The sequence below is a fragment of the Microbacterium sp. Clip185 genome, from assembly GCF_028743715.1.
Lineage (GTDB): Bacteria > Actinomycetota > Actinomycetes > Actinomycetales > Microbacteriaceae > Microbacterium.
Window position 1 is genome coordinate 1358014 of record NZ_CP117996.1, and the last position, 56918, is coordinate 1414931.

The 56918-nt window shown below is 68.5% G+C and carries 55 protein-coding genes and 3 tRNA genes (2 of these 58 only partly in view); 39 read left to right on the forward strand and 19 right to left on the reverse strand.

Annotated elements, in window-relative coordinates; all coding sequences use genetic code 11:
* Positions 1-381 carry the final stretch of a DUF2510 domain-containing protein gene (locus tag PQV94_RS06495; RefSeq protein WP_274287959.1) on the forward strand. 1935 nt of this gene lie to the left of the window's left edge, so 381 of the gene's 2316 nt are visible here — the last part of the coding sequence; its start codon lies beyond the left edge, outside the window; its stop codon occupies positions 379-381.
* Between the two features lie 50 nt (positions 382-431).
* Positions 432-785 carry a hypothetical protein gene (locus PQV94_RS06500; RefSeq protein WP_274287960.1) on the forward strand — a complete coding sequence of 118 codons (354 nt, stop codon included), beginning with the start codon at positions 432-434 and terminating at the stop codon, positions 783-785.
* A gap of 10 nt (positions 786-795) precedes the next feature.
* Here the strand turns inward: PQV94_RS06500 and PQV94_RS06505 are convergent, their stop codons facing one another.
* On the reverse strand, positions 796-2181 hold the full coding sequence (locus tag PQV94_RS06505; RefSeq protein ID WP_274287961.1) for an HNH endonuclease signature motif containing protein: 1386 nt from the start codon (positions 2179-2181) through the stop codon (positions 796-798).
* 703 nt (positions 2182-2884) lie between these two features.
* Positions 2885-2955 (reverse strand) — tRNA-Gly (locus PQV94_RS06510).
* A gap of 123 nt (positions 2956-3078) precedes the next feature.
* Here PQV94_RS06510 and PQV94_RS06515 point away from each other — a divergent pair.
* From PQV94_RS06515 to PQV94_RS06560, 10 genes are all read left to right on the forward strand, one after another.
* Positions 3079-3152 (forward strand) — tRNA-Pro (locus tag PQV94_RS06515).
* Between the two features lie 67 nt (positions 3153-3219).
* Entirely contained in the window at positions 3220-4668 is a 1449-nt protein-coding gene (tig, locus tag PQV94_RS06520; RefSeq protein WP_274287962.1) for a trigger factor, read from the forward strand.
* 65 nt (positions 4669-4733) lie between these two features.
* The gene (locus PQV94_RS06525) at positions 4734-5267 is read left to right on the forward strand and encodes a tetratricopeptide repeat protein (RefSeq protein WP_274287963.1); all 534 of its coding nucleotides are present in this window, start codon (positions 4734-4736) and stop codon (positions 5265-5267) included.
* 33 nt (positions 5268-5300) lie between these two features.
* The gene (locus tag PQV94_RS06530; RefSeq protein WP_137416779.1) at positions 5301-5885 is read left to right on the forward strand and encodes an ATP-dependent Clp protease proteolytic subunit; all 585 of its coding nucleotides are present in this window, start codon (positions 5301-5303) and stop codon (positions 5883-5885) included.
* A 28-nt stretch (positions 5886-5913) separates the two neighbouring features.
* The gene (locus PQV94_RS06535; protein ID WP_137416780.1) at positions 5914-6591 is read left to right on the forward strand and encodes an ATP-dependent Clp protease proteolytic subunit; all 678 of its coding nucleotides are present in this window, start codon (positions 5914-5916) and stop codon (positions 6589-6591) included.
* A gap of 146 nt (positions 6592-6737) precedes the next feature.
* Positions 6738-8006, forward strand: coding sequence for an ATP-dependent Clp protease ATP-binding subunit ClpX (clpX, locus tag PQV94_RS06540; RefSeq protein ID WP_274287964.1), 1269 nt, complete (start codon positions 6738-6740; stop codon positions 8004-8006).
* Between the two features lie 99 nt (positions 8007-8105).
* Positions 8106-9305, forward strand: coding sequence for a hypothetical protein (locus PQV94_RS06545; protein WP_274287965.1), 1200 nt, complete (start codon positions 8106-8108; stop codon positions 9303-9305).
* A gap of 68 nt (positions 9306-9373) precedes the next feature.
* Positions 9374-9811 (forward strand): hypothetical protein, encoded by a 438-nt coding sequence (locus PQV94_RS06550; protein WP_274287966.1) that lies wholly within the window; start codon positions 9374-9376, stop codon positions 9809-9811.
* Positions 9808-10098, forward strand: coding sequence for a WXG100 family type VII secretion target (locus tag PQV94_RS06555; RefSeq protein ID WP_274287967.1), 291 nt, complete (start codon positions 9808-9810; stop codon positions 10096-10098). The genes PQV94_RS06550 and PQV94_RS06555 overlap by 4 nt, the downstream gene beginning before the upstream one ends.
* Positions 10099-10227: 129 nt before the next feature.
* On the forward strand, positions 10228-10716 hold the full coding sequence (locus PQV94_RS06560) for a hypothetical protein (RefSeq protein WP_274287968.1): 489 nt from the start codon (positions 10228-10230) through the stop codon (positions 10714-10716).
* 4 nt (positions 10717-10720) lie between these two features.
* Here the strand turns inward: PQV94_RS06560 and PQV94_RS06565 are convergent, their stop codons facing one another.
* From PQV94_RS06565 to PQV94_RS06585, 5 genes are all read right to left on the reverse strand, one after another.
* Positions 10721-12757, reverse strand: a complete 2037-nt coding sequence (locus tag PQV94_RS06565) for a M3 family metallopeptidase (protein ID WP_274287969.1) — start codon at positions 12755-12757, stop codon at positions 10721-10723.
* Between the two features lie 44 nt (positions 12758-12801).
* Positions 12802-13053, reverse strand: a complete 252-nt coding sequence (locus PQV94_RS06570; RefSeq protein ID WP_274287970.1) for a hypothetical protein — start codon at positions 13051-13053, stop codon at positions 12802-12804.
* Between the two features lies 1 nt (position 13054).
* The gene (gene valS, locus PQV94_RS06575; RefSeq protein ID WP_274287971.1) at positions 13055-15640 is read right to left on the reverse strand and encodes a valine--tRNA ligase; all 2586 of its coding nucleotides are present in this window, start codon (positions 15638-15640) and stop codon (positions 13055-13057) included.
* Between the two features lie 121 nt (positions 15641-15761).
* Positions 15762-16217 (reverse strand): hypothetical protein, encoded by a 456-nt coding sequence (locus tag PQV94_RS06580; RefSeq protein WP_274287972.1) that lies wholly within the window; start codon positions 16215-16217, stop codon positions 15762-15764.
* A 171-nt stretch (positions 16218-16388) separates the two neighbouring features.
* The gene (locus PQV94_RS06585; protein ID WP_274287973.1) at positions 16389-16757 is read right to left on the reverse strand and encodes a VOC family protein; all 369 of its coding nucleotides are present in this window, start codon (positions 16755-16757) and stop codon (positions 16389-16391) included.
* 57 nt (positions 16758-16814) lie between these two features.
* Between PQV94_RS06585 and PQV94_RS06590 the strand changes: the two genes are divergently transcribed.
* Complete coding sequence (locus PQV94_RS06590) at positions 16815-17276, forward strand: MarR family winged helix-turn-helix transcriptional regulator (protein WP_274287974.1); 462 nt, start codon at positions 16815-16817, stop codon at positions 17274-17276.
* On the opposite strand, the gene PQV94_RS06595 is transcribed toward PQV94_RS06590, so the two are convergent.
* A complete protein-coding gene (locus PQV94_RS06595) occupies positions 17273-17797 on the reverse strand; it encodes a GNAT family N-acetyltransferase (RefSeq protein WP_274287975.1) in 525 nt (174 codons plus the stop codon). The two genes, PQV94_RS06590 and PQV94_RS06595, sit on opposite strands and share 4 nt — an antisense overlap.
* A 239-nt stretch (positions 17798-18036) precedes the next feature.
* On the opposite strand from PQV94_RS06595, the gene ileS reads away from it, so the two are divergent.
* From ileS to ndk, 4 genes are read left to right on the forward strand one after another with little or no spacing between them, the layout of a single operon-like run.
* The gene (ileS, locus tag PQV94_RS06600) at positions 18037-21423 is read left to right on the forward strand and encodes an isoleucine--tRNA ligase (protein WP_274287976.1); all 3387 of its coding nucleotides are present in this window, start codon (positions 18037-18039) and stop codon (positions 21421-21423) included.
* Complete coding sequence (locus PQV94_RS06605; protein WP_274287977.1) at positions 21420-22784, forward strand: bifunctional folylpolyglutamate synthase/dihydrofolate synthase; 1365 nt, start codon at positions 21420-21422, stop codon at positions 22782-22784. The genes ileS and PQV94_RS06605 overlap by 4 nt, the downstream gene beginning before the upstream one ends.
* The gene (locus PQV94_RS06610) at positions 22781-23188 is read left to right on the forward strand and encodes a DUF4233 domain-containing protein (protein ID WP_274287978.1); all 408 of its coding nucleotides are present in this window, start codon (positions 22781-22783) and stop codon (positions 23186-23188) included. Before PQV94_RS06605 ends, PQV94_RS06610 begins: the two co-directional genes overlap by 4 nt.
* Positions 23189-23194: 6 nt before the next feature.
* The gene (gene ndk / locus PQV94_RS06615) at positions 23195-23611 is read left to right on the forward strand and encodes a nucleoside-diphosphate kinase (protein ID WP_243228034.1); all 417 of its coding nucleotides are present in this window, start codon (positions 23195-23197) and stop codon (positions 23609-23611) included.
* A gap of 73 nt (positions 23612-23684) precedes the next feature.
* On the opposite strand, the gene PQV94_RS06620 is transcribed toward ndk, so the two are convergent.
* The 6 genes from PQV94_RS06620 to PQV94_RS06645 all read right to left on the reverse strand — a co-directional run bounded on the left by PQV94_RS06620 (position 23685) and on the right by PQV94_RS06645 (position 27398).
* Positions 23685-24122, reverse strand: a complete 438-nt coding sequence (locus PQV94_RS06620) for a hypothetical protein (protein ID WP_274287979.1) — start codon at positions 24120-24122, stop codon at positions 23685-23687.
* 2 nt (positions 24123-24124) lie between these two features.
* Positions 24125-25708 carry a hypothetical protein gene (locus tag PQV94_RS06625; RefSeq protein WP_274287980.1) on the reverse strand — a complete coding sequence of 528 codons (1584 nt, stop codon included), beginning with the start codon at positions 25706-25708 and terminating at the stop codon, positions 24125-24127.
* Entirely contained in the window at positions 25705-26025 is a 321-nt protein-coding gene (locus tag PQV94_RS06630) for a hypothetical protein (protein ID WP_274287981.1), read from the reverse strand. The genes PQV94_RS06625 and PQV94_RS06630 overlap by 4 nt, the downstream gene beginning before the upstream one ends.
* Positions 26022-26321, reverse strand: a complete 300-nt coding sequence (locus tag PQV94_RS06635; RefSeq protein ID WP_243228030.1) for a WXG100 family type VII secretion target — start codon at positions 26319-26321, stop codon at positions 26022-26024. The genes PQV94_RS06630 and PQV94_RS06635 overlap by 4 nt, the downstream gene beginning before the upstream one ends.
* A 4-nt stretch (positions 26322-26325) precedes the next feature.
* Positions 26326-26724 (reverse strand): YbaB/EbfC family nucleoid-associated protein, encoded by a 399-nt coding sequence (locus PQV94_RS06640; protein WP_274287982.1) that lies wholly within the window; start codon positions 26722-26724, stop codon positions 26326-26328.
* Positions 26725-26795: 71 nt separating this feature from the next.
* Positions 26796-27398, reverse strand: coding sequence for a vitamin K epoxide reductase family protein (locus tag PQV94_RS06645; RefSeq protein WP_274287983.1), 603 nt, complete (start codon positions 27396-27398; stop codon positions 26796-26798).
* A 370-nt stretch (positions 27399-27768) separates the two neighbouring features.
* On the opposite strand from PQV94_RS06645, the gene PQV94_RS06650 reads away from it, so the two are divergent.
* The gene (locus tag PQV94_RS06650; RefSeq protein ID WP_443192721.1) at positions 27769-30129 is read left to right on the forward strand and encodes an Rne/Rng family ribonuclease; all 2361 of its coding nucleotides are present in this window, start codon (positions 27769-27771) and stop codon (positions 30127-30129) included.
* An 8-nt stretch (positions 30130-30137) separates the two neighbouring features.
* On the opposite strand, the gene PQV94_RS06655 is transcribed toward PQV94_RS06650, so the two are convergent.
* A complete protein-coding gene (locus PQV94_RS06655) occupies positions 30138-30410 on the reverse strand; it encodes a DUF4031 domain-containing protein (protein WP_274287984.1) in 273 nt (90 codons plus the stop codon).
* 232 nt (positions 30411-30642) lie between these two features.
* On the opposite strand from PQV94_RS06655, the gene rplU reads away from it, so the two are divergent.
* The 17 genes from rplU to PQV94_RS06740 all read left to right on the forward strand — a co-directional run bounded on the left by rplU (position 30643) and on the right by PQV94_RS06740 (position 47777).
* Complete coding sequence (rplU, locus tag PQV94_RS06660; protein ID WP_137416799.1) at positions 30643-30951, forward strand: 50S ribosomal protein L21; 309 nt, start codon at positions 30643-30645, stop codon at positions 30949-30951.
* 20 nt (positions 30952-30971) lie between these two features.
* On the forward strand, positions 30972-31229 hold the full coding sequence (gene rpmA, locus PQV94_RS06665) for a 50S ribosomal protein L27 (RefSeq protein ID WP_137416800.1): 258 nt from the start codon (positions 30972-30974) through the stop codon (positions 31227-31229).
* Positions 31230-31305: 76 nt separating this feature from the next.
* Positions 31306-32796, forward strand: coding sequence for a GTPase ObgE (gene obgE, locus PQV94_RS06670; protein WP_274287985.1), 1491 nt, complete (start codon positions 31306-31308; stop codon positions 32794-32796).
* The gene (proB, locus tag PQV94_RS06675; protein ID WP_274287986.1) at positions 32793-33620 is read left to right on the forward strand and encodes a glutamate 5-kinase; all 828 of its coding nucleotides are present in this window, start codon (positions 32793-32795) and stop codon (positions 33618-33620) included. Before obgE ends, proB begins: the two co-directional genes overlap by 4 nt.
* Positions 33621-33629: 9 nt before the next feature.
* On the forward strand, positions 33630-34889 hold the full coding sequence (locus PQV94_RS06680; RefSeq protein WP_274287987.1) for a glutamate-5-semialdehyde dehydrogenase: 1260 nt from the start codon (positions 33630-33632) through the stop codon (positions 34887-34889).
* A 50-nt stretch (positions 34890-34939) separates the two neighbouring features.
* Positions 34940-35164, forward strand: a complete 225-nt coding sequence (locus PQV94_RS06685; protein ID WP_243228023.1) for a hypothetical protein — start codon at positions 34940-34942, stop codon at positions 35162-35164.
* Positions 35165-35175: 11 nt separating this feature from the next.
* On the forward strand, positions 35176-35772 hold the full coding sequence (nadD, locus tag PQV94_RS06690) for a nicotinate-nucleotide adenylyltransferase (protein WP_234073027.1): 597 nt from the start codon (positions 35176-35178) through the stop codon (positions 35770-35772).
* The gene (locus PQV94_RS06695) at positions 35769-36725 is read left to right on the forward strand and encodes a hypothetical protein (RefSeq protein ID WP_274287988.1); all 957 of its coding nucleotides are present in this window, start codon (positions 35769-35771) and stop codon (positions 36723-36725) included. The genes nadD and PQV94_RS06695 overlap by 4 nt, the downstream gene beginning before the upstream one ends.
* A complete protein-coding gene (gene rsfS, locus PQV94_RS06700) occupies positions 36722-37099 on the forward strand; it encodes a ribosome silencing factor (protein WP_137416807.1) in 378 nt (125 codons plus the stop codon). Before PQV94_RS06695 ends, rsfS begins: the two co-directional genes overlap by 4 nt.
* A gap of 67 nt (positions 37100-37166) precedes the next feature.
* A tRNA-Ala gene (locus PQV94_RS06705) sits at positions 37167-37239 on the forward strand.
* Between the two features lie 225 nt (positions 37240-37464).
* On the forward strand, positions 37465-40371 hold the full coding sequence (locus PQV94_RS06710; RefSeq protein ID WP_274287989.1) for a glycoside hydrolase family 3 protein: 2907 nt from the start codon (positions 37465-37467) through the stop codon (positions 40369-40371).
* A gap of 97 nt (positions 40372-40468) precedes the next feature.
* A complete protein-coding gene (locus tag PQV94_RS06715) occupies positions 40469-42883 on the forward strand; it encodes a glycoside hydrolase family 3 C-terminal domain-containing protein (RefSeq protein ID WP_274287990.1) in 2415 nt (804 codons plus the stop codon).
* A complete protein-coding gene (locus tag PQV94_RS06720; protein WP_274287991.1) occupies positions 42880-43515 on the forward strand; it encodes a hypothetical protein in 636 nt (211 codons plus the stop codon). Before PQV94_RS06715 ends, PQV94_RS06720 begins: the two co-directional genes overlap by 4 nt.
* Positions 43512-44552: a glycosyltransferase family 2 protein gene (locus PQV94_RS06725; RefSeq protein ID WP_274287992.1), complete on the forward strand. Its 1041-nt coding sequence runs from the start codon at positions 43512-43514 to the stop codon at positions 44550-44552. Before PQV94_RS06720 ends, PQV94_RS06725 begins: the two co-directional genes overlap by 4 nt.
* Before the next feature lie 141 nt (positions 44553-44693).
* Positions 44694-45725 carry a glycosyltransferase family 2 protein gene (locus tag PQV94_RS06730; RefSeq protein ID WP_274287993.1) on the forward strand — a complete coding sequence of 344 codons (1032 nt, stop codon included), beginning with the start codon at positions 44694-44696 and terminating at the stop codon, positions 45723-45725.
* Between the two features lie 25 nt (positions 45726-45750).
* Positions 45751-46473, forward strand: coding sequence for a LytR/AlgR family response regulator transcription factor (locus tag PQV94_RS06735; protein ID WP_274287994.1), 723 nt, complete (start codon positions 45751-45753; stop codon positions 46471-46473).
* Positions 46470-47777 carry an ATP-binding protein gene (locus tag PQV94_RS06740; protein WP_274287995.1) on the forward strand — a complete coding sequence of 436 codons (1308 nt, stop codon included), beginning with the start codon at positions 46470-46472 and terminating at the stop codon, positions 47775-47777. The genes PQV94_RS06735 and PQV94_RS06740 overlap by 4 nt, the downstream gene beginning before the upstream one ends.
* A gap of 9 nt (positions 47778-47786) precedes the next feature.
* Here PQV94_RS06740 and PQV94_RS06745 read toward each other — a convergent pair whose 3' ends face one another.
* Genes PQV94_RS06745 through PQV94_RS06760 form a run of 4 tightly spaced genes read right to left on the reverse strand, consistent with a single transcriptional unit; the run spans position 47787 to position 51112 of the window.
* On the reverse strand, positions 47787-48677 hold the full coding sequence (locus PQV94_RS06745; protein ID WP_274287996.1) for a 3-methyladenine DNA glycosylase: 891 nt from the start codon (positions 48675-48677) through the stop codon (positions 47787-47789).
* On the reverse strand, positions 48674-49381 hold the full coding sequence (locus tag PQV94_RS06750) for an SOS response-associated peptidase (RefSeq protein ID WP_274287997.1): 708 nt from the start codon (positions 49379-49381) through the stop codon (positions 48674-48676). The genes PQV94_RS06745 and PQV94_RS06750 overlap by 4 nt, the downstream gene beginning before the upstream one ends.
* Before the next feature lie 5 nt (positions 49382-49386).
* Positions 49387-50427 (reverse strand): App1 family protein, encoded by a 1041-nt coding sequence (locus tag PQV94_RS06755; protein ID WP_274287998.1) that lies wholly within the window; start codon positions 50425-50427, stop codon positions 49387-49389.
* A 4-nt stretch (positions 50428-50431) separates the two neighbouring features.
* On the reverse strand, positions 50432-51112 hold the full coding sequence (locus PQV94_RS06760) for a DedA family protein (RefSeq protein WP_274287999.1): 681 nt from the start codon (positions 51110-51112) through the stop codon (positions 50432-50434).
* A gap of 42 nt (positions 51113-51154) precedes the next feature.
* Between PQV94_RS06760 and PQV94_RS06765 the strand changes: the two genes are divergently transcribed.
* From PQV94_RS06765 to PQV94_RS06780, 4 genes are all read left to right on the forward strand, one after another.
* On the forward strand, positions 51155-52435 hold the full coding sequence (locus tag PQV94_RS06765; protein WP_274288000.1) for an anthranilate synthase component I family protein: 1281 nt from the start codon (positions 51155-51157) through the stop codon (positions 52433-52435).
* Between the two features lie 63 nt (positions 52436-52498).
* Positions 52499-55087, forward strand: coding sequence for a leucine--tRNA ligase (leuS, locus tag PQV94_RS06770; RefSeq protein WP_274288001.1), 2589 nt, complete (start codon positions 52499-52501; stop codon positions 55085-55087).
* Positions 55088-55183: 96 nt separating this feature from the next.
* Complete coding sequence (locus PQV94_RS06775; RefSeq protein ID WP_274288002.1) at positions 55184-55771, forward strand: ComEA family DNA-binding protein; 588 nt, start codon at positions 55184-55186, stop codon at positions 55769-55771.
* Positions 55771-56918, forward strand: the 5' end (the start) of a protein-coding gene (locus PQV94_RS06780) for a ComEC/Rec2 family competence protein (protein ID WP_274288003.1). It continues 1255 nt past the right edge of the window; only the first 1148 of its 2403 coding nucleotides appear in the window; it begins with the start codon at positions 55771-55773; its stop codon lies off the right edge, out of view. Before PQV94_RS06775 ends, PQV94_RS06780 begins: the two co-directional genes overlap by 1 nt.

The following is a 56918-nucleotide window of genomic DNA, read 5'->3' on the forward strand; positions in this document are numbered from 1 at the left end:
GCGCTCGAGGCGAAGAACGCGACGGGGGTCGAGGTCATCCCCGACGGGTATGAGGATGCGTGGACGGCGGCGGGTGTGCTGCTCAAGCAGACGGGTGTGTGCGCGAGCTACGCTGACGCGTATCACCTGCTCATGCAGGCGGCGGATGTGGACTCCGTCGTCGTCACCGGCACCGTGTACTCCGCCGGTCGGCACGCCTGGAACAAGGTGAACATCGATGGGGCGTGGCTGGCCGTCGACTCCACGTGGAACGACTCGCCGGACGCCAACCGTTTCCTCCTCATCCCCGACTCGGGCTTCCAAGGCAACGCGGCACGCTCCGAGGAGGCGAGCTGGATGGTGGATTCGTTCATCAGCTCGTACGCGACCACGCCGCAGTGACCCAGGACGGATCGGAGCGGAGTTCCGGGGTCGGCTCGAGCGAGCTTCCCGTGAGGGATCTGCCCGGCTTTGTTCCCGTCGATTGGCGCGAGCATCGCTACGTACAGGTGGACGGCGAAGAGCCTGCGTCACAGGAGTGGCTTGCCGCGTTCCTCGACGATGCGGCAGAGGCTCCGTCGCCCGCATCCGGTGGCTGCATCGACGAGCGGGTGCTTCTTCGAATGCCCGACGGCCAGGTGTTCGCGGGCCTTTCGTATCGCGGTGACATCGAGGGGTGGCGCGCGTGCATAGACGCTTCGGCGCGTGGTCGTCGGTCGTCGGTCCCGCGGATCGACGGAGACGATCTGCTCCTCGAAGACGCCCGACGCTATCGGCTCGACGACTGCGATCGCCTGCGGGTCTGACGGCGGCGCGCTAGAAAGGTGGCGGCTCCGCCGCGTCGCCGTCCGGGTTCTCCGTCGGGTCGTCGAGTGTCTCCATGAACTGCACGGGTGGCGGCGGGTCGTCGATGTAAGTGGCGCCCAGCGGAGAGGTCCACTCGATGACGCCGCCGGGTAACTGTCGGACGCGCCATGCCGTGAACTGCTTCATCGAGTGATGTCGCTGGCACAGACACTGCAGGTTGTCGAGGTGCGTCGGTCCTCCGCATGCCCAGTCGCGCACGTGGTCGATCTCGCATCGGATGGCGGGAACGCGGCATCCGGGGAATCGGCAGTGCCGATCGCGAGCGTGGACGGTGCGCCGTAGCGCGGGTGGCACGCTCCGCCTGTCGACGGCGAGGACCTGCCCGGACGCCGACTCGGTGAGAATGCGGTCCCAACCGGTGCACGAGCCGCCGGCGAGTGCGCGGGCGGTTCCGGCGTCGAGCGGGCCGCTCCCGACCACCTCGCTCACCTCGGCGTCGCTCCCGGTGAGCGCGTCGACGGGGACCACGACCTGCACGTGCGCGCGAATCGCGCCGAGGGTGCCAGGTCCGTCATCATTGCGTGTCGGGTCGGAGCCTGGCTGCGCCGTGAGCAGCATGTCTGCGAGGAGGTCGGCGCGGATCTGATCTGTCGTGCGCGTGTCGCTCGCGAGCAGGAGGTCGCCGGCATCCGGTTCGCCTCCGGCACGGCGAGCCGCGTTCGCCCGCTCCGTAGCCTGCCGGCGAAGAACGATCAGTGCACCGGCCTGACGGGTGAGACGGTCGTAGATCGCGTCGGCAATGACCGCCGGTTGGATGGAGACGATCTCGCTCATGCCGTGGGGGAGCGGCGTCGTGAAGACGCGCCGGCCCTCCCGGGCGGCGGCGTGGCGCTCGGTGAGGGTCGTCGGATGGTGCCGCTCGGCGAGGATCTCTACCCGCGAGCGCGCGCGACCCACGGTCTCGGTCTCGCAGACGGTGAGAGCGCCCTGCTCGAACGCCCTCCGCCGATCGCGGGGGAGGTTCGCTCCGGCGTCGACGATCACGCGTGCGTGGCTCAGTTGGATGCGGCCCGCGGCGAGGGCCGCGTGCGTCAGCGGATAGTCGTCGACGAGCTCGGCCGCCGCGCTCATCTGCCGCTGCAGGGTCCTGTCGGCGAGGCGGGTCGCCGCGCCGATCTCGGACGCGACGGCCCGCTGGGCCATGTCGTGCACGCGCACGTTCGCGCGCGAGCGGGAGGCCAGACGCCGTGCCAGGTGCTCGGCGTCTGCCAGCGCCTGCATACGGCGAGCCTGCGCCGCAGCGATGTCGGCGTCGGCCTTGCGCACCGTATCGACGGCCTCGGCCAGCGCCGCCGCATCCGCGTCGCTGAAGCCGATCATTCCGTCGTCTCCCATGTGCCCACATCTCGTCGAGGCGCGCTCTCGCGCGACCTGCTCAGCCGGGGCACTCGGCGGTTGATTCAGGTCGGAACCAGGTGTTTCCGACCTGATTTCAGTGTGACACGGACCTCGGACATCGCCGGTGCCGGGTGGTGCATTCGGATCGGGTCTGCGAGTGTCGGGAACATGAGTGCGGGACTGATTGCGGCAATGTCCGGATCCGGACTGGCCGTGCTGGCGGTCGCCCTGATCGCCACTTCGATGGTCTTGCGTCGTGGTCGTATTCGAGGCGGGAGTCAGGCGAATCCTGAGTTGTCCCGTGCCCGCGCCGACATCCAGAGCCAGATCGACGCCGGTCGCGCCGGGCACCGGATGTAGCCGGAGCGCGAACAAACGGGTGACCTCGTTTCGTCTCCTCGCTGCGCTCGTCGCTCAACAAACGGTGGTGGGCTATCGGTCGTTGAGCGAGCCGGAGGCGAGTCGAAACGCGATGACCGTCCCCACCGCCTCTCCATACGCGGCTGCGCCGCGCGCGGAGCCTCTGGCGGCGTGGGCCCGATCGTCCCCACCGCCTCTCCACACGCGGCTGCGCCGCGCGCGGAGCCTCTGCGGCGTGGGCCCAATCGAACTACGCAGGCTTCGCCTGCTTTCGATTCCCGGCAGTGCCCAGAAAACGAACGAGGCGACCCGGATAAACCGGGTCGCCTCGTTCGTTCGGAGGGGATGACGGGAATCGAACCCGCGTAATCAGTTTGGAAGACTGAGGCTCTACCATTGAGCTACATCCCCGGAGCGGCATCGGCCGCAACCTCAGCAAGCATAGCTGAGTTCTCAACGTCGATTCGACGCGCGGGCAGCGTCGGCTAGACTTCTCGGGGCCGAATCCGGTGCACGTTCGCGTGCCCGCCCGCCCGGGGCGTAGCTCAGCTTGGTAGAGCGCCCGCTTTGGGAGCGGGAGGCCGCAGGTTCAAATCCTGTCGCCCCGACACGGCCCCCAAGACCCCAGACCTTCAGCCACCGTGCGTTGGCGCGGAACAGAGGAGAACAACAGGCATGGTCACTAGCACCGTCGAGAAGCTCACCCCCACCCGGGTGAAGCTCGAGATCTCGGTCTCGCCCGAGGAGCTCAAGCCCTCGATCGCTCACGCATACGAGCACATCGCTCAGGACGTCCAGATCCCCGGCTTCCGCAAGGGCAAGGTCCCGGCTCCGATCATCGACCAGCGCATCGGACGCGGCGCCGTGCTCGAGCACGCCGTCAACGAGGGCCTCGACGGGTTCTACCGCGCGGCCGTCGCCGAGCAGGGTCTGCGCGTCGTGGGCCGCCCCGAGGCGGACATCGTCGCCCTCCCCGAGGTCAGCGACTTCTCCGGCGACCTGAAGGTCACCGTCGAGGTCGACGTGCGCCCCGACTTCGAGCTGCCCGCCTACGAGGGCCTCGAGATCACGGTTGACGCCGTGGCCACGGATGAAGCGGCCATCGACGCCGAGCTCGACAACCTCCGCGCGCGCTTCGGCACGCTCGTGACCGTTGAGCGTCCCGCCGCGAAGGGCGATTTCGTCGAGCTCGACCTGGTCGCCACGATCGAGGGCAACGAGATCGATCGCGCCGAGGGCGTCTCCTACGAGGTCGGCTCGGGCGAGCTGCTCGAGGGCATCGACGAGGCCATCGAGTCCCTCACCGCCGGTGAGGACACCACCTTCCGCTCGAAGCTGGTCGGCGGCGAGCACGCCGGCGAGGAGGCCGAGGTCTCCGTCAGTGTCAAGGCCGTCAAGGAGCGCGAGCTGCCCGACGCCGACGACGACTTCGCCCAGATGGCGAGCGAGTTCGACACGATCGACGAGCTGCGCGCGAGCCTCTCCGAGCGCGTCGCCCAGCAGTCGACCTTCACCCAGGGTGCCGCTGCGCGCGACAAGCTCGTCGAGGTGCTGCTCGAGAAGGTCGACATCCCCGTGCCGCCGAAGCTGGTCGAGGACGAGGTCCACGCCCACCTCGAGGGCGAGGGTCGTCTCGAGGACGACGTGCACCGCGCCGAGGTCACCGAGGCGAGTGAGAAGCAGTTCCGCACGCAGGTGCTGCTCGACAAGATCGCCGAAGAGGCCGACGTCCAGGTGTCGCAGGACGAGCTCACCCAGTACCTCATCCAGTCGGCCGCGCAGTACGGAATGGCGCCGCAGGACTTCGTGAACGCGCTGCAGCAGGGCAACCAGCTGCCGGCCCTGATCGGTGAGGTGGCCCGCAACAAGGCCCTCGCGATCGCGCTCGGTCGCGTGAGCGTCGTCGACACCGACGGCAAGCCCGTCGACCTCACCGGCTTCATCGCGGTCGAGGACGAGCCGGCCGCCGAAGCCGACGTCGTCGAGGAGGCCGAGGAGATCGCCGACGCCGCTGCGGACGCCGAGGACGAGGCTGCTGCCGAAGAAGCCAAGCCCGCGAAGAAGGCTGCGGCCAAGAAGCCCGCCGCGAAGAAGGCACCGGCCAAGAAGGCCGACGCCGAGTAAGACGCGCCAGTACGAAGGGCGGATGCGGAAGCATCCGCCCTTCGTCGTCCCGGAGGAGAAGAACCATGACCGACTGGCAGACACGCGTCGACGCCGTATGGGACGACGAGTCGCTCAGCGACCAGGCGCGCATAGAAGAGATCGAGCGCCTGGCGGCCGAGCGGGAGGCGGGAGACGCCGTCGCCCTGTTCGAGCGCGCGGGCGCCTACGACTCCGCGGGTCGTGAGACGGAGGCCGAGCCGCTCTATCGGGCGGCGCTGGAAGCGGGACTCGACCCCGATCGGCACACGCGGGCCGTGATCCAGCTCGCGAGCACCATCCGCAACCTCGGCAAGGTCGACGAGAGCCTCGGCCTGCTGGAGAACGAGTACCGCACGGTCGAACCCGGCGGGATGAAGGATGCGGCGGCGGCCTTCTACGCACTCGCGCTGGCGTCGTCGAACCGGGAACGCGAGGGTCTCGCTATCGTGCTCGAAGCGCTGGCTCCGCACCTTCCGCGCTACCAGCGATCGGTGCGCGGATACGCCGCCGAACTCGTTCATGCGTCGGGACGTATGCCGACGGCGAACACGGGCGAGGCCTCTGAACCGCGCCGGTAGATTCGTTCTCACGATCACCGAACAGGAGTGAACATGGCCGACCCCCTTGTCGCGACAAGCGTCTTCGACAGGCTGCTGAAGGACCGCATCATCTGGCTCGGATCCGAGGTGCGGGATGAGAACGCCAACGAGATCTGCGCGAAGATCCTGCTGCTCGCCGCCGAGGACTCGCAGAAGGACATCTACCTCTACATCAACTCGCCCGGTGGGTCGATCACGGCCGGTATGGCCATCTACGACACCATGCAGTTCGTGCCCAACGACATCGTCACCGTCGGCATCGGCATGGCGGCATCGATGGGTCAGCTCCTGCTGACCGCGGGCACGAAGGGCAAGCGCTACATCACGCCGAACGCGCGCGTGCTGCTCCACCAGCCGCACGGCGGTTTCGGCGGAACCGCCAGCGACATCCAGACCCAGGCTCAGCTCATCGTGTCGATGAAGAACCGCCTGGCGGAGATCACGGCGGCGCAGACGGGCAAGTCCGTCGAGCAGATCAACGAGGACGGCGACCGTGACCGTTGGTTCACGGCCGACGAAGCGCTCGAGTACGGTTTCGTCGACCACATCCGCGAGTCCGCGACCGACGTCGTCGGCGGCGGCGGTACGGCGAACTGACGAGCGACGGCGAGAAGAGAGAACCCGAATGAACATCCCCACTTTCGGCGCCGCGGCACACACGCCGCAGGGACTGCAGATGCCGTCGAGCCGCTACGTGCTGCCGCAGTTCGAGGAGCGCACGGCCTACGGCTACAAGCGCCAGGACCCGTACAACAAGCTGTTCGAGGACCGCGTCATCTTCCTGGGTGTCCAGGTCGACGACGCCTCAGCGGATGACGTGATGGCACAGCTGCTCGTGCTCGAGTCTCAGGACCCGGACCGCGACATCATCATGTACATCAACTCGCCCGGCGGCTCGTTCACGGCCATGACGGCGATCTACGACACGATGCAGTACGTGTCGCCGCAGATCCAGACGGTCGTGCTCGGTCAGGCCGCCTCGGCCGCGGCCGTGCTGCTCGCCGCCGGCGCGCCCGGCAAGCGACTGGCGCTGCCGAACGCCCGCATCCTCATCCACCAGCCCGCGATGGGCGAGGCAGGCCACGGCCAGGCCTCGGACATCGAGATCCAGGCGGCGGAGATCCTCCGGATGCGCACCTGGCTCGAGGAGACCCTCGCGAAGCACTCGCACCGCACCAAGGAGGAGGTCAACCGCGACATCGACCGCGACAAGATCCTCTCCGCCGAGACCGCCGTCGAGTACGGCCTCGTCGACCAGGTGCTGACCACGCGCAAGCGCACGCCCGCCGCTCTCACGAGCTGACATCGTGCGACAGTCGACGCCCCGGTCCGAACGAGGACCGGGGCGTCGTGCTGTCTGCACACATCCTCATCCGCAATACGACCGTTGTCCCCGACTCCGGTTAGGCTCGATGTACCGCGCAGCTATCCGGGGGGAAGAGAGGCATCATGGCACGAATCGGTGAGAGCGCCGACCTGTTCAAGTGCTCCTTCTGCGGCAAGAGCCAGAAGCAGGTGCAGCAGCTCATCGCTGGCCCTGGTGTGTACATCTGCGACGAGTGCGTCGAGCTGTGCAACGAGATCATCGAAGAGCGCATGGCCGAGCAGACCTCCGGGGAGGTCGCCGAGTTCGATCTGCCGAAGCCGCGGGAGATCTTCTCCTTCCTTGAGGACTACGTCGTGGGGCAAGAGCAGGCCAAGCGTGCCCTGTCCGTCGCGGTCTACAACCACTACAAGCGCGTGCGTGCGCAGGGCACGATCATCTCGGCCGACCAGCGCGCCGACGAGGTCGAGATCGCCAAGAGCAACATCCTGATGCTCGGCCCGACCGGATGCGGCAAGACCTACCTCGCCCAGACGCTCGCCAAGCGCCTCAACGTGCCCTTCGCCGTCGCCGATGCCACGGCACTCACCGAAGCGGGCTATGTCGGCGAAGACGTCGAGAACATCCTTCTCAAGCTGCTGCAGGCGGCCGACTTCGACACCAAGCGTGCCGAGACGGGCATCATCTACATCGACGAGGTCGACAAGATCGCCCGCAAGGCCGAGAACCCCTCGATCACGCGCGACGTGTCGGGCGAGGGTGTGCAGCAGGCGCTGCTGAAGATCCTCGAGGGAACGGTCGCCTCGGTCCCGCCGCAGGGCGGTCGCAAGCACCCGCATCAGGAGTTCATCCAGATCGACACGACGAACGTGCTGTTCATCGTGGCCGGTGCCTTCGCGGGGCTCGAAGAGATCATCTCGGCCCGTGTCGGCAAGCACGGCGTCGGCTTCGGCGCGCCGCTGCAGCGCAAGGACGACGGGCCCGACCTCTTCAGCGAGGTGCTGCCGGAAGACCTGCACAAGTTCGGTCTGATCCCCGAGTTCATCGGCCGGCTTCCCGTCGTCGCGGCGGTCTCACCGCTCGACCGCGAGGCGCTCATGGAGATCCTGACGGAGCCGAAGAACGCGCTCGTGAAGCAGTATCAGCGCATGTTCGAACTCGACGACGTGGAGCTCGACTTCGAGCGCGACGCCCTCGAGGCGATCGCCGAGCTGGCGGTGGCCCGCAAGACCGGCGCCCGTGGGCTCCGCGCGATCCTCGAAGACGTGCTCGGCCCGATCATGTTCGAGATTCCGTCCAGCGAGGACGTCGCGAAGGTGGTCGTCACGCGCGCAGCCGTCGAGGACGGCGCTGCGCCCACGTTGGTGCTGCGTCAGAAGCGCAAGACCGCCTGACGGTCAACGTCTTGCCATTGTCCACACGCGAGCGCAAGATTCGGCTCCCGATTTATCGACGTTTGTAGGCTTTTGCTGCACACCGACGAACGGGGGAGTATGGACGTCGACTTCGGCCAGCTGGAGCTGGCGGGCCAAGTGCTGGAGCGCCAACGCGGCCACGCGGAAGCAATCGGTCAGCATCTCGAGACCTATGCGCGATTGAACGCCGGAGAGCTCGGACTGATCCTGCAGCTCTTCAAACCCATCAGCGACGGCATCGTCGACGCGGGCGTCAAGGTCACGGATCTGTCAGCTCAGGTCTTCAGAACCGGCACAGACCGGATGGCCGAGACGGTGTCGACGTACCGCAACGCCGAGCAGTCCGCTTATCAGGCTGCGGCCCAGGTGAGCAGCGCCCTGGGAATGTCCTTGGCGCCCTACGCGCCGGGTCAGGCGCCGGCTCTCGGCGCTCCGCAATCGGCTGCGTCGTCGCGATACGGCGAGCCGGACGGCAACGTGTTCAACCAGGCGTTCTGGGACGGTTATTCGGCTGCGGAATGGGTCGACGAGACCGTCGGCGACACCACGAGCCGCATTGGAGACGGACTGTCGTCATCTCGTACCGTGACGGAGGCGGTGGACGTGCGCTCCTACCTTCCCGTCCCGCGTGGCGAGGATCCCGAGATCGAGAGCATCCGCTGGAAGGCGGGGCCGATCTTCGGCGGCGTGGACTGGCTCTTCGAGCAACTCGTCGGGTACTCGCTGCTTGAGGAAGTCACGAAGCCGTTCTCAGGCGACTGGGAGCGGATGCGCGAGGCGCAGTTCGCATGGACGCACGCGGGAGACGCGATGAGCGGCATTGGCCGCAATGCGATGGCGCTTTTGCCCCCGATGGCGACGTGGACAGGGAAGGGATCGGAAGCGTTCGCCGCCGCAGCAGCAGTGGTGTCGCAGGCCCACACGGTCATCGCTGGGCCCGCGGGAACGATCTCCACATCGATCAAGGCACTGATTCTGCTGTGCAAGGAGGTTGTCGGGTGGATTCTCAAACTCCTCGACCGTCTCTCGAAGAAGCTGCTGCGTATGGCGGCCGAGGCGAGTTTCCCCGTCGCGGGTTGGATCATCGCTGCCGGAGAGGCAGGGCTGATGGTCTATGAGCTCATTCAGGACGCTCGCAAAGCGTACAAATGGATCAACATGATCTACGACCTGGTGTCGGGGATGACCTCGGGGCTGGGCGCAATCGTGGATAACGGCATGAGAATGGCAGATCTCTACGAGGGACTTGCGCGCGGAGCGGCGGCGAGGGTCTCGTGAGCGCCCCCGACTTTCCCGGCCGTTCGATGCCCTTCGATGACGTGCCGCTTCGCGGCGACTTTCGGGACATGACCGAGCAGATGATCCTGCGACTGCGCGAAGCCTTCGAGGAGGAGGCGCTCCTCGAAGAGGGGGAGGACGCTCGGATGGCGGAGGTCGACGCCGCGCGTGCCGAGCGCGCTCGGGCCGGGGAGCTGGGGCCGGAGTGGCGCGCCGTGCAGGCGCGCATCGACCTCGGGCAGACGAGCCTCGAGGCAGTCTTCTCCGGAGAGGATGAGTCACCCGCCGCGCAGCAACTCAGGGAGCTCTCCAGCCGTCGGCTGCGCGAGTTTCGGGAGCAGTGGGAAGAAGACCGACAAGATCCGGACAAGGACGTGCCTCCAACGCCGGCGGAACTCTTCGACGAGACTCTCCGCGAGTCGCAGGCGCGATTCACCGCCGCGGCGGAACGGATCCGTGATGCTCTCCTGACCGCACAGCGCCGACAGGAGGAGGAGGAGCGATGACTGATATCTCTGTCAGGCCCGAGCACGTAGAATCCACCGGCTCCGTCGTCGACGAGGGCGCGAGTGGCATCGCGCAGCAGGTCCAAGCGCTCGACAATGCCCGGAGCCAGCTCCTCGGGCAATGGACCGGAGATGCTGCGGATGCCTACGCCACCGCACAGGCCGGATGGATCCGCGACATGAGCGTCCTCGCGGAGGTGGGTCATCGCGCTGCGGAGGCAGCACGCACTGCGGCGGAGGCCTACATCGACGCCGACAATGCCGTCGGTCGTCTGTGGGGCATCTGAATGTCCGACACCGAGCCCGCGCGACCGTCCCTCGGTGACGGGGAGGTGACCTCGCGCGGTCGAGGACGTGATGCGCGGATCGGTCCGATCCGGTGGAACGGCCTGCCCGGACGTGCGGCACGATTCATCGTGACCGACAGCGACGTGGCCGCTGTACTCACGATCGCCGTCCAATGCCTTGAGAGCGAGGGCTTTGAGCGAGGTGCCGGCGAGTTCGTTGAGAAGGTGCAAGACATGCGATCCGGATGGGTCGCACAAGACCTGTACCTCGGAGACATCCGGAAGTCATGGCGGCGCGGCGCCGTGGAATGGTTCACGGAAGGAACCGGACTCGACCTCTTCGTTCCGTTCTGGCGGGGTGCGACCCCGACCCTGATCGTGGCGTGCGCCCGCGCGACCCGAGAGGGAACGGAACTCGTCATCGCTTCGCATGTCTCCGTTCGCGGCGGGGCCGACAGCAACGACGCGGCGCCGCTGCTCCGGCGCTCTTGGGACGCGCTCGAGCAGCGTTTCCGAGCGGACGGAGTGTTCGTGTCGCGGGAGAAGCTCTGGAAGATCGAGAACGACGGGTCGCCCGCATCCCAGAAGGTCGTCCGAGAACTGCTCGGCTGGCGCTGACGCCTCAGGCGTCCAAGCCGCGGCGTCGCAACAGCGGCTCGATCGCCGCATCCCGGCCACGGAAGTCGCGGTAGGCCTCGAGCGGGTCCTTCGCGCCGCCGACCCCGAGCAGTCGGCGGCGGAACCGCTCGCCCGCGGCTCGATCGAGGCCGCCGTTCTCTCCGAACCACTCGACGGCGTCGGCGTCGAGGACCTCGCTCCAGATGTAGGAGTAGTACCCCGCGCTGTAGCCGCCCGAGAAGATGTGGGCGAAGTAGGTCGTGGAGTAGCGCGGGGGCACGGCGGGCTCCGTGAGGCCGATGTCCTTCAGTGCCTGGCGTTCGAAGTCCGCGACGTCGATCTCGGCCGACGCCTCATCGACGCTCAACGAGTGCCATGCCAGGTCGAGCCAGGCTGCCGCGAGGTACTCGCTGGTTGCGAACCCCTGATCGAATGTTCCAGACGCGCTCAGCCGCTCGATCACGGCGGCCGGCAGGGGTTCGTCGGTCTCGATGTGGCGGGCATAGTTCTCGACGACGCCCGGGGCCAGCATCCACATCTCGTTGACCTGGCTGGGGAACTCGACGAAGTCCCGGAAGACCGCGGTCCCCGCGAAGTGCGGGTAGCGGGTGCGTGCGAACAGTCCGTGCAGCGCGTGGCCGAACTCGTGGAACAGCGTCGTCACCTCATCGAGGGTGAGCAGAGTCGGCTGCCCCTCGCCGGGGTCGGACACATTGAGGTTGTTCACCACGACGGGCGCTGACCCGCGCAGCTCGGATGCGGTCACGATGGAGTTCATCCACGCGCCGCCGCGCTTCGTGTCCCGCGTGTAGAGATCGAGGATGTAGAGCCCGAGACCAGCACCGTCCTGTTCGAACACCTCGAAGACGCGGGCTCCGGGGTGATAGGCCACGAGGTCCTGCCGCTCGGTGAACGTGATCCCGTACAGCGCGGTGGCGGCAGCGAAGACGCCGTCGCGCAGCACGCGTTCGGCCTCGAACCAGGGCCGCAGTCCGGCTGTGTCGATGTCCAGCTGCGTCGCACGTACCTGCTCGGTCGCAAACGCCCAGTCGTGCGCTGCGAGGTCCGCGATCCCGGACACCTGAGCGCGTTCCGCCTTCTCCGCGGCGGCATTGCGGGATGCGGGCACCGCGAGCCGCCGCAGCAACTCGGCGACGGCTTCGGGGGAGCCGGCGGTCTGATCGGCGGTGACGGCGGCCGCGTGCGTGGGGAATCCGAGCAGCGCCGCGCGCTCCGCCCGCAGACGCACGATCTCGCGGACGGCTGCCCCGTTGTCGTTGTCGCCGCCCCGTCCGCCCCTGGCGCGCGAGGCGTTCATGATGCGCTCGCGCAGGGGACGGTCGGCAAGCGACGCCAGCCACGGGTGCCCCGTGAACAGCGGCAGCGTGATCAACCAGCCGTCCAATCCGCGCTGCTCGGCGGCACGTGCTGCGGCGGAGCGTTCGCCTGCGGCGAGCCCCTCCAGCTCCCGCTCGTCGCTCACATGCACCGCGAGCTCATTCGTGTCGGCGAGAAGGTGCTTCTCGAACGTCGTGGTCAGTGTCGACAGTCGGGTGTTGATCTCGACGAGCCGCCGCTTGTCGGCAGGGGAGAGACCGGCGCCGGCAAGGGTGAGCTCGCGGTGGGTCCGGGTGAGGAGGCGAAGCGACTCCGCATCCAGATCCAGCGTGTCGCGCAGATCGTGCAGCGCACTCACCCGCGCGTAGAGCCGCTCGTCGAGCCGTATGGCGTCGCCGTGAGCGGACAGGAGGGGGGCGAGCTCCTCTTCGATGGCCTGGATGGGGGCAGTGGCGTCCGCCGACGAAACGGTGAAGAACGTCCGACTCACGCGGTCGAGCATCTCACCCGCGCGCTCGAGGGCGACGAGCGTGTTCTCGAACGTGGGCGGCGCCGTCTCGGACACGATCCGCTCGACCTCCGCGCGGTGCTGACGAAACGCCTCGTCGAACGCGGGCAAGTAGTGCTCGGGGTCGATCGCGGCGTAGTCGGGAAGCGCGTAGGGAAGGGCGGACGGGGAGAGCAGCGGGTTCACGGACGCCATCCGCTCAGACTATCGGCGCTCTCGATGAGCGCCGATAGGCGGTATCAGGCGAACTCGTCGTCGACGTCGTGGCGGACGACCGCGGTGCCGTCGGCGTTGACCGAGACGATGACGCCCGTGTCGAGCTCGGCGACGGGGCGTCCCTCCAGCCACGTCAGCGTCCAACGCGGGGTGGGCTGCGACGACCACTGCGACTCGGTGATGGCCGACTCGACGGCAGCGATCTGCTCCCGAAGCGAGGCGGGCACCGAAGCGGGCGGCTCCGTCCTGGCGCTCCAACGTGTGCCGAGCTGCATGTCAGACCTCCTGCGGGGCGAACTCGATGTCGACGACCTGAACGGCCTCGGCCTCGACGATAGCGAGCTCTGCGATGCGGCCTACGGCCTTGAGATCACCCTCGGCACTCGCTAGGGAGGAGGCGATCGCCGACGGCGCTCCGAGGGTCAGGCGCGCAATCGGGGTCTTCTGCGAAGCCTTCGCCTCGGTCTTGGCGCGCCGGATGGCGATCAGGGCGGAGCTCGCCGCAGTGAGGACGTCAGGGTCGCCGGTCCCCGGGGCGCCGTCGTTCGCGTTGAGCGGCTCGGGCCAGGGCGCGGTGTGCACCGAGCCGTCCTCGAACCACGACCAGGCCTCTTCCGTTGCGAAGGCGAGCACCGGGGCGAGCAGGCGCAGGAGCGTCGACAGAGCGGTGCGCAGCGCGAGTGCTGCCGACGCCTGCCCCACGTCGCCCTGATCGTAGGCGCGCTCTTTGACGAGCTCGAGGTAGTCGTCGCAGAAAGTCCAGAAGAACGACTCGGTGATCTCCAGCGCCCGCGCGTGGTCGTACGCCTCGAAGGCCGCCGTCGCGTCGCGTACGACGCGGTCGAGCGTGGCGAGCATCGCGGCATCCAGCGCGTGGGTGACCTGGGCGCCTTCGGGTACAGGGAACGACAGCACGAACTTCGCCGCATTGAGGACCTTGATCGCCAGTCGTCGGCCGATCTTCACCTGGGTGGGGTTCTGCGGGTCGAACGCGGCGTCCGCGCCCAGCCGGCTCGAAGCCGCCCAGTAACGCACCGCATCGGTACCGTGCTGGTCGAGGATATCGGCAGGTGTGACCACGTTGCCCTTGGACTTCGACATCTTCTTGCGGTCGGGGTCGACGATGAAGCCGCTGATGGCCGCATCCGTCCACGGCGCACGGTCGTCCTCAAGGGCGGAGCGCACCATCGTGGAGAAGAGCCAGGTGCGGATGATGTCCTGGCCCTGCGGGCGCAGGTCGAAAGGTGCGACGAGGTTCCACAGCTCCTCATCGCGCTGCCAGCCACCGGCCAGCTGAGGCGTGAGAGACGATGTCGCCCACGTGTCGAAGATGTCCTTCTCGCCCTCGAAGCCGCCCGGGACTCCGCGCTGCGACTCGTCGTAGCCGGGCGCCGTGTCGGTGGTCGGGTCGACGGGAAGGGATGCGATGTCGGCAGTGATGACGCCGCCTTCGACCCGCTCGCCATTCTCATCGAGGGGGTACCAGACGGGGATCGGAACGCCGAAGAAGCGCTGGCGACTGATGAGCCAGTCGCCGGTGAGTCCGTTGGTCCAGTTCTCGTAGCGCACGCGCATGAAGTCGGGGTGCCACTTCATCCCGGCTCCGAGGGTGAGCAGCTTCTCGCGGAAGGCCTCGTCGCGGGCGCCGTTGCGGAGGTACCACTGACGCGTCGAGACGATCTCGAGGGCGCGATCGCCCTTCTCGTAGAACTTCACCGGGTGGTTGAAGGGCTTCGAGACCTCCAGCAGCTCGCCGGAGGCTTCCAGGAGCTCGACCATCTTCTTCTTCGCGCTGAAGACCGTGAGACCTGCCAGCTCGGCGTACGCAGCCTTCGCCGCATCCGTGACGAGGGCGGCAGGCGCGTCGGGGAGGATGCGGCCGTCCTTGCCGAGGATGGTGCGGTTGGGGAGATCGAGCTCGCGCCACCAGATGATGTCGGTGACGTCTCCGAAGGTGCAGACCATCGCGATGCCCGAGCCCTTGTCCTGCTGCGCGAGCGGATGCGCGAGCACCGGAACCTCGACGCCGAAGACGGGTGTGCGCACGCTCTGGCCGAAGTACGGCTGGTAACGCTCGTCATCGGGGTTCGCCACGAGGGCTACACACGCCGCGAGCAGTTCGGGTCGCGTGGTCTCGATGTGGATGTCGCCCGAGCCGTCGGTCTTGTGGAAGGCGAGGCGGTGGTAGGACGCCTGCTGTTCGCGGTCCTCCAGCTCCGCCTGAGCGATGGCGGAGCGGAAGTCGATGTCCCAGAGTGTCGGCGCGAGCGCCTGGTACGCCTCCCCGCGCTCCAGGTTGCGCAGGAACGCCAGCTGGCTCGTGCGGATCGTGTCGTTCGAGATCGTGCGGTAGGTCTGGGTCCAGTCGACCGACAGACCGAGCTGGCGGAAGACGGCCTCGAACGCCTTCTCGTCCTCGAGTGTCAGCTCCTCGCACAGGTCGATGAAGTTGCGGCGGCTGATCGGCACCTGGTCGGCCGGCTTGAGGCTCTTCGCGTCGCCGCGGAAGGGCGGGGTGAAGTCGGGGTCGTAGGCGAGCGACGTGTCGCAGCGCACGCCGTAGTAGTTCTGCACGCGCCGCTCGGTCGGCAGCCCGTTGTCGTCCCATCCCATGGGGTAGAAGACGGTCTTGCCTCGCATGCGCTCGAAACGCACCTTCACGTCGGTGTGCGTGTAGCTGAAGACGTGACCGATGTGCAGCGAGCCGGATGCGGTCGGCGGCGGTGTGTCGACGGAGAAGACCCCGCCACGGCCGGAGGTCTTTGCGGCCTCCCTATCGAAGAGGTACGTGCCCTGGTCGGACCAGGTCTGGTCCCACTTGGCTTCGAGGCCCTCGAGTGCGGGCTTGTCGGGAATGGCCATGGGTGTCTCCTCGATATGTGCGGCACCGTGTGAGCGTGCCTGAATGTGGGGTGCGGCAAGTCTACCGGGACACCGACGTGCCGCATCCGAGGAGGGATGCGGCACGTCGGCCCACGGCGGTTCAGAGGTAGTACCAGCTGACCTCAGCCGTCATGCCGCCGTTGCCGTAGCTGACGGCCGACACGGTCATCACCGGGTTGCCCTTGCCGCCTCCGCCCACGTAGAAGCACTTGATGTAGGCGAACCCGTGCTTGGGCGGGCAGGCTCCGCCCTGGTACGGCACACGCTCGGCGTCGATCTCCATGTACTCCGCGGCGCTAAGGTGCACGCCGTCCCAGTACGAGTCGGAGCCGGCGTTGTTGCAGTCGGTGAGCCCCGCGCCCTCCTTGCTGTCGTTGTACCAGGCGCTGGCGGCGCAGTTCGCAAGGCGCTTGACCTCGGTCGCGCGCCAGGAGAAGTCGCCCTTGAGCGTGAAGTACTCGTCAGCGTGCGCTGCCGCGGCGGCGCCGCCGACGGCGAGAGAGAGCGCGGCTGCGGTGGCGAGCAGCCCGCGGGAGAGGAGACGGGAGATGCGCATGATCTTTCCTTTCCTTGCTTCGGATGAGGTCCCCCGCTCGCCGAGACTACGAAAGCCGCGTGACCGTCGTTAGACGAACGTCTATCGAATTCGAGACCGCGGTACACGCATCCGATGAACGTGTGCTGTGCTGTGCCGATGAAGGAGAGACGCTCCCGCCGCCGGTGCGTGTCAGGCGCGGTCGTGCAGGGTGACGTGGTACCCGTCCGGGTCGGCGAAGCTGAAGGTGAGGCCGAATGGGCCCTCTACGGGCGCCGAGACGATCGTGTGTCCGGCAGCGACCAGTGCGTCGTGGATCTCCTGCACCCCGGTCGCGTGGAGCCAGATCGCCGTCCCGATGCCGGGCCGGTCTGCGCCGGATAGATCGGTGTCGGGAAGAAGATCCCGCAGCGCGAACGCGATGGGCGTCGTCGTGAACACCACAGCATGCGGGGGACCGGCGGGCGAGCGCACGAGTCCGAGGTGGGTTTCGTAGAAGGCCTGCGACGCATCGAGATCGCGTACCTGGAGGGAGATGAAGTCGGGACCGGTGACGGGCATGGGAGCTCCTCGCTTGATGTCAGATAACTGACACGCAATCTATGTCAGAATACTGACATGAGTCAACCCGGTGCGCAGATCCATCTCGACACGTCGCTCGGCTACCTCGTCAAGCAGGCAGCGAGCGCGCTGCGTGCCGCGATGGAGGATGTGCTCCGGCCGCTCGGCATGACGATCACCCACTACTCATGCTTGGAACTGCTCGCGCAGCGGCCCGGCTCGACCAACTCCGACCTCGCCCGGGGCACGTTCGTGACACGCCAGTCGATGAACGTGCTGCTGCAGGCGCTCGAGCGCGACGGCGAGGTCGTCCGCCCCGCCGATGCCGCCGTCGGCAAGGCGCTTCCCACGCGGCTGACCCCGTTGGGGCGGCGACGCCTCGACGAGGCGAGCACGGCGGTGCGTTCGGTCGAGGCTCGGATGCTGTCGGGGCTGACCGACACCGAGCAGTCCGCCGCGTTCGCCGCCCTGACGAGCATGGTGCGCTCTCTGCAGGCAGCGCCCGAGACGTCCGCCTAGAAGGTGCCTCGTGCCTCGGCGCGATCGATCGCGAAGCCGAGGTGCGGCATGTCCACGCCGCGGTAGTGCGTCGTGAAGGAGCGCCGCACCCGCATCCCGAGCCGGATGGCGACGTTCATGGACGCGATGTTCGTGCTCCGCACCTTCGCCCAGACGGCGCCCACTCCGAGCTCGTCGAACGCCCAGTCGCGGCAGGCGGATGCGGCCTCCACGGCGAAGCCCCGATGCCACTGGTCGCGGCGCAAGAGGTAGCCCACCTCGTGCACCTCGTCGGCTTCGATCCGCTGCCGGGTGATGCCGGCCTGGCCGATCATGTCGCCGGCGTGCGTGACCGCCCAGAGACCGAAGCCGTCTTCCGCATAGCGGCGCAACTGCCCGGCGAGCCACCCGCGGATCTCGTCCTCGTCGAAGGCGCCCTCGTAGGCCGTCATCGTGATCTCGTCCCCGAGGATCGCCCGCAGCGCGGGCAGATCTTCCTCGGTCATCGGGCGCAGAATCAGGCGGTCTGTGGCGATGTGCACGCATCCATCCTCGCCGACCCGAATCCGCCCCGCGGCGCGCTAGAATCGCAGGCACACGCACAGATCCGGCCATCACCGGGGAGCTCTCGGAAGAACGGCGCTCGCGCCCAGTAGAACCGAGCGGGGCAGGCCCGTCATCGCCGCAGTGAAAGTGGTCGGGTCGTTGCCCGGCAAGCAGGGTGGTACCGCGGCCTCGGTCGTCCCGGCAGGAAGAGTTCTCCGACCCCTGCGAGATGACGATGACCTACCCCCGTTCCTCGGCCTTCGGGCCCGCCGCCGACGTCACGCCGAGCCCGCGCTTCCCCGAGATCGAGCGCGAGGTGCTCGATTTCTGGTCCGCCGACGACACCTTCCGCGCATCCATCGCTCAGCGTGAGGGCGCCGATGAATGGGTCTTCTACGACGGGCCCCCGTTCGCGAACGGCCTGCCGCACTACGGCCACCTGCTCACGGGCTACGCCAAGGACCTCTTCCCGCGCTTCCAGACGATGCGGGGCAAGAAGGTCGATCGCGTCTTCGGGTGGGACACCCACGGGCTTCCGGCGGAGCTCGAGGCGATGAAGCAGCTCGGAATCACCGAGAAGGACGAGATCGAGCGGATGGGCGTCGCGACCTTCAACGCGAAGGCCCGCGAGTCGGTCCTGGCCTACACGCACGAGTGGGAGGACTACGTCACCCGCCAAGCGCGGTGGGTCGACTTCGAGCGCGGGTACAAGACCCTCGACACCGGTTACATGGAGTCGGTGCTGTGGGCGTTCAAGAGTCTGTGGGACAAGGGGCTCGCGTACGAGGGCTACCGGGTGCTCCCGTACTGCTGGCGCGACGAGACGCCCCTGTCGAGCCACGAGCTGCGCATGGACGACGATGTCTACAAGATGCGACAGGACCCTTCTGTCACCGTCACGTTCCCCCTCGTGGGCGCGAAGGCGGAGGCGCTCGGGCTCACCGGGGTGCGGGCTCTCGCCTGGACGACCACGCCGTGGACGCTTCCCACGAACCTCGCGCTCGCGGTCGGTCCCGCCATCGAGTACGCCGTGCTGCCGGCCGGCCCCGCGGGCGCGGCCGATGTCCACCGGGCGCCCGACGGAACACCCGACGACGCTCTGGAGACCAGCGCGCACCGCTACCTGCTCGCCGCCGACCTCGTCGGCGCTCACGCGAAGGAGCTCGGCTACGAGTCGGCGGATGCGGCGCGCGACGCCGTGGAGCGCCGGATCGCCGGCGCAGAGCTGGCGGGCGTCTCCTACGACCGCCTGTTCGACTACTACGCCGACGCCGACACGTGGGGAACCGGTAACGCCTGGCGGATCCTCGTCGACGACTACGTCACGACCACCGACGGCACCGGCATCGTCCACCAGGCGCCGGCGTACGGCGAGGACGACAAGCGGCTCGCGGACGCGGCGGGTCTGCCGACGATCGTCAGTCTCGACGACGGCGGTCGGTTCCTGCCGCAGGTCGCCGACGTCGCCGGCGAGCTGTGGCTCGATGCCAACAGGCCCCTCATCCGTCTGCTGCGCCAGGAGGGGCGCCTGCTGCGCGAAGCCAGCTACGAGCACTCCTACCCGCACTGCTGGCGCTGCCGTAACCCCCTGATCTACAAGGCCGTCTCGAGCTGGTTCGTGCGGGTCACCGACATCAAGGAGCGCCTGGTCGAGCTCAACGAGCAGATCACCTGGGCCCCCGAGAACGTCAAGCACGGACAGTTCGGCAAGTGGGTCGAGGGAGCGCGGGACTGGTCGATCAGCCGCAACCGCTACTGGGGTTCGCCCATCCCGGTGTGGAAGAGCGACGATCCCGCTTACCCGCGCATCGACGTGTACGGCTCGTTCGAGGAGATCGAGCGCGACTTCGGGCGCCTGCCGCGCGATCCCGAGGGCAATGTCGACCTGCATCGTCCCTACATCGACGAGCTGACCCGGCCGAATCCCGACGATCCCACGGGAGCGTCGACTATGCGGCGGATCGAGGACGTGTTCGACGTCTGGTTCGACTCTGGCTCGATGCCCTACGCGCAGGTGCACTACCCGTTCGAGAACCGCGAATGGTTCGACACCCACGCGCCGGCGGACTTCATCGTCGAGTACATCGGGCAGACGCGCGGCTGGTTCTACGTCATGCACGTGCTCTCGGGCGCGCTCTTCGATCGCCCGGCCTTCACGGGCGTCTCCTGCCACGGCATCGTGCTCGGAAGCGACGGACAGAAGATGTCGAAGTCGCTGCGCAACTACCCGGACGTCAGCGAGGTGTTCGATCGCGACGGCTCCGACGCCATGCGGTGGTTCCTCATGTCGAGTTCCGTGCTGCGCGGCGGCAACCTCGTGGTCACCGAGGAAGGTATCCGCGCGGGTGTTCGCGAGTTCCTGCTGCCGCTGTGGAACACGTGGTACTTCTTCGCCACCTATGCCAACGCCGCCGGCGGACCCGATGGGTCGGGATACGAGGCGAGGTGGCGGACGGATTCCACCGACGTGCTCGACCGCTACATCCTCGCCCTCACGGGCGACCTGGTGCGTGACGTCGCCGCCGATCTCGAGGTGCTCGACTCCACGACGGCCGCCGCTCGCCTGCGCGACTTCGCCGAAGTGCTGACGAACTGGTACATCCGTCGCTCGCGCGACCGATTCTGGGTCGGTGTCGCAGGCGACGCCCGCTCGACGGAGGCCTTCGACACGCTCTACACCGTGCTCGAGACGCTCACGCGCGTCGCGGCACCGCTCATCCCGTTGGTCGCCGAACGCGTCTGGCAGGGGCTCACCGGCGGCCGCAGCGTGCACCTGACCGACTGGCCTGACGCATCCGCCTTCGCCGACGCGGCCGACATCCGCGAGGCGATGGATGCGGTGCGCGAGGTCTCCTCGGTCGCGAACGCCCTGCGCAAGCGCGAGGGTAAGCGCGTGCGGCTGCCGCTGCCGCTGCTGACCGTCGTCGTGCCCCACGCCGGCGCCCTCGGGCAGTTCGACGACATCCTGCGCGACGAGCTCAACGTGAAGGCGATCGAACTGGTCGATCTCGGCGAGCACACCGCGACGGAGTACGGCATCACACACCGCCTCACGGTGAACGCGCGCGCAGCGGGTCCCCGCCTCGGAAAGCTCGTGCAGCAGGTCATCCGTGCCGCGAAGGAAGGGGACTGGTCCGAGCGCGACGGTGTCGTGACGGCGGGCGGCATCGCGCTCGAGCCCGCGGAGTACGACCTCGTCTTCGAGACCAGTGGGCGTCCGGACGGCGAGGCTCTGGCCGTCCTCGCCGGCGGCGGCTTCGTGCTGCTGGCGACCGCCACGACCCCCGCCCTCGAGGCTGAAGGCCTGGCACGCGACGTCATCCGCGCCGTGCAGGACACGCGTAAGGCAGCGGGCTTCGAGGTCAGCGACCGCATCCGGCTCGTTCTCACCTTCGCAGACGGTGCCGACGCGGACGCCGTCGCATCGGCGTTCGATGCGGCGGACGTCGCAGGGGAGACACTGGCGCTCCAGGTGCTGCTGACACAGGCCGAGGGCGCCGAGCGCGTGCGACGAGGCGTCGACAGCGACGATGTCGAGTACACGGGGGAGTTCGCCGCGGGGGCCTACGCGAACGCGGGCGCGTTCACGGTCGGCGTGGCGCGAGTGGAGGTCGCACGATGAGCGGAACCGAGAACGAGCGCAATCGCGCGGATGCGGTCTACGCGGCGCTCCTGGAACGCCAGGGCGAGCAGTGGGTGCAGCCGCGCATCGAGCGCACCCGCCGCGTGCTCGAGCTGCTGGACGACCCGCAGCGCACGTACCGAGTCGTCCATGTGACGGGAACCAACGGGAAGACCTCCACGAGCCGGCTGATCGAGAGTCTTCTGCGCACCATGGGACTGCGCACCGGGCTGTTCACGAGCCCGCACCTCGAGCGTTTCACCGAGCGCATCATGGTCGACGGCGAGCCGATCGCGGATGCCGCCGTCGTCGAGGCATGGGAGGAGATCCTCCCGTTCGTCGAGCTGGTCGACGCGGAGCTGATCGCCGAGGGCGGTGCCCGCCTCACCTTCTTCGAGGTGCTGACCGTGCTGGCGTTCGTGGCGTTCTCGGATGCGCCGGTCGATGTGGCCGTCATCGAGGTCGGCATGGGCGGCGAGTGGGACTCGACGAACACCGCCGACGGCGACGTCGCGGTCATCGCCCCGGTCGGGATGGACCACGCTGACCGACTCGGAGACACGATCGAGAAGATCGCCCGCGTGAAGGCGGGGATCATCAAGCAGGACGCTGCGGTCGTCTCCGCCGCCCAGGAGCCGGAGGTCGATCGTGTGCTGCGCGAGGCCGCCGCAGCCAGAGGGGCGTCGATCGCGGTCGAAGGCACCGACTTCGCGTTGCGGTCCTACCGTCTCGCCGTCGGGGGCCAGCTGCTCGATGTGCAGGGACTGGCCGGCGAGTACGCGGAGTTGTACCTGCCGCTCTACGGAGAGCACCAGGGCCGCAACGCCGCCCTGGCGATCGCCGCCGTCGAGTCGCTCATCGGCGCGGGTTCGCAGGCGCTCGCCCCGGATGTCGTGACCGACGGCCTCGGCCAGGCGACCTCGCCCGGGCGCCTTCAGCTCGTGGGTGCGCATCCGACGGTCGTCGTCGATGCGGCGCACAACCCGCACGGAGCCGCGGCCCTCGTGGAGGCGCTGCGCGGCTCGTTCGACTTCGACGAGTGGGGCGTCGTCCTCGGTGTCCTGGGCGACAAGGACGCGGCAGGAATCGTGGCGGTGCTCGCCCCCGTGGCCGCGCATGTGTTCGCCACCGCACCCGACTCCGATCGCGCGAACGACGCCGACACGATCGCAGACCTCGTCGAGGAGCAGGGTCTGCGCGTGACCGTCCACACCGATCTCGCGGATGCGGCCGAGGCCGCCAGGGAGTGGGCCGCCGCATCCGATCGACGCGCCGTGGTCATCGCCGGCTCCGTCGTGCTGGCCGGAGAGGCGCTCGCCCTCGCGGAGGCCGAAGCGTGGAAGGACGGGTGGTCGGCGTGAGCGATAAGCGTCCGCCGCGGGTGCGACGTCAGCGCGGCGCGCAGGAGTCGCTCGCGCAGGTCGTGCTCGGGTTCGAGTCGATCGTCGTCTTCCTCGCGTGGCTCGTGATCTACGGGCTGAAGTCCACCCCCGACGGTGTGGAGCCCTGGTGGGCGATCGTGGTGGGGTCCGTCTTCGCGGTCGTGATGATCGCCGCCAGCGGCGTGGTGCGCTGGCGGTGGGGAATCGTGCTGGGATGGGCGCTGCAGGTGCTGCTGGCAGCCTCTGCGATCCTCGAGCCCGCCATCCTGCTCGTTGCGTTCATTTTCGGTGGCATGTGGGCGTATGCGACGATCAAGGGAGCATCGCTGGACCGCCGCAACGCGCGTCTGGCCGCCGCATCCGCGACTGCGAACGGAGACTGACCCATCATGGCCATCGAAGAAACCCTCGTCCTCGTCAAGCCGGACGGTGTGGCCCGCGGCCTCACCGGCGCCATCCTCGCCCGCATCGAGGCGAAGGGCTATGCGCTCGTCGACCTGCGCCTGGTCGAGCCCGACCGGGGACGACTCGAGCAGCACTATGCCGAGCACGAGGGCAAGCCGTTCTACGAGCCCCTCGTCGAGTTCATGATGTCGGGTCCGTCGGTGGCGATCCGTCTCGCCGGCGACCGTGTCATCGAGGGCTTCCGCTCCCTCGCGGGGACCACCGACCCGACCACAGCCGCGCCGGGCACCATCCGCGGCGACTTCGGCCGCGACTGGGGTCTGAAGGTGCAGCAGAACCTGGTGCACGGCAGCGACAGCCCCGAGTCCGCCGCCCGCGAGCTCGGGATCTGGTTCGGCTGAGCCTGACTCTCATGACGAAGCCCGCCCCTCGGTCGAGAGGCGGGCTTCGTCATGATCGAGTGTCAGCGTGAGCTCATCCGCTCGAGGTCACCCGCTCGAGGTCTTCCGCGTTGATCGTGTCGCCGTAGCCGAGCAGATTCTGCACGCCGAGTTGCGTGAACAGCGGCGTGAGATCGATGGAGTCGTCGTCGGGGTCGCGGACGTAGATGCGGAACTGGGTGGCGTTGATCGTGTTGTTCGCCGCAACGATCTTGAGCATCTCGCGGAGATCTTCTGCGGTGAACTCGTCCTGAGCGAGCGTCACACCCACCGCAAGATAGGTGGTCAGTCCGTCGGTGCCCTTGTCGGCCCATGCCTTCTGCACGGGGAACGAGGCCTGCTCGATCGCGGCCGGGATCTTCTTCTCGAACGACCCGTCGGTGAACGGCAGTTGTGCACAGCCCGTGATCATCGCCACCACTGCCGCCATCACGGCGCCGACCGCAGCGCGAAGAGATCGTCGTGCGGCCATCGTCAGCGTCCTTCGCCCGCGGTGAAGAGCGAGTGCTCGATCACCTCACCGGTCATCAGGTCGAGACCCGGGGGAGGGGTGCCGTAGACGGCTTGGTACTGCTGCTCCCACTTCTCGATGGAGGCGACGTAGTTGGGGTTGTTGTGCGCGTCGATGATGTTGCCGACCGGGGGGAGGATGACCCGGTTGACGTTCATCGGCGTGGGGCTGTCGACGTCAAGGTCGAGCTTCGGCACGGCGTCGTTCTCATGCTGGAAGGCGTAAACCGGGATGTTCGGCGGCACAGTGAACGAATCGATCGGTGAGCCGTTCGTGACCACTCCCACCGTGTTGTACGGGAAGGTGGGGTCCGACGCGAGGTTCGCCGCCATGATGCCGCCCTGGCTGAAGCCCGTGAGCACGACGTCCTCGCCGGGGGAGATGCCCGCGTCCTGCATCGCCTCGAGCACCGCCCGTTCGTAGACCGCTTTGAATGCGGGGTTGTCCATCATGAGCGCGACGTTCGAGTCACGGTCGTTGAGAGCGCCCTTGTCGCCGAGCAGCTGCCAGTCCTGCGTCGACGGCAGCGAGACGACCCAGTGCTCTGTGCCGTCCGCGGAACGGACCTTCTTGATGTCGATGACGGAGGCGCCTTCGCCGCCGATCGTGTCGGTGGTCCCGTTGACGCGGACGAGGTCTGAGAGGGAGTTCAGATCGGTGACCTTCTGAGAGAGCTCCCACGCCTCTCGCTGCTTCTCGTCGAGCGTCGCCGGGTCGAGTTCCTCGACGTCGGCATCCTTCTGCAGGAAGTTCTGGCCGGCACCGCCCAGGATCGAGCCGACGGCGTTCCCGCCGAGCGCACCGGCGAACATGCCCGGGGGGCCGAAGAGAGCGCTGCCCACCGTCATTCCGACCACGGTGCCGATGACACCGCCGACGACCGGCAGCATCTGGGCGACGATCTCCTTCAGCTCCGCCATCGCTTCGTCGATCAGCGGCTGCAGGCGCTGGATCAGGGAGGCGAGCGCGAAGAGCGCTTCGAGCAGATCGTTGGCGAGGCGTCCTCCGGCTTGCACGAGGTCATAGGCGGCCTCGGCGAAGTTCTTGATCCGGTCCGCGGCCTCCAGCGGATTCAGGGTGAAGGAGAACAGCTCATCGGCGAAGCGCGAGAGGCGCACCAGCAGATCGCAGACGAACGAGCGCGTCGCATCGACGATGCGCGCCGCGAGTCGCAGCGCGCCCGCCGTGGCGGATGTCCACTCCGCCGCATCCGTCGCGATGACGGACAGATCCTCGTACCGCTCGCGGAGCGCTCGCACGGTGCGTCCGTCGAGCTCCGCCAGGGCGTTTCGGGCACTCGTGAACTGCGGTGCGAGCTGAGCCAGGTCGCCCGCCGCGTCCTCCCACGTCGCCGCGAAGCCGGCGACTTCGGCGGAGTTGCCCAGCAGCTCATCGAAGAGCTCTCGCAGCGGCTGAACGTACTTGAGCAGCAGACCGGCGAAGCCGGGGATCTGCGCGCACGCGTCGCCGCCCGGACCGGATGCGGGCAGACCCTGCGCCCATCCTCCGCTGCGGATCTCGCTCGCGATCGCGGCGGCGCCGCTCACGAGTCCTCTCCCTTGAACGCATCGACGGCATTCTGCTCGAGCGTCGAGAACGCCTTCAAAGCGGCCTCCGTTCCGTCGGCCATACGCTCGGTCAGCTCTCGCGCGGTGTCGAGGAGCTCGCGGGAGCGTCCGGCGAGCGCCTGCACGGCGGGCACGAGAATGCCCTGGCTCAGTAGGCCGAATGCGTCTGCGGACAGCGGAGCGTTCACCGAGCCGGAGACCGTGGAGAACGTGCTCGCGGCGGTGCGGAGCGTCTTCACCTGCGAGTTGAGCACTTCACCGTCGAGGACGATGCGCTGGTTGGCTGCCTCTGTCATGCCGACACCCCCAGCGCACGTGCGCTCTCGAGATCGATGTTGGAGTACGCATCAGCGAGGTTGTCCAGCGCGGCGCAGATCTTGCGGACCGCTTCGGTGCGGCTCTCCAGGGAGTCCGAGAAGCGGAGACGGGCAGCGTCGAAGGCGATCTGGGCGTCTCCGGACCACTGGGAGCGGAGGGTCTTCGCGTCGTCGTCGAGCTGCTCGAGGATGGCGTCGATCGCCGTTGCGGCTGCCTGGATGTTCGTGGCCGCTGTTGCCAGGCGTGCGGGGGTCACCGTGAGCTGATCCAGCATCGCGTCACCGCAGATCGGTGCCGGCGCCGAACTGAGCCAGCACCTGCTCGCGCGTCTGAGCGACGATGGGGGAGTCGGGCCCGAGCGAGTCCGCCATACGGGCCAGAGCGACCTCGGCTGCGGCGCGCTGCGCCTCGCGAACGGTGTCGGTGACCAGACGCGAGAGCGTGCGCGCATCCAGGTCGAAGGCCTCGGAGGCGATGTCCACCTGTTCGATCGCACCGCCCGCGCGGGCTGTCACCGTGACCTCGCGTCCGACCGAGTTGATGCTCGCGCGCGCCTCACGGACATCGTCTGCCATACGTGCCGCGTCATGGGCTGCGGTGCGTGCCCGTTCGGTCTGTGCGATGACGCGCATCCGAGCCGCTTCGAGCGCGGCCAGGCTGTCTGCTTCCAGTGACATCGAGTTCCCTCCCCTGACTCGCCATCACCCTAGCGAGCGGGCGGAGAGGCCCGCGGCTGCCTGTGGAAAGGTCAGAAGAGCGTCGCGAGCACGTGCAACCGCGTCTCTGCCAGCACCGCGATGATCGCGAACGCGATGACGGCCATCAGCGGCACCCAGGCGGCGAGGGTGCCGGCGATCAGGCGAACTCGGTCACTGACCGGCACAGCGCCGTTGCGCAGCACGTGCAGCGTCACGGCGAAGAACGACGGGATCGTCACCGACCAGGTGACCATGCACCACGGGCAGAGGGTGCCGAGGGCGAAGATGCTCTGCCCGATCAGCCAGCACACGAAGGCGAAGGCGAAGGCCATGCCCGCCCAGAACGCCAGCCAGAACCAGCGGTTGAAGCGCGCGCCCGCGAGGATTGCTGCGCCCACCACGATCGGAGCGACCCAGCCCGCCAACCCCAGGATCGGGTTGGGGAATCCGAACACGCTTCCCTGCCACGACTGGAGGTTGGCGGTGCATTGCACGAGGACGCTGAAGTCGCAGGACGCCGTGGCGTTCGGGTCGGCGAGGAGGTGGAAACGCTCTGTCGTGAGGGAGAACGCTGCGATCCAACCGACGACTCCGGCGACGATGAGCCAGACGGCCAGAGCGATCGGGCGTGCGGGAGCCTGGGAGTCGGACATGTTCGGATTATGACACCGCCTTCTCATGCGCGCGCTGAGGACCGCGACGGGGCCGTGGCCTCGCCTGACACGAATCGGCGCCGGAAGTGCGATAATGGCTCTTGATGTCCTGCGCGGCCGCGCTGTGCGGGTCATCGACGCAGACTTCGGGCAATGACCGCCCGCGCAGCCCGTGCCGTGTGCCGGCTGCAGACCGAATGAGCCGACGGCACCGCTGGTGCGGCGCCGCACGAGATTTTGCCGGGCGACGCGCGGTGTCGCCCCGGTGAGGAGTACGCCGGTGAAGGCCGATGACGCAAACCAGTCCGATGATCGCAATGAGCAGGGTGACGAGCAGCTGACGTTCCCCGTGGACGAGCCCTCTGGCTCGATCGAGGAGTCCGCGCTCGGCGATGCCCCGGCATCCGGCGAGGATGCGGGTGCGCCCGAGGACGCGACGACGCGCGACGCCGTGGCAGAGTCCGCAGACGCCGAGTCTGCCGAGACGCCGGACGGTTCCGCAGACGAGGCGCCGTCGGCCCCGGAGAGTCCCGCGGAGCCTCAGACCGCTGAGGCTGTCACCGATTCCGAGCAGGAGCCTGCGGTGGAGGCGTCCGCATCCGTCGCGCAGACTGCCGCCATCGAAGAGCCGGCCACGGTCGTCGAGGACAAGGCTGCAGAGCCCGAGGAGAAGCCGGGTCCCGTCACGGCGGTCTCGCTCGGGTTGCTGCCCGAGGTCTTCGTGTCGGCTGTCTCGACCCAGCTGCACTTCTACGCCCCCGAGGTCGTGCCACTGCCGGCCCTCCCGGAACCGGACGACGAGGACGCGCCGTCGTCGTCGAGCCGTCGCCGCGGTCGTCGGCGCGGCCCGGAGCGCGACGACGCCGACAGCGGCCCGTCCGCTCGCCCGCCGCGTCAGCGGGCCGTCGAGGTCATCACCGAGCCGCAGCGCATCAAGGGCTCGACGAGGCTCGAGGCCAAGAAGCAGCGCCGTCGCGACGGCCGTGACGCCGGGCGCCGCCGGCCCGTGGTCACGGAGGCGGAGTTCCTCGCGCGCCGCGAGGCCGTCGACCGGGTGATGGTCGTCCGCTCGAAGAACGGCCGCATCCAGATCGCCGTGCTCGAGGACAACGTGCTCGTCGAGCACTACGTGGCGCGCAATCAGGACGCGTCGCTCATCGGCAACGTGTACCTCGGTCGCGTGCAGAACGTGCTGCCCAGCATGGAGGCGGCCTTCGTCGACATCGGTCGTGGCCGCAACGCCGTCCTCTACTCCGGCGAGGTCGACTGGGATGCGGTGGAGACCGGCAACCAGCCGCGACGCATCGAGCTCGCGCTCAAGAGCGGCGACAAGGTGCTGGTGCAGGTCACGAAGGATCCGGTGGGGCACAAGGGCGCGCGACTGACGAGTCAGATCTCGCTGCCCGGTCGGTACCTCGTGTACGTGCCCGGCGGCGCGATGAACGGCATCTCCCGCAAGCTCCCCGACACCGAGCGTGCACGCCTCAAGCGAATCCTCAAGGAGGTGCTTCCCGAGTCCGCCGGCGTCATCGTGCGCACCGCAGCCGAGGGGGCGACCGAGGAGCAGCTGACGCGCGATGTGCAGCGGCTCACCGCGCAGTGGGAGCACATCAGCCGCCAGAACGAGTCCGTCCAGGCGCCGGCGCTGCTGCACTCCGAGCCGGACCTGCTCGTGAAGATCGTGCGCGACGTCTTCAACGAGGACTTCACGAAGATGCTGATCCAGGGCGAGGAGGCGCAGCACACCATCGAGGGCTACCTCGAGGCCGTCGCGCCCGACCTGCTGGAGCGCGTCGAGCGTTACGAGGGCGGGGGAGACCCGTTCGACGACTTCCGCGTCACCGAGCAGATCGAGAAGGCGCTGGATCGCAAGGTCTGGCTGCCCTCCGGCGGCTCGCTCGTGATCGACCGCACCGAGGCGATGACCGTGGTCGACGTCAACACCGGGAAGTTCGTCGGGTCCGGCGGAAACCTCGAGGAGACCGTCACCAAGAACAACCTCGAGGCCGCGGAGGAGATCGTTCGGCAGCTGCGTCTGCGCGACATCGGCGGCATCATCGTCGTCGACTTCATCGACATGGTGCTCGAGTCCAACCGCGATCTCGTCCTGCGTCGACTCATCGAGTGCCTGAGCCGCGACCGCACGAAGCACCAGGTCGCCGAGGTCACCTCGCTCGGCCTCGTGCAGATGACGCGCAAGAAGCTGGGACTCGGCCTGCTCGAGACCTTCAGTGAAGCGTGCGAGGTCTGCGCCGGACGCGGCGTCATCGTCCACCACGATCCCGTCGTCAAGCACCGCGGAGGTGCAGGCAACGGAAACGGGAACGGCAACGGCGGAAACAACAACGGCAACGGCCGCCGCTCGCGGCAGAACACCCCGCCGCAGGCGCCGGCCGGACAGGCGCACGTCATCACCGCGGGGGTGAAGTCGGCGCTGGCTCAGATCGCCGCATCCACGATCCATCCGGGTTCCGAGGAGGCGATGGTCTCCGACGTCGAGGTGTCGGTCGCCTCTGTCGAGGTCGTCGAGCAGGTCGAGGAGCGTCCTCGCGCGAAGCGCAAGAAGCCGCGCCACGACGCCAAGCCCAAGTCAGAGAAGGAGCTGCTGCTCGACTCCGTCCTGGACGCGCTCCCCGAGCCGAAGGCGCCGGGGCAGGGCCGGGGGCGTCGTCGCGTGACGACAGCGGCTCTCACCGGCACACCCGTCGTCCACGTTCCCGACGGCGAGTGATTACGGCGTCACCGTCCGCGTCGTTCGCGGGCGGTGACGCGCAGTCCGGACGCGATCAGCGCTCGAACGAGCGTGTGACCGTCGACGGCGTGCGCCCCCGCCGAAACGAGACGCTCGTGCTCGGCGTCGGGGACGTCGTAATGGTCGAGATCGAAGCCGCGACGGGGGATGCCGTTGGCGGCGGCGAAGGCGTGGAGCTCATCGAGGTCACTGTCGCTGATCAGGTGCGACCACAGACGGCCGTGAGCGGGCCAGCGCGGGTCGTCGATGAGAATCGCCATCCGATGATCGTAGGCCGCTGCCGAAGGCCCGGGGGCGACCCGCGACACGCGCTTCGGCTCCTTTTGCCACCTCGGCCCTCGATCGGGTAAACTCTTCCTTTGGTGCGTCGCCCTATCGCTGGGCACCCGGCTTGACGATGTGCGAGTCGATGCATCACCGGACTTCTCCGCCCCTGGCGGAGTCCCTCCAGACAATCGGAGCCGAGCGCTCCCAAGACGAAACAGGTGTGAAGTGGTTTACGCAGTTGTGCGCGCCGGCGGCCGGCAGGAAAAGGTCGAGGTCGGCACGATCGTCGTTCTCGACCGCCAGCAGGCGAAGATCGGCGAGACCCTCGAGCTGCCGGCCGTCCTGCTCGTCGACGGCGACGCGGTCACGACCGACGCGGCGAAGCTCGCCAAGGTGACGGTCACCGCCGAGGTCCTCGGTGAAGAGCGCGGCCCGAAGATCGTGATCCAGAAGTTCAAGAACAAGACCGGTTACAAGAAGCGCCAGGGTCACCGTCAGGACCTCACGCGCGTCAAGGTCACCGGCATCAAGTAAGTCCAGGAAGAGGCGAAGAAATGGCACACAAAAAGGGCGCGAGCTCGACTCGTAACGGTCGTGACTCGAACGCACAGCGCCTCGGCGTGAAGCGCTTCGGCGGCCAGGTCGTCAACGCGGGCGAGATCATCGTCCGTCAGCGCGGCACGCACTTCCACCCCGGCGCCAATGTCGGCCGCGGTGGCGACGACACGCTGTTCGCACTGTCGGCCGGCGCCGTGCAGTTCGGTACCAAGGGCGGCCGGAAGGTCGTCAACATCGTGGGCGCCGCGGAGTAATCCGCCGTCACACGCAGACGTCGGCGAGGGGCGGGCTTCGGCCCGCCCCTCGCTTCATATCCAGGAGGGCGCACCCATGGTCACGTTCGTCGATCGAGTGACGCTTCACCTGCGCGCGGGCAAGGGCGGCAACGGCTGCGTGTCGGTGCGCCGTGAGAAGTTCAAGCCGCTGGCAGGCCCCGACGGCGGCAACGGCGGCAACGGAGGAGACATCATTCTCGTCGCCGACCCGCAGGTGACCACGCTCCTGTCGTATCACCACTCACCGCACCGCACCGCCGAGAACGGCGGCTTCGGAATGGGAGACAACCGCTCCGGTGCGACAGGCGAGCCCGTCGAGCTGCCCGTACCCGTCGGTACGGTCGTGAAGGACGAGGACGGCACGGTCCTGGCCGACATGGTCGAGCCCGGCATCCGTTTCGTCGTGGCGCCCGGCGGACGCGGGGGGCTCGGCAACGCTGCGCTGGCCACAACCAAGCGCAAGGCTCCCGGCTTCGCGCTGCTGGGTACCCCCGGCTGGGAAGGCGATGTCCGTCTCGAGCTGAAGACGGTCGCCGACGTTGCACTGGTGGGCTACCCCTCCGCGGGCAAGTCGAGCCTCATCGCCGCGGTCTCGGCGGCGCGACCCAAGATCGCCGACTATCCGTTCACCACGCTGCATCCCAACCTGGGCGTCGTGCAGGCCGGCGATGTGCGCTTCACGGTCGCCGACGTGCCCGGACTCATCGAGGGCGCCAGCGACGGCCGCGGACTCGGGCTCGAGTTCCTGCGTCACGTCGAACGATGCACCGCGCTTGTTCATGTGCTCGACTGCGCCACGCTGGAGCCCGGCCGCGACCCGTTGTCCGATCTCGACGTCATCCTCGCCGAACTCGCCGCCTACGAGGTGCCCGAGGGCCAGGTTCCGCTCCTGGAGCGTCCGCAGGTCGTCGCGCTGAACAAGGTCGACGTGCCGGAGGCGCGCGACCTGGCCGATCTCGTGCGTCCCGATCTTGAGGAGCGCGGCTATCGCGTGTTCGAGATCTCGACGGTGAGCCGGGCGGGGCTGCGAGAGCTCACCTTCGCCCTCGGTGAGATCGTCGAGAAGCACCGTGCCGAGGTGGCCGCCGAGCCCGCACCCGAGCGCATCATCATCCGACCCAAGGGCTCCGAGAAGGAGTTCTCGGTGCGGGTCGAGGGCGGCACGTACGGCCCGGTCTACCGCGTCCTCGGCGAGAAGCCGGTGCGGTGGGTGCAGCAGACCGACTTCCAGAACGAAGAGGCTGTGGGCTTCCTCGCGGACCGCCTCGACAAGCTCGGGGTAGAGGACGAGCTGTTCCGCGCCGGTGCGACGCCGGGCGCGACCGTCGTCATCGGTGAGGGCGACAGCGTCGTGTTCGACTGGCACCCCTCGCTGTCGTCGGCCGCCGAGCTCATGACGGCTCCGCGCGGCACCGACCCGCGCTTCAACCTCGACGGGCGCCGGACGACCAACCAGCGTCGCGAGCGCTATCACGAGCGCATGGACGCCAAGGCCGCCGCACGCGCCGAGCTGGAGGCGGAGCGCATCCGCGAGGGCGAAGAGTGAGCGTGAGCTCGCGGGCAGACCTGCCCGCGGTGCGGCGCCTCGTCGTCAAGGTGGGTTCGTCCTCGATCAGCGGTGACAACGCGGCGAACATCCAGCCGCTCGTGGAAGCTCTCGCCGCCGCACACGGCCGGGGCACGGAGGTCGTGCTGGTCTCGTCCGGCGCGATCGCGACGGGGATGCCGTTCCTCGCTCTCGATGCCCGTCCCTCCGACCTCGCCACGCAGCAGGCTGCTGCCGCGGTGGGTCAGAACATCCTCGTCTACCGCTACCAGGAGGCACTGCGCCCCTTCGCGGTCGTGGCAGGGCAAGTGCTGCTGACGGCCGGCGATCTTGAGAACCCGACCCACCGCTCCAACGCGCGCCGGGCGATGGAGCGCCTTCTCGGACTGCGCATCCTGCCGATCGTCAACGAGAACGACACGGTCGCCACGCACGAGATCCGCTTCGGGGACAACGACCGGCTGGCGGCGCTGGTTGCGCAGCTCATCAGTGCCGACGCGCTCGTGCTCCTCAGCGACATCGCCTGCCTCTACACCCGGCCACCGGACGAGCCCGGCGCCCGTCCGATCGCCGAGGTGCCCTACGGAGACGACCTGTCGGGATACGAGTTCGGCTCCGTCGTCGTCAACAGCGTCGGCACCGGGGGAGCGGCGACGAAGGTCTCGGCGGCGCGGCTCGCGGCCGGCGCGGGCGTGGCTGTCCTGGTGACGAGCATCGACCTCGTCGAGTCCGCTCTCGGCGGCGGCGAGGTGGGCACGTGGTTCGCGCCGAACCCGCATCCGGTGGAGCATCCGTTGACCGGACCGGTCCTGACGCGTCGCTAAACTGAGCGGATGAGTCTGACGACCGTCACCGCAGGCGAGCGGATGCTGCTCGCGAAGACCGCCTCGCGCGAGATCGCACGGCTCTCGGACACACAGAAGAGCAGCCTCCTCGAACGCATCGCCGACGCGCTGGAGGCTGCGACGGCTGAGATCGTCGCCGCCAACGGCGAGGATCTCGATCGCGGTCGCGCGCAGGGATTGTCCGACGCGCTGCTGGACCGCCTGGCGCTCGACAGCGGACGTGTGCACGCTCTCGCACAGGCCGTTCGCGAGGTCGCGCTGCTGCCGGACCCGGTCGGACGCGTGCTCGAAGAGAAGACGCTCGAGAACGGGCTGAACCTCCAGAAGATCTCCGTGCCCTTCGGAGTGGTCGGCTCGATCTACGAGGCGCGCCCCAATGTGACCGTCGACATCGCGGCGCTTGCGCTGCGCTCCGGCAACGCCGTCGTGCTGCGCGGGGGGACCGCCGCCGAGCTCAGCAACGCGGCGCTCGTGGACGCGATGCGCGGCGCGCTGGCGGAGGAGGGCGTCGATCCGGAGGCGATCCAGACGCTCGACGCCTTCGGGCGCGCCGGCGCCACCGAGCTCATGCACGCCCGCGGCATCGTCGACGTGCTCGTGCCCCGGGGCAGCGCGCAGCTGATCGAGACCGTCGTCACCGAATCCACCGTGCCGGTCATTGAGACCGGCGCGGGCGTCGTGCACGTGTACCTCGACGAGAGTGCACCGCTCGAGCGGGCCGAAGCCATCGTGGTGAACGCCAAGGCGCAGCGCCCCAGCGTCTGCAACGCAGCCGAGACGGTCCTCGTGCACCGCGCGGCTGCGCCGCGTGTCGTCGGTCCTGTCGTGGCCGCGCTGCAGCAGGCCGGCGTGACGGTGCACGGCGACGAGACGGTTGCGCAACTGGCGTCCGACGTCGTGCCCGCAGGGGAGCACGACTGGCAGACGGAGTACCTCAGCCTCGACATCGCGATGCGCGTGGTCGATGACCTCGATGCGGCGCTCGATCACATCCGGCGCTACTCGACACACCACACCGAGTCGATCATCACCGACGATGAGACCAGCGCCGAGCGGTTCCTCGCGGAGGTCGACTCCGCGGTCGTCATGGCCAACGCGTCCACACGCTTCACCGACGGCGGCGAGTTCGGTTTCGGCGCCGAGGTGGGCATCTCCACCCAGAAGCTGCACGCCCGAGGGCCCATGGGGCTGCGGGAGCTGACGAGCTCCAAGTGGGTCGTCCGCGGCTCCGGGCAGGTACGCGGCTGACAGACTAAGCTGGGAGCGCCCGTGCGCCCCACCGATCGATCGGAGAACCGATGAGCCTCGCCCCCTTCCTCACCCTTGTCGCCGAGGAGGCCGAGCACCACGGTAACGTCGCCGCGGAGACCGTCGGATACGGGATCATCGCGCTCATCGTCTTCACGGCCCTCGCGCTCGTGACCCTGTCGTACCGCAACGTCGCAAACCGTCACGCGCACAAGGCCGAGGCGTACGCCAAGAAGCACGCGGCCGATCTCGAGCCGCGCGGACACGGCCACTGACTCTCGGGCAGATGAGCGCAGGTCGAGCGCCGCGCATCGGGGTGATGGGCGGCACCTTCGACCCGGTTCATCACGGTCACCTCGTCGCGGCGAGCGAAGTCGCGGCATCCTTCGATCTCGATGAGGTCATCTTCGTACCCACGGGCGAGCCGTGGCAGAAGTCGCAGGTGACCGAGAGCGAGCATCGCTACTTGATGACCGTGATCGCCACGGCCTCCAACCCCGACTTCAGTGTGAGCAGGGTCGATATCGACCGCTCGGGGCCGACGTATACGATCGACACTCTCCGCGACCTGCAGGCGCAGCGGCCCGATGCCGAGCTCTTCTTCATCACGGGAGCCGATGCCGTGGCGCAGATTCTCAGCTGGAGGGACCATGATGAACTGTGGGACCTCGCCCATTTCGTGGCGGTCTCCCGGCCCGGGCATCCGCTATCGGCGGCCGGTCTGCCGAGCAAGAACGTGAGTCTGCTCGAGATCCCGGCCCTGGCCATCTCTTCGACGGACTGTCGGAACCGCGTGCACAACGGACAACCGGTGTGGTACCTCGTTCCGGATGGAGTCGTCCAGTACATTGCGAAGCACCACCTCTACCGGAGTAAGGCATGAGCAACCCTGACCAGCCCAGCACTCCGCCGCTGACCCGGCGCCAGATGCGCGACCTGCGCAACACCGGATCGACTCCGATCCAGAACCCGCAGGACGCTCCCGCCACCGCGCCCGAGCCGAAGCCGGAGCCTGCCGCGCCGCTTCCGCGCGCGGCCGCGCCTGCCGTCGTCCCGCCCGCGCCCCGCGCGGACGCCAGCGTCGACCTGGGCGTCTCGCCGCTCACCCGTCGTCAGGCGCGCGAGCAGGAGCGCATCCGCACGGCATCGGTGCCCGTGATCTCGCCAGACACCGCGGCAGATGCGGCGACGCCGACCGTGAAGCCCGCCGAGCAGGACTCGTCGGGCACGGACACCGGGGGGATGACCGCGCTGTTCACCCCCAACGCAGACGAGCGCCCGGCGGACGAGACGCCGCTGGCCGCGGCCGAGGCGGCTCTCGCCGACGAACCCGCGCCCGTGGTGTCGCCGCAGCTCGGCTCCGCGCTGCTCGAGAGCGGTGTTCCCGAGGTCGCTCTCCCGCCGTCGTTCGACCACCTGCTCACGCGCGAGGGGTCGACGGGCAGTATCGCCACGCCCAACGCTCTCATCCTCTCGCAGACGCCGTCGGCGGATGCGTTCACGTCGCCGATCGCGGCGACCGGCGAGGTGCTGATCACGGGCACCTTCGCCTTGCCCGAAGGCCTCGGATCGCGCGGTCATGCGCCCGGGACCACCGATGGCAAGGAAGCCGACGCCGTTCTCGTGGACGGCGAGCTGCCGCCCGCATCCTCTCCCACCCCCATCGCGGCCAGCGCCGCGATCAGCACCATCAAGAGCGCGGACGAGATCATCCGTCCGCCGGCGCCCGAGAAGGGCAGTCGGCTCATGCTCGTGCTCGCCATCACCGCCGGAGCCCTCGCGCTCGCGCTGGTCGGCGTGCTGGTGTTCGCCGTATCGACAGGACTTTTCTCATGACGTTGACCGACGCATCCGTCGAGGTGCTGCAGATCGCCGCACGCGCCGCAGACGCGAAGGGCGGCGAGGACCTCGTTGCCCTCGACGTCTCGGAGCCGCTCCCGCTCGTCGACATCTTCCTGCTCGTGACGGGGCGCAACGAGCGCAACGTGGCCGCGATCGCCGACGAGATCGAGGAGCAGCTGCTCGAGCACGGTGTCAAACGTCTGCGCCGCGAGGGTCGCGAGGAGTCACGCTGGATCCTGCTCGACTTCGGCGACCTCGTCGTGCACGTCTTCCACGAGCAGGAGCGCGTCTTCTACGGTCTCGAGCGCCTCTGGAAGGACTGCCCGACCGTTCCCATCGACCTGCCGGTGCCGACGCGCCCGGAGTGACCGGGCTGATTTCGCTCACGACTCATCCGTGTTGTAAGCTGAATGAGTTGCCCGGAAGGGTGACAGAGGGCCTGTGGCGCAGCTGGTAGCGCACCTGCATGGCATGCAGGGGGTCAGGGGTTCGAGTCCCCTCAGGTCCACCCTCACGAAACGAAGGCCTCCGCGAAGCGGGGGCCTTCGTTCGTTTCCCGGCGCTGATCGACGGCGTCCCGGCTCGGGAACGCACAGTTCGTGCGCCGAAAGCGACAGGTTGTGCGTGAGCCCGATGCGGGCCGTGCCGAGCGCGTGAAATAGGACTCGGCACCGGTGCGCTGACGCCCGGGCCGTCCTCCGATGACGGAGGTCTGCACACAGAGGAGAACACAGTGAGTTCAACGACGGCTCGGAAGCCGATGTCGAACAAGAGGTTCCTCGCGATCTGGATCCCGATCGTCGCCGTGGTGGCAATCATCGCCATCGGCGCGAACATCGCGATCGGGATGTATCGAGGAGCCATCGAGTCGTACATGGGCGCGGGAAGCTACGCGATCAGCAACACGGCGGACGGCGACAAGCTCGACACCGAGTACTACACCGCCGACTACGCGACGAACGAAGAGGCCAAAAGCGCGTCGTCCGAACTCGTGGAGGAGATCGCGGGCGAGGGCATGACCCTCGTCAAGAACAACGGGACTCTGCCGTTGGCGGCCGGCGCCGTCACACTGCTGGGCCGCGGCGCAGCCGACCCCGTCTACGGTGGCTCCGGTTCCGGAACGGCGGACACCCGCACCGCTGTGAACATCAAGGCCGGCATCGAGAACGGCGGCTTCACCGTCAACGGGACGGTCTACGACCAGCTCGCGGCGTTCGCCGAGGCGAACCCGGCGGCGGATGGCGGCCGGACGAACATCGTCATGGACAAGCCCGAGGAGTCGAACTACAACATCGGTGAGATGCCGGTCGCCGACTACTCGCAGGCCTCGCGCGACAGCTTCGCGGAGTTCCCGGACGCCGCGATCGTCGTCATCGGCCGTGCCGGCGGCGAAGGCGGAGATCTCGCCACCAACATGGAGAAGTGGGACGAGCGCGCAGAGCCCGGTCAGCACCAGCTCGAGCTCAACGCCGATGAGAAGGACCTGCTCGAACTCGCCAAGAGCCAGTTCGAGAACGTCATCGTCGTCGTGAACGCATCGACGTCCATGGAGCTCGGTCCTCTCCAGGACGACGAGGGGATCGACGGCATCATCCTGGCAGGCTCTCCCGGCGTCAACGGATTCAACGCGCTGGGACCGATCCTGAGCGGCGACATCAACCCCTCGGGGCGCACGGTCGACGTGTTCTCGCGCGACTTCACCGCTGATCCGACCTTCGTCAACTTCGGCGACTTCGCCTACACGAACGTCGACGACGCCTACTTCGTCGACTACGAAGAGGGCATCTACGTCGGCTACCGCTATTACGAGACCGCGGCTGTCGAAGGCTTCATCGACTACGACCAGGCCGTCGTCTATCCGTTCGGCTACGGGCTCAGCTACACGAGCTTCGACAAGGCGATCACCGGACAGCGCCTCGGCGATGTGGACGGCGACATCTCCGTCGACGTGAGCGTCACGAACACCGGTGCGGTCGCAGGCAAGGATGTCGTGCAGCTCTACTACACGGCGCCCTACACGCCGGGCGGGGTCGAGAAGTCCTCCGTCGTGCTCGGAGCGTTCGCGAAGACGAGCCTGCTCGAGCCCGGCGCGTCGGAGACGGTGACCCTCACCGTTCCCGTCGAGGAGATGGCGTCCTACGACAGCACCGGCGACGGGGCATACGTGCTCGACGCCGGCGTCTACGAGTTCAAGGTCCAGAACGACTCGCACACGATCGCCGCGGGCACTGCTCCGATCACGTACACGGTCGACGAGAAGGTCACCTACACCGAGGGGCGCGCGAGCGACGAGACGGCGGCGACCAACCACTTCGAGGATGTCACCGCGGCCTTCTCCGAGGGCAAGGTGACCGCGCTGTCCCGTGCGGACTTCGCCGGGACGTTCCCGAAGACGCCCGAAGGAGCCGACTTCGAGGCGAGTGAGGCGACGATCGCCGACTTCGCTCCGTACGATGCCGCCGCGGCCGCTGCGGCAGACACGGACTCCGAGGCGCCCGTCTGGGGTGCAGATGGCAACGTCTCACTCGTCGACATGCGCGGACTCGCGTACGACGACCCGAAGTGGGACGCCCTGCTTGACCAGCTCACGCTGGACGAGGTCGTCGACATGCTCACCTCGGGTGCGTACAACACGGCCGGTCTCCCGGACATCGGCAAGATCCGAACCAACGACCTCGACGGTCCTGCCGGGTTCAGCTCGTTCATCAACCCCGATCTGTGGACCGGAACGGCCTTCCCGTCCGAGTACCTGCTCGGACAGACATGGAACGTCGAACTCGCCAACGCGATGGGTGTCGCGATCGGCAACGAAGCGCTCGCGATGGGGGCCAACGGCTGGTACGCACCTGCCGCGAACCTGCATCGCTCTCCGTTCGCCGGCCGCAACTTCGAGTACTACTCCGAGGACCCGGTGCTGTCCGGGGCTCTCGCCACGGCTGCTGTGGACGGCGCGCTCACGAAGGGCGTCTACTCGTTCACGAAGCACTTCGCGATGAACGACCAGGAGACGAACCGCGTCAACGGCAACGGCATCGCGACGTGGGCGACCGAGCAGACGATCCGTGAGATCTATCTGAAGCCGTTCGAGATGATCGTCAAGAACGCCAGCGGCGAGCTGTCGTACTACGACGCCGACGGCACGAAGCAGACCGCCGAGATCGGTGCCACCGCCATGATGAGCTCGTTCAACCGCATCGGCGGCACGTGGGCCGGTGGCTCCGCGGCGCTCATGCACGACGTGCTGCGCGGCGAGTGGGGCTTCACGGGCTTTGTGATCACCGACTTCAACCTCTATCCCTACATGTATGTCGATGAGGCGTGGGCCGCTCGCGGCACCGACCACATGCTGACCTTCGCAGGGATGAAGACGGTCGAAGACACCGAGAGTGCCTTCGCACAGTCCAACATCCGCTATGCCGCCCACAACCTGCTGTACACCGTTGCGAATTCCAACGCGGTGAACGGGATGGCTCCGGGAGCGACGCTGACGTACCAGCCCGCAGCGTGGGAGATCTGGATCACGGTCGGCACCGTCGTGCTGGCACTGCTGGTGGCCGCGGGAGTGGTGTGGATCATCGTCCGCGTCCGCCGTCACCGCAATCGCCCGGTGACGGTCAACGACGAGCTCGCTTCGTCCTGACACGGCACGTTCGGGGCCGGGCCGCCGCGTCCGGCCCCGAACGGCGATTGTCCTTCCGCGCTCGACGCGCGATGCGAACGACCAAGAAAGACCCATTGTGAAAGACACCCCCTCGCTCGTAGCGAGTCTCTCGCTGCTCGAGAAAGCGGCCCTGCTCAGCGGCGCCAACACATGGCAGACGCGAGCGATCGAACGCATCGCGCTGCCGCCCGTGTGGCTGGCAGACGGTCCTCACGGTGTGCGCAAGCAGGTGGGATCGGCCGACCACCTCGGCATCAACGGCTCAGAACCTGCCACCTGCTTCCCGACCGCCGCGACCATCGCCGGCAGCTGGGATGACGAACTGGCCGAGCAGATCGGTGCGGCCCTCGGCCGCGAGGCGTCCGCGCAGGGCGTCGGCGTGCTGCTCGGACCCGGCCTGAACATCAAGCGCAGCCCCCTCGGCGGCCGCAGCTTCGAGTACTTCTCCGAAGACCCGGAGCTTGCAGGCCGTCTGGCTGCCGCCTACGTCCGCGGCATCCAGTCCGAGGGCGTCGCGGCCACTCCCAAGCATTTCGCGGTCAACAGCCAGGAGCTGCGGCGCATGGTCAGCGACTCCGTCGTCGACGAGCGCACCCTGCGCGAGATCTACCTGACCGCTTTCGAGATCGTCGTCCGCGAGGCCGGCCCCTGGGCGATCATGTCCTCGTACAACCTCGTCAACGGCGTCTACGCCCACGAGAACGCTCACCTGCTGACGGAGATCCTCCGCGAGGAGTGGGGCTTCGACGGCGCTGTCATCTCCGACTGGGGCGGCTCGAACGACGCCGTCGCCGCCGTCGCCGCGGGCGCCGCGCTCGAGATGCCGTCGCCCGGCTTCGACTCGGCCCGCGAGATCGTCGACGCGGTCGAGTCCGGCCGGCTCGCCATCGCCGATCTGGATGCTCGCGTCGCCGAACTCATCGACCTGGTGCGCCGCGTGACCGAGCGCGCGGCGGCGATCGTCGACCTGCCCGCTCACCACGCGCTTGCCCGTCGTGCCGCCGCGGAGTCCGCGGTGCTGCTGCGCAACGAGGACGACCTGCTGCCGCTCGCTGCAGGCACGCGCGTGGCACTCGTCGGCGCGTTCGCCACGGAGCCCCGCTATCAGGGCGCCGGATCCTCCCTCGTCAACCCCACGACGCTCCCGACCCTCGCCGACGTGCTGCCGAACTCGTCCCTCGAGGTCGTCGGCGTCGCGGAGGGATTCCGCCGCGACGGCCGTCCCGACGAGGCGCTGCGTGCCGAGGCCCTCACCCTCGCAGGCCGTGCCGACGTGGTGGTGCTGAGCCTCGGACTCCCCGAGATCGCCGAGTCGGAGGGGATGGACCGCACGAGCCTCGACCTGCCTGCAGAGCAGGTACGCCTGTTGCACGACGTGCACCGAGTGAACCCGCGCACGGTCGTGCTGATCAGCGCCGGGGGAGTGGTCTCGACCCCGTGGGCGACGGACGCGGCCGCGCTGCTGCACGCGTACCTCGGCGGCCAGGCCGGTGCCGAAGCCATCGTGGACGTGCTGACCGGCACCGTCGACCCGGGTGGCCGGCTGGCGGAGACGATGCCCCGCGCACTCGCCGACACCCCCACGGCCGAGACGTTCCCGAGCGCAGCACGCACGGCCGAGTACCGGGAGGGGCCCTTCGTCGGCTATCGGCATTACGACACGGCTGGCGTCCCGGTCGCCTTCCCGTTCGGGTTCGGCCTGAGTTACACGCGATTCGCCTATTCGGATCTCGAGGTGGATGCCGACGGCGCTCACGTCACGGTGACCAACACCGGCTCTCGTTCCGGGAGCGACGTGGTGCAGATGTACGTCGGTCGAGTCGGAGACAGCGCGCTGATGCGCCCGCGGCGCGAGCTGAAGGGATACGTGAAAGTGCGGCTGGAGGCGGGCGAGTCGCGCCGTGTCTCGCTGCCGTTCGGTGAGCGCACCTTCCGGGTCTTCGACGCCGCGTCGAACGCGTGGGTCGTCGAGCGGGGCGTCTACGAGATCGCTGTCGGCGCACACGTGCAAGCGCTCGAGCTGTCGACGACCATCGAACGCGACGGTGTGGTCGTAGCGCCGACCGTGCACACGGGAGCCTCGCCGACGGATGCCGAGTTCGCGGCGCTGCTGGGACGCGAGGTGCCGGATCCCCGGTGGCCCGCGGGTCCGCTGGGCGAGAACGATCCGATGGATCGTCTCGCCGAGTCGCGCAGCCCCCTCGGCCGGCTCGGATTCCGCATCCTCGACGGCCGCCGTCGCAAGGCCGACGCGGCCGGTACCCCCGACCTGAACGTGCTGTTCCTGCTGAACGGCCCGTTCCGGGTCATCTCCAAGATGAGCGGCGGGCTCGCCACCCGCCGGCTCACCGGAGCCGTGCTGACGCTCGTGAACGGGCAGACGCTGCGCGGCCTCGGGCGGGTGATCGCCGCCTACTTCGGGGGCCGACGCGATGAGAAGGCGACGAAGAAGGCGTTCGACGCCGCCGCAGGGAACAGGAGTGCACGATGATCACCGCCATCACGAAATGGTGGGGTCGATTCCAGACCTCACGTCCGGAACTGTCGAAGTTCATCATGTTCCTACTGCTGTCCAACGGCGTCACCGTGCTGCAGCTGGCGCTCATGCCGATCTTCCGCTGGGCCTTCGCGAGCTTCACGGGTCTCACGGAGGTGGGCTTCCAGGTGCTCCCCGTCGGTTCGAACGTCGACGGCAGCCAGTACTACATGTTCGACTACGCGGCGGGCGCGCTTCCCGCCGGCGGCGGCGGACTGGCGTACTTCCTGGCGGTGCAGATCACCCTGCTCATCGCGCAGGTCATCAACTTCTTCCTGCAGCGCAACATCACGTTCAAGTCGAATACATCGGTGTGGGTCGCCGCCGGCTGGTACACGGTGGCCTACGTGGCGATCACCTTCATCGCCGCCGCCGCGCAGGGCTTCTACAAGGCGCCGATCTACGACTTCTTCATGGTGACGCTCGGATGGGGATCGAGCGGATCGGTCGTGGCCGATGTGCTGACGATGATCATCAACGCGGCGATCTCGTTCTGGGTGTTCTACCCGATCTTCAAGGTGATCTTCCGTCAGGTGCCGACGGAGATCGAGGTGGTGGCGGAGCCCGGCGACAAGGTCGAGCGATGACGGACCTTCCCTCGGTCGGGCCCGCGCTGTCCATCGTGGTGCCGGCGTTCAACGCCGAGGCCTACCTGGGGCGCGCGCTGTCGGAGCTCGACGCGGTCGCCGGCGTCGAGGTGATCGTCGTCGACGACGGCTCGACGGATGCCACCGGGGCGCTCGCGGATGACTGGGCTGCGCGGCGCCCCGCAACGCGCCGGGTGATCCACCAGCCGAACCGTGGGCACGGCGGCGCCATCAACGCGGGGGTCGCCGAGGCGCGCGGCGCGTTCGTGAAGATCCTCGATGCGGATGACTGGCTCGACATCGCCTCGCTCGCCCGCCTGGTGCGCGAGCTCAGTGCACTCCAGAGCGAGGACGTGGATGCGGTGTTCACGGACTTCGTCCATGAGCGCGTCGGCAAATCGGCGCGTCCGGCTCGTTTCGACTCGGTGTTCCCTTCGGGCGGCGTGTTCGAATGGGCCGACACGGAGCGGTTCGGACGCCGTCAGGTGCTCATGATGCACGCGATCGTCTACCGGACGGAGCTCGTGCGCGCGAGCGGGCTGCGCCTGCCGGAGCACACCTTCTACGTCGACAACCTCTACGTGGTCACTCCGCTGGCGCGGGTGCGCCGGATGCGGTACCTGCCGATCCCGCTCTACCGCTATCACGTCGGCCGGCCGGGCCAGTCCGTGGCGCCCGAGGTCATGGTGCGACGGGTGGAGCAGCAGCTGCGGGTGAACAGACTGGCGCTGGCTGCGCTCCCCTCGCCGCACTCGGTCGCGCGCGGCGAGGTACCGGCGCAGTTGTACCGGGCTCTGCTGCACCACGTGGAGGGGGTGTGCGCGGTCACGAGCGCGACGTTGGCCCGCGCCGGGACCGCGGATCACCTCGTGGAGCGCGACCGGTTCTGGCGAGAAGTGCGTGCGGAGAACCCCTGGCTGTACACGCGCATGCGTCGGAGCCTCCTCGGGGCGGTGAGCAACCTCCCGGGTCAGGCGGGTCGGCGCGCGACGAGCCTGGCCTACGACTGGGCTCGTCGCGTCGTCGGGTTCAGCTGAGACGAGCCGCGGCTTCCTCGCGTGAACTGCGTCCCGTCTACGATCGATGGGGAGATCGGTCGAACCCGCGGCCGGCTCCTCATCATCGCCGTGCGCGCAGCTTGCTGCCGGCGCGCGCTGCGCCGGACGGAGGGTGCCCAGGTGTCATCGCTCCTGCTGACGGTGGCCGTGCCCGCCTACAACTGTGCAGAGCTCCTCGGTCGCGCTCTCGCCGCGCTCTGCGTCAGCGACGCCCGCGTCGAGGTCATCGTCGTCGATGACGGCTCCACGGACGCCACCGGGATACTCGCCGAATCGTATGCGCACACGTATCCCGACCGGATTCGTGTGGTGCACCAGGTCAACGGCGGGCACGGGGCAGCCATCGACACCGGCGTCGCACACGCGCGCGGACGGTACGTCAAGGTGCTCGACGCCGACGACTGGCTGTCGTCCACTGCTCTCGCGCGGGTGCTCGACGTCCTCGAGCGGCTGGAGGAGGCGGGGGGAGTAGACGCGTTGTTCACGGACTTCGTGCATGACCGCGTGGACAAGCCGGCGCGCGTCACGCGCTTCGGCACGGTGTTCCCGGCCGAGCGGGTCTTCGGGTGGGAGGACACGCAGCGCTTCGGGCGCCGACAGTATCTGATGATGCACGCGGTCATCTACCGCACGGCGTTGCTGCGCGAGGTGGAGCTGAATCTGCCTCGCCACACGTTCTACGTCGACAGCCTGTACGTCCTGCGTCCGCTCACGCGCGTACGTCGCATGTACTACGTGCCCGTCGCGCTGTACCACTACTACATCGGCCGGTCTGGCCAGTCGGTCGCGCCGGAGGTCATGCTGGCCCGCGTCGACCAGCAGCTGCGCGTGAACCGCCTCGCACTGGAGACCCTGCCGAGCATCGAGGACGTGCGGGCCGGGAGCGTCCCGCCACAGCTCTACGCCGCGCAACTGCACTACGTCCGCGCGCTGTGCGCCACCGTGAGTGCGACGCTCGCCCTGGGGGGTACGCCCCAGCACCTGGCGGTGCGCCGTGCCTTTTGGCGCGAGGTCAAGCGCGACCGGCCCCGCATCCACGCTCATCTGCGCAGGAGTCTCGTCGGGGCAGGCAGCAATCTGCCGGGCTCTGCGGGCCGGCATGTGACCCGAGCCGCCTACCACCTCGCCCGACGTTACGTCGGGTTCAGTTGAGAACGGACCAGGAAGGAGACAGAGCATGATCCGCATCGGCGTCGTCGAAGATGATCCGGCCAGCATCGACCGCCTGTTGTCGCACCTGGACCGGTTCCAGCGTGAACACGGTGAGCGCTTCCATATCGGGGCGTTCCGCGACGGACGCGACATCATCGAGGACTACCGTCCCGACTGGGACATCCTGCTGCTGGACATCCAGATGGCGCGTGTGGACGGCATGACGGCCGCGCGCCGCATCCGCGAGGTCGACAGTGAGGTGCTCATCGTCTTCGTGACCGCGTCGCCGCAGTACGCGGTCAGCGGCTACGAAGTGGATGCCCTGAGCTATCTGCTCAAACCGGTGTCCTACCCGGTCTTCGCGCAGGAGCTCGCGCGCTGCCTCGTGCGCCTGCGCAGGCGCGAACGCCGGCACATGCTCTTCACCGCGGCCGACGGCGATCGTCACCGCCTCGACATCGCCGACGTGCTGTATCTCGAGAGTGCCAAGCACAATGTGCTGATCCACACACTCGACAGCGATTACACCGTGGCCACGTCGCTGAAGGCGATGGAGGGCGAGCTGGAGGGCGAGGACTTCTTCCGCTGCAACAGCGGATACCTCGTGAACCTGCGTCACGTGACCGGCGTGGAGGGCAACGACTGCCGCATCCGCGGCGGTGTGCGGCTGCAGATCAGCCGGCCGCGCAAGAAGGACTTCCTGGCAGCCCTGGCCGCCTATATCGGCACGCGCGGGATCACGGCATGAATGAGCTCTACGTCGCCGACATCCCCCGCAGCTTCACGGCCATCGCGGAGTGGGGCGCCTGCTTCGTCTTCGTGCTGATCGTCGCCCGACGAGCGAGCTGGTGGGTCACGGCCGCCGCATCGGCTGCGGGACTGCTGGCGCTGCTCGCCGTGCAGGAAGCGGCCGGACGCCTCTCCCTCGCGCTGTGGATCCCGGGGATGCTGGCAGCCGTCCTCGTGATGTTCGCGATGCTGTACGCCACGCTTCGTGTCTCCCCGGTGACCGCCGGCTACCTCACGGCCCGGGCCTTCGTGCTCGCGGAGCTCACCGCATCCATCCACTGGCAGCTCGACCGGTTCTACCTCGATGCGCCGGCCGAGGTGAAGACCACGATGATGGTTCTCACCTATGGCGGGATGCTGGGGCTCGCCTGGCTCGCGGAACGGCGTCATCTGGTGCGCGGAGAGGTTTTCGAGGTGGGCTATGCCGATCTCGTCGCCGCGTTCTCGATCGCGTCCGCAACGTTCATCATCTCCAACCTCAGCTTCGTGACCACCGCCACACCGTTCAGCGGCCGCATCGGGCACGAGATCCTGTACATCAGAACGCTCGTCGATCTCTGCGGCTACATCGCCCTCTACGTGCAGCACGAGGTGCGCCGCGGCTTCCAGGCGCGCCGCGAGGCCGATGCGATGGCGAGGTTGCTGACGAGCCAGCACCAGCAGTACGAGATGTCGCGGCGCACGATCGATGAAGTCAACCGCAAGTACCACGACATGAAGCACCACCTGGACGCGATCCGCGCCGAGCAGGATCCGCAGTCCCGCCTGCGCATCCTCGACGACCTCGAGACGTCGATCCGCGACTACGCGACGCAGGTGCGCACCGGCAACGACGTGCTCGACGCGGTTCTGACCGCCAAGCTCATGTACGCGCGCGAGCAGAGCATCCACGTCGCGACGGTCGCCGACGGGCGGTTGCTGGCGGGGTTGCGTCCGCTGGACATCACGGCGATCGCGGGCAACGCCCTCGACAACGCGTTCGAGGCGACGGCACGGCTAGCCGAATCGCAGCGGATGGTGAAGTTCTCCCTCTTCGCGCACGACGACTTCGTGATGCTCCGGGTCGAGAACACGTTCGACGGGCATCTGCGTCGGCGGGATGGCCGCATCATCACGCGCAAGGCCGGCGACGGACACGGCTACGGACTGCGCAACATCGAGGCGGCGGCGGAGACCTACGGCGGATCGGTATCGGTCGACGCCGGCGCCGAATGGTTCTCGCTCCGGGTGCTGCTTCCCCGGGACATCGCCGCCGCGAGCTGAGCCTTCCGCTCAGGCGGCCAACGCCCGACGCACGTGCGTCAGCAGCTGCTCGCGCAGCGGCTCGGCCCTCCGCGTGAAAGCCCGTTGCTCGGTGACGTAGAGGGCCTTGCCTTCCGGCGTCTCCACGGCGACGGGTTCGAAGCCCCAGGCACGGAGGTCGTACGGCGAGGCGCGCATATCGAGCGAGCGGATGTCGCGGGCGAGCTCGAACGCGTCCAGGAGGGTGTCGCCGGGCACGAGCGGGCCGAGCTTCACCGCCCACTTGTAGAGGTCCATGCCCGCGTGCAGGCAGCCCGGCTGCTCGTGAGCGGCCTGGGTTGCGCGCTCGAGGAGCGCCCGGTTGCGGGGCACCGCATCCTCGGTGAAGAAGCGGAACGCGTCGAAGTGCGTGCACCGCAGCTCGTGCGACTCGACCACGGCGTCCGTGCCCGCCGAGCCCAGCCGCAGCGGCGCGGTATGGCGGGGAGCCTCTGAGCGGTACAGCATCGCCCACTCGTGCATGCCGAAGCAGCCGTACTGCGCGCTCCGCCCGCGGGTGCCCGCCAGGATCGTGGCGACACCGGTCAGCAGGAGGCGCTTCTCGGCGGCGAAGGCGCGCACGTCGACGCGAAGGGTGTCGTCAGCGCCGCGCACGTACCAGCGCCACTCGGCGCGAGCCTCCTGTGCCGCATCCGCCAGCGCGAACGCCGCACCCGGGTGCCAGCGACGCAGCAGCGCCGGCTTGTAGCCGTAGTAAGTGAACAGGAAGTCCTCGACCGGATGCGTCTGGCCCCGGGCGGCGCGGGCACGCCGCCCTGCGGTGAGCGCGTCGGCCCGATCGGTGTGACTGCTCTCGCGGGCGCGCCAGTCGTCGAGGTCGAGAACGGTCTGCGGTGCGAGCAGGGGCGACGCGGTGCTCACGCGGGTTCGATCAGCGCGGGGGAGTCGTTGCGCACATTCCCCACGGCGGAGGAGACCACCCTCGTCTCGAGTGTCGCCGCGAGGTCGGGAGCCGCATCGATCGCCGCATCCAGGATGTCGCCCACGTTCTCGGTGTCCGTGTCGAGCCATGCATCTGCGAAGTCGGCGTCAAGGAACAGAGGCATGCGGTCATGGATCGAACCCAGCGCACCGATCGCATCGCGCGTGAGGATGGTGAAAGTCAGCAGCCAGCGATCGGGATCGTCATCGGCCTTGCTCGGGTCTTTCCACCATTCGTAGAGGCCCGCGAGAAACAGCGGCGAATCGTCGGCAGGGTGGATGAAGTGCGGCTCCTTGCCGTCGGCGAGCTGCTTCCACTCGTAGTAGCCGGTCGTCGGAACGACGGCCCGGCGCTTGATGAGAGCGCCGCGGAACATCGGCTTGTCTTCCAGCTCCTCCGCGCGGGCGTTGAAGGCGCGGGCGCCGATCTTGGGGTCTTTCGCCCACGCCGGCACAAGACCCCACCTCGCGGGCTCGAGCCGCCGCGTGGGCGGCTCGGTCTTGGCGGAGTCCAGCACGATCGCCGCCGTGCTCATCGGCGCGACGTTGTAGGACGGCGCGGGGAGCGAGGGGTTGATCGTGTCGACGCGGAGCACTCCGACGAGCTCCGACGCGACGTTGGCGACGACGAACCGACCACACATGCCGGTCAGCCTACGCCGGGGCGTACGACACCGGCCTCTTCGAGGCGGTCGAGCAGCTCGGCTCCATCGTCGCCGCTGACCCACGGCACACTCGCGGCCGAATGATCGTTGACCGCCGTCCGTCCGCCGGCGAGGACGGCCTCGGCGGGGGTCAGGCGACGGATGGCGACCGCGGCGACGTTGGCGGGATGCGTCCCGGCGAACTCCGTGTAGATCGCGTCGTCGGCCTGCCCGTCATCGCCGATGAGCAGCCAGCGGATGTCGGGGAACTCCTGCGCCAGCCGGTTGAGGTTGGTCGACTTGTGAGCGGGTCCGCTGCGGAACCACCGATCATGGGTCGGACCCCAGTCGGTCAGGAGCATCGCGCCGGAGGGAAACAGGTGCCGCCGCAAGAACCGCGTGAGCGTCGGTGCGACGTTCCACGAGCCCGTGGAGAGGTAGACGAGGGGTGCGCCGGGGTTCTCCCGCGTCACGCGTTCGAGAAGCACCGACATTCCGGGCACGGGCTGCCGCGCGTGCTCATTGAGGACGAAGGAGTTCCAGGCCGCGAGCATCGGACGGGGGATCGCCGTGACCATGACGGTGTCGTCGATGTCGCTCACGACCCCGAACCTGGCGTCGTCGGAGACGATGAAAACGCGCAGCGTGGTGGTCTGACCGCCCTCCACGCGAGCAGTCAGCGTCTGCCACCCCGGCTCCAAGGTTGCCGGCAGCACCACGTCCACGACACCGCCGCGATCGGCGACGACGTCGTGTGTCTCACCGCCCACACTCACCTGTACCTGGCCGTACGCGACCGGGATAGCGGCGAAGCTGCGCCACCCGCGGATGCCCGCGTACTCGCCCTTGTCCCGGCCGACAGGGGGGATCACGACGCGTGCGAGCACCCGCACCCAGCGCTCGGAACCGTACCCGGGAAAGGCCGCGACCGATGGGGTGCGCCCACGACGACGGGCGCCCCGTTCACGCCACGCGTGAAATCGGCGCTCGAGTCGGGCGATCCAGAGGATCTTGTCGGAACGGGTCGGACGACGGGATTCGGCCACGCCCTCAGTCTTCCACGTCGGTCGCCCGGGGCTCCGGGGTGGACGCGGGCTCGACCATGTGCCGACGCTCGACCCGTTCGATGATCTTCTTGCCCACGAACACCAGAACGACGAACACCACGATGATCGCCACGAAGATGTAGCCGGCGTAGTGGATGCGCTCCGACAGTTCGCGGTACGTGCCCGCCGCGGCCGCCGCCACTCCGATGTAGAGGCTCGCCCAGATGATGCACGCCGGGGCCGTCCAAGCGAGGAACCGACGGTAGGGGAATCGCGCCATGCCGACCGTCAACGGCACGAGTGAATGGAGCACGGGCAGGAAGCGCGACAGGAAGATGGCGGGCCCGCCGCGACGTTCGAGGTAGCGCTCGGACCTGGCCCAGTTCTCCTCGCCGATGCGACGCCCGAGACGCGAGCGGCGCAGCCAGGGTCCCAGATAGCGGCCCAGAACGTAGCCGAGCGTCTCGCCCAGAAGCGACCCGATGACCACGGCCGCGCCGAGGACGACGCCCTGCAGGGGCGTCGCGACGGCTGTTCCCGCAACGATCACGATCGTGTCGCCCGGAACGATCAGTCCGACCAGCACGCTGGTCTCCAGCATGATGGCGACGCCGGCGAGAAGAACACGCAGCACCGGATCGACCTCGCGCACGGCGTCGAGAATCGCGGTGAGCAGATCGTTCACGCCGTCGAGCCTAGAGGCTCGCGGTGTCGCTAGCCTGGGAGCGTGCCCGCTGCTCCTGTCCGCGTGCACGGCGCGAACGATCCCGCAGCCGTCCACGCACTCTTCGCTGAGCGCGACCACACGTTCTGGCTCGACGCGGGACCTGCGGCCGACGCCGGCTACAGCTGGATCGGATGCGGTACTCCGGTCGACGGCGCCGAGGTGCGCGCGGTGCAGGTCGCGGCCGATGGCGCGCCGCATCCTGCCGGTCCGTTCCGCAGCGGCTGGGTCGGGTGGCTGTCGTACGAGAGCGGGGCGGATGCGGCGGGTGCCCCGGTCGCCGCCGACGACATGCCGCGCGAGAGCTGGATGAGGGTGCGCACGCTCATCACCTTCGATCACGGCGCCGGCGCGACGTGGGTCAGCGGTGAGGACGCCGAGGCATGGGCGGAGCGCATCGCGTCGGTTTCTCCGGTGGCACCGGTCGCGGTGCCCGACCGCGGCACCGCGACCGCGCGCGTGGACGCACGCCGCTACGCCGAAGACATCCGTACCGCCATCGCAGCGATCGGTCGCGGCGACGCGTATCTTCTGTGCCTCACGACGCGCTTCGATGTGGCCGGTGACATCAATGCGCTCGATGCGTACGCGGCACTGCGCGCGGACACCCCCTCGCACCACGGTCTTCTGCTGCGCAGCGGCGGCATCGCGCTGGCGGGAGCGAGCCCGGAGCGCTTCCTCCTCGCTCGCGACGGACGCGTCAGCACGCATCCGATCAAGGGGACGCGTCCTCGCGGTGCGACCCCCGAGATGGACGCGGACCTCGCTGCCGACCTCGCGGCCGACCCGAAGGAGCGCGCCGAGAACGTGATGATCGTCGACCTCATGCGCAATGATCTGGCTCGCGTGTGCGATCCCGCGACGGTGAGCGTCGACCGCCTGCTCGAGGTCGAGACCTACCCACGCGTGCACCAGCTCGTCAGCTCGGTCAGCGGGGTGCCGCATCCGGGGATCACGCTGGGGGAGATGCTGGCCGCGGTCTTTCCGGCGGGAAGCATGACGGGGGCGCCCAAACTGTCGGCGATGACACTGTTGCACGACATCGAGGGCGCGCCGCGGGGCGCGTTCTCCGGGTGCGCGGGCTGGGTGGGCGATGACGGCGCGTTCGATCTGGCCATGACGATCCGCACTCTGGTGGTGCACCCGGGCGGTGCCTACGTAGGGGCGGGCGGCGGGATCACCTGGTCCTCGGACGTCGACGCCGAGGTCGCGGAGGTGGCGCTGAAGGCCACGGCGCCGCTGCGGGCAGCGGGGGCGAGGCTGCCGACCGACTGGGGCGGTTAGGGGTCGGGTATCCTGAAATTTGCGCCTTGCGCACCTTCCCGACACTCCACGATTGGTCCCTCTGTGTCCACGACCTCGACCGACACCGCAGGCGCGTCCGCCGACGGCGGCTTCGACGCCCACGCCATCCAGGACAAGTGGCAGCAGCGCTGGGCGGAAAGCGACCCCTTCCGCGCCGGCGGTGAGAACGACACGCGCCCGCGCAAGTACGTGCTCGCCATGTTCCCGTATCCTTCCGGCGACCTGCACATGGGGCACGCCGAGAACTACCTCTACTCGGACATCGTCGCCCGGTTCTGGCGTCACAGCGGCTACAACGTGCTGCACCCGATCGGATGGGACTCCTTCGGCCTCCCGGCTGAGAACGCCGCCATCAAGCGGGGCGCGAATCCCGTCACCTGGACGTACGACAACATCGCCCAGCAGAAGGAGAGCCTCAAGGCCTACGGTGTCTCCTTCGACTGGAGCCGCGTCCTGCACACCAGCGACCCCGAGTACTACCGCTGGAACCAGTGGTTGTTCCAGAAGCTGTACGAGCGGGGCCTGGCCTACCGCAAGGAGAGCCCGGTCAACTGGTGCACGCACGATCAGACCGTGCTCGCCAACGAGCAGGTCATCGACGGGCACTGCGAGCGTTGCGGCGCCGTGGTCGTCAAGAAGAAGCTGACCCAGTGGTACTTCCGCATCACCGACTACGCCGACCGGCTGCTCGATGACCTGAACCAGCTCGAGGGCTTCTGGCCGCACAAGGTCATCCAGATGCAGCGCAACTGGATCGGCCGCTCGGTCGGTGCCGACATCGACTTCGAGATCGAGGGTCGGGCCGAGAAGGTCACCGTCTTCTCGACGCGTCCGGACACGCTGCACGGTGCCACCTTCATGGTCGTGGCGCCCGATTCCGATCTGGCGGCCGAGCTCGCCGCCGGCGCCGGTCCGGAGGCGCGTGAGCGTTTCCAGGAGTACCTGTCGCAGGTGCAGCAGGCGACGGATGTGGAGCGGCAGAACGCCGACCGGCCCAAGACGGGCGTCTTCCTGGACCGCTACGCGATCAACCCGATCAACGGTGAGCGTCTGCCGATCTGGGCGGCCGACTACGTGCTGGCCGACTACGGGCACGGCGCCGTCATGGCGGTGCCCGCACACGACCAGCGCGACCTCGACTTCGCCCGGGCGTTCGATCTGCCCGTCAAGATCGTCGTGGACACGACCGCGCCGATCACAGGCGCCGTGCCGGTCATCGAGCTCGACGCCGACGGCAACCCGATCGACCCGTTCGAGGGCGCCGACACCCTCGACGACATCGACCCGGTACGCACCGGTGTCGCGCTGAGCGGAGACGGCCGCCTCATCAACTCGGGCAGCCTCAACGGCCTCAGCAAGCGCAATGCCATCGCGCGAGCCATCGAGGAGCTGACCGCGGCGGGGACGGGCCGCGCGGCCAAGACCTATCGCCTGCGTGACTGGCTGATCTCGCGCCAGCGGTTCTGGGGCACCCCCATCCCGATGCTGCACGGCGACGACGGGCGCATCGTGCCGGTGCCGGACGAACAGCTGCCCGTGCGTCTGCCCGACCCCGAGGGGCTCAACCTGCTGCCGCAGGGCACCTCGCCGCTGGGCGGTGCCACCGAGTGGGTCCAGGCGAGCGACCCGGAGACCGGTGAGCCCATGCGTCGCGACCCCGACACGATGGACACCTTCGTCGACAGCTCTTGGTACTACCTGCGGTTCCTTTCGCCGGGGGATCCCGACGCCGCCTTCTCGGGCCGGGAGGCCTCGAAGTGGGCCCCCGTGGACTTCTACATCGGCGGCGTCGAGCACGCGATCCTCCACCTGCTGTACGCCCGGTTCATCGTCAAGGCCCTCTACGACATGGGCTACGTCGACTTCACCGAGCCCTTCTCCAGCCTGATCAACCAGGGCATGGTCATCCTCGACGGCGCGAAGATGTCCAAGAGCAAGGGCAACCTCGTGCTGTTCCAGGACGAGCTCGATGCCCACGGTGCCGACGCTCTGCGCGTCGGGCTCGCCTTCGCCGGCCCTGTGGAGGACGACAAGGATTGGAAGGACGTCTCGACGACCGGCGCGACGAAGTTCCTCGCACGTGCGTTGCGCATCGCGGGCGAGGTCTCCAGCCCCACGGATGCGGTGTGGGCAGAGGGTGATGTGGCGCTGCGCCGCGTCACGCACCGGCTGTGGGCCGATGCGCCCTCGCTCATCGAGCAGACGAAGTTCAACGTCGTCGTCGCGCGCCTCATGGAGCTCGTCAACGCGACGCGCAAGACGATCGACGCCGGCGCCGGCGCGGCGGACCCCGCCGTGCGTGAGGCCGCCGAGGCCACCGCGATGATCCTCGATCTGTTCGCGCCGCACACGGCCGAGGAGATGTGGTCGCTTCTCGGCTACGAGCCTTCGGTCGGTCTCGCGACCTGGCGGCAGGCGGACGGCACGCTGCTGGTCGAGGACAGCATCACCGCCGTGGTGCAGATCGACGGCAAGGTGCGCGCGACGCTGGAGGTCTCGGCGAAGATCGGCGGCGAGGAGCTCGAGCGACTCGCTCGCGAGGACGTCCGCGTGCAGCGGGCGCTGGGCGAGCGCGAGATCGTGCGGGCGATCGTGCGTCCGCCGAAGGTCGTGAGCTTCAGCACGCGCTGAGCGAGCTGCTCTCCCCATCGGACGAACCCCCGCGGTGCATGCACACCGCGGGGGTTTCGTCGTTCGGGCCAGGAGGCGGGTTCGTAGCGTGGGCGTGTGAAGCCCGCATCCGATGCCGCAGGACGCGTGCGCTGGGGTGTCGGCGCGGTCGTCGTGCTGGCATTGCTCGTGTTGGCCGTGACGGTCGTGGTGGGGATGCTCCGCAGCGCAGCCGTTCCTCCACCGGCACCGGTGGTGACGCCCACCCGAGCCATGGAGGTCGCTGAGGTCTACGTGCACGTCTCGGGCGCGGTGTCGGAGCCCGGGCTCTACGTCCTGGCGTCGGGTTCCCGGGTCGCCGACGCGATCTCGGCGGCCGGCGGGTTCGGTGAGAACGCTGACACCGCCGCGGTCAACCTCGCCCGGCCCATCAGTGATGGCGAGCAGCTCGTCGTGCTGGAGCTGGGGCAGGCGCCCCCTGCCGGCGCGGCCGGGGGCGAGAGCGCCGGCGGTGGCCCGATCAATCTCAACACCGCTGGGGTGGAACAGCTCGATGAGCTGCCGCGCGTCGGACCCGCGATCGCGCAGCGGATCGTGGACTGGCGGGAGCAGAACGGCCGGTTCACGAGTGTGGACGATCTGCTGGGCGTGCCAGGCATCGGTGAGAAGATGCTCGCCGGTCTCCGGGATCTCGTAACGGTGTGATGGACCCGCGCGCCTGGCGACTGGTGCCCGCTGCCGCCCTCTCCTGGGTCGTCACGGCTGTCGCGATCACGCAACCGAAGGCGGCACCCGTCCTCGCACTGCTCTGCGGTGCCGCGGCCGTCGCGGCCGCGCTGACAGCGGCGCTCGTGGGGCGCCCGAACCGGAAGCGGATGTGGGTCCTCGCCACGCTCGCCCTGCTGCTCGGAGCGATCCCGGCGGTGTCGGTGTCCGTGCAGGATCCTGCCCGCGCGGCAGCCGTCGAGGCCGCCGGTGGCCACCGGGTGGGCGGCGAGTTCGCGGTCGTCGGCAAGATCGAGACGACGTCGCTGGGCTTTCGAACGGATGCGGTCACGATGTCGGTGTCCGCTGGGAGCGAGCCTCTCGCCTCCGGAGTGCCGGTGACGGTATTGATGCCGGAGCGTCCTGGTGGGGTCGAGATCGGTGCCGTCGTGCGGATCGAGGGAAGCGCGTTCCCCGCGGATCCCGGCGAACGCTCGGTCCTCGTCGTGCGCGCGGAGCGGGTCGAGCCGGTCCGGCCACCGCAGGATGTGGCGGCTGCATCCGCCTGGTTGCGGGAACGTCTCGCCGCGTCGACGCAGGGACTGCCCGTTCCCGGCGCAGGCCTCATCCCCGGCCTCGCCGTCGGAGACACCGGGGGCGTCGACGCGGAGCTGGAACAGCAGATGCGTACGGCGTCCCTTACCCATCTGACCGCCGTGTCCGGCGCGAACTGCGCCATCGTCGTCGGGCTCGCTTTCCTCCTCGCCGCTCGGTGCGGTGTCGGTCGCGCCGGGCGCGTCATCGCCGGGCTGTCGGCTCTCGGAGGGTTCGTCGTGCTGGTGACGCCCGAGCCCAGCGTGGTCCGCGCTGCGACGATGTCTGCGATCGCGATGCTCGCCTTGCTGCTCGGACGGCGGGGGAGCGGACTCGCCCTGCTCGCCCTGGCGGTGTGTGTCCTGCTGGCCGCCGATCCGTGGCTTGCGCTGTCGCTGGGGTTCGCGCTGTCGGTGGCGGCCACGGCGGCGCTGCTCGTACTCGCCCCGCCCTTGGCGCGGGGCCTCGGCAGGTTCCTGCCCGCATCCCTCGCGCTCGCGCTGGCCGTACCGCTGTCGGCACAGCTCGTCTGCGGTCCGCTCATCGTGCTCGT

What these genes read in the sequence shown, in the direction of transcription:
- PQV94_RS06505 (WP_274287961.1), bottom strand. Translation starts at nt 2,181, where the DNA reads ATGGGAGACGACGGAATGATCGGCTTCAGCGACGCGGATGCGGCGGCG.
- tig (WP_274287962.1), top strand. Translation starts at nt 3,220, where the DNA reads ATGGTCACTAGCACCGTCGAGAAGCTCACCCCCACCCGGGTGAAGCTC.
- PQV94_RS06525 (WP_274287963.1), top strand. Translation starts at nt 4,734, where the DNA reads ATGACCGACTGGCAGACACGCGTCGACGCCGTATGGGACGACGAGTCG.
- PQV94_RS06530 (WP_137416779.1), top strand. Translation starts at nt 5,301, where the DNA reads ATGGCCGACCCCCTTGTCGCGACAAGCGTCTTCGACAGGCTGCTGAAG.
- PQV94_RS06535 (WP_137416780.1), top strand. Translation starts at nt 5,914, where the DNA reads ATGAACATCCCCACTTTCGGCGCCGCGGCACACACGCCGCAGGGACTG.
- clpX (WP_274287964.1), top strand. Translation starts at nt 6,738, where the DNA reads ATGGCACGAATCGGTGAGAGCGCCGACCTGTTCAAGTGCTCCTTCTGC.
- PQV94_RS06545 (WP_274287965.1), top strand. Translation starts at nt 8,106, where the DNA reads ATGGACGTCGACTTCGGCCAGCTGGAGCTGGCGGGCCAAGTGCTGGAG.
- PQV94_RS06550 (WP_274287966.1), top strand. Translation starts at nt 9,374, where the DNA reads ATGACCGAGCAGATGATCCTGCGACTGCGCGAAGCCTTCGAGGAGGAG.
- PQV94_RS06555 (WP_274287967.1), top strand. Translation starts at nt 9,808, where the DNA reads ATGACTGATATCTCTGTCAGGCCCGAGCACGTAGAATCCACCGGCTCC.
- PQV94_RS06565 (WP_274287969.1), bottom strand. Translation starts at nt 12,757, where the DNA reads ATGGCGTCCGTGAACCCGCTGCTCTCCCCGTCCGCCCTTCCCTACGCG.
- PQV94_RS06570 (WP_274287970.1), bottom strand. Translation starts at nt 13,053, where the DNA reads ATGCAGCTCGGCACACGTTGGAGCGCCAGGACGGAGCCGCCCGCTTCG.
- valS (WP_274287971.1), bottom strand. Translation starts at nt 15,640, where the DNA reads ATGGCCATTCCCGACAAGCCCGCACTCGAGGGCCTCGAAGCCAAGTGG.
- PQV94_RS06580 (WP_274287972.1), bottom strand. Translation starts at nt 16,217, where the DNA reads ATGCGCATCTCCCGTCTCCTCTCCCGCGGGCTGCTCGCCACCGCAGCC.
- PQV94_RS06585 (WP_274287973.1), bottom strand. Translation starts at nt 16,757, where the DNA reads ATGCCCGTCACCGGTCCCGACTTCATCTCCCTCCAGGTACGCGATCTC.
- PQV94_RS06590 (WP_274287974.1), top strand. Translation starts at nt 16,815, where the DNA reads ATGAGTCAACCCGGTGCGCAGATCCATCTCGACACGTCGCTCGGCTAC.
- ileS (WP_274287976.1), top strand. Translation starts at nt 18,037, where the DNA reads ATGACCTACCCCCGTTCCTCGGCCTTCGGGCCCGCCGCCGACGTCACG.
- PQV94_RS06605 (WP_274287977.1), top strand. Translation starts at nt 21,420, where the DNA reads ATGAGCGGAACCGAGAACGAGCGCAATCGCGCGGATGCGGTCTACGCG.
- ndk (WP_243228034.1), top strand. Translation starts at nt 23,195, where the DNA reads ATGGCCATCGAAGAAACCCTCGTCCTCGTCAAGCCGGACGGTGTGGCC.
- PQV94_RS06620 (WP_274287979.1), bottom strand. Translation starts at nt 24,122, where the DNA reads ATGGCCGCACGACGATCTCTTCGCGCTGCGGTCGGCGCCGTGATGGCG.
- PQV94_RS06630 (WP_274287981.1), bottom strand. Translation starts at nt 26,025, where the DNA reads ATGACAGAGGCAGCCAACCAGCGCATCGTCCTCGACGGTGAAGTGCTC.
- PQV94_RS06635 (WP_243228030.1), bottom strand. Translation starts at nt 26,321, where the DNA reads ATGCTGGATCAGCTCACGGTGACCCCCGCACGCCTGGCAACAGCGGCC.
- PQV94_RS06640 (WP_274287982.1), bottom strand. Translation starts at nt 26,724, where the DNA reads ATGTCACTGGAAGCAGACAGCCTGGCCGCGCTCGAAGCGGCTCGGATG.
- PQV94_RS06645 (WP_274287983.1), bottom strand. Translation starts at nt 27,398, where the DNA reads ATGTCCGACTCCCAGGCTCCCGCACGCCCGATCGCTCTGGCCGTCTGG.
- PQV94_RS06655 (WP_274287984.1), bottom strand. Translation starts at nt 30,410, where the DNA reads ATGGCGATTCTCATCGACGACCCGCGCTGGCCCGCTCACGGCCGTCTG.
- rpmA (WP_137416800.1), top strand. Translation starts at nt 30,972, where the DNA reads ATGGCACACAAAAAGGGCGCGAGCTCGACTCGTAACGGTCGTGACTCG.
- obgE (WP_274287985.1), top strand. Translation starts at nt 31,306, where the DNA reads ATGGTCACGTTCGTCGATCGAGTGACGCTTCACCTGCGCGCGGGCAAG.
- PQV94_RS06680 (WP_274287987.1), top strand. Translation starts at nt 33,630, where the DNA reads ATGAGTCTGACGACCGTCACCGCAGGCGAGCGGATGCTGCTCGCGAAG.
- PQV94_RS06685 (WP_243228023.1), top strand. Translation starts at nt 34,940, where the DNA reads ATGAGCCTCGCCCCCTTCCTCACCCTTGTCGCCGAGGAGGCCGAGCAC.
- nadD (WP_234073027.1), top strand. Translation starts at nt 35,176, where the DNA reads ATGAGCGCAGGTCGAGCGCCGCGCATCGGGGTGATGGGCGGCACCTTC.
- PQV94_RS06695 (WP_274287988.1), top strand. Translation starts at nt 35,769, where the DNA reads ATGAGCAACCCTGACCAGCCCAGCACTCCGCCGCTGACCCGGCGCCAG.
- rsfS (WP_137416807.1), top strand. Translation starts at nt 36,722, where the DNA reads ATGACGTTGACCGACGCATCCGTCGAGGTGCTGCAGATCGCCGCACGC.
- PQV94_RS06720 (WP_274287991.1), top strand. Translation starts at nt 42,880, where the DNA reads ATGATCACCGCCATCACGAAATGGTGGGGTCGATTCCAGACCTCACGT.
- PQV94_RS06725 (WP_274287992.1), top strand. Translation starts at nt 43,512, where the DNA reads ATGACGGACCTTCCCTCGGTCGGGCCCGCGCTGTCCATCGTGGTGCCG.
- PQV94_RS06735 (WP_274287994.1), top strand. Translation starts at nt 45,751, where the DNA reads ATGATCCGCATCGGCGTCGTCGAAGATGATCCGGCCAGCATCGACCGC.
- PQV94_RS06740 (WP_274287995.1), top strand. Translation starts at nt 46,470, where the DNA reads ATGAATGAGCTCTACGTCGCCGACATCCCCCGCAGCTTCACGGCCATC.
- PQV94_RS06750 (WP_274287997.1), bottom strand. Translation starts at nt 49,381, where the DNA reads ATGTGTGGTCGGTTCGTCGTCGCCAACGTCGCGTCGGAGCTCGTCGGA.